This is a genomic window from Oscillospiraceae bacterium NTUH-002-81 (genome assembly GCA_032620915.1).
GTDB lineage: Bacteria > Bacillota > Clostridia > Lachnospirales > Lachnospiraceae > JAGTTR01.
Genome location: CP136052.1, coordinates 1,438,529 through 1,496,199 on the forward strand (window position 1 = coordinate 1,438,529; position 57,671 = coordinate 1,496,199).

Annotated in this window: 49 protein-coding genes and 2 pseudogenes (2 of these 51 running past the window's edge); 46 read left to right on the forward strand and 5 right to left on the reverse strand. The window is 52.6% G+C overall.

Translation table 11 applies throughout. The features are described from left to right. The 3 genes from RJD28_06835 to RJD28_06845 all read left to right on the forward strand — a co-directional run. Positions 1-754 carry the 3' portion of a 5-methyltetrahydropteroyltriglutamate--homocysteine S-methyltransferase gene (locus tag RJD28_06835; protein ID WNV59189.1) on the forward strand. The gene continues 377 nt to the left of window position 1, outside the view, so 754 of the gene's 1,131 nt are visible here — the last part of the coding sequence; its start codon lies off the left edge, out of view; its stop codon occupies positions 752-754. A gap of 134 nt (positions 755-888) precedes the next feature. Next, positions 889-1,314 (forward strand): DUF3842 family protein, encoded by a 426-nt coding sequence (locus tag RJD28_06840; protein WNV59190.1) that lies wholly within the window; start codon positions 889-891, stop codon positions 1,312-1,314. A 363-nt stretch (positions 1,315-1,677) separates the two neighbouring features. Continuing rightward, entirely contained in the window at positions 1,678-6,255 is a 4,578-nt protein-coding gene (locus tag RJD28_06845; protein WNV59191.1) for a DUF3783 domain-containing protein, read from the forward strand. A gap of 101 nt (positions 6,256-6,356) precedes the next feature. Here the strand turns inward: RJD28_06845 and truA are convergent, their stop codons facing one another. Further along, a complete protein-coding gene (truA, locus tag RJD28_06850; GenBank protein WNV59192.1) occupies positions 6,357-7,097 on the reverse strand; it encodes a tRNA pseudouridine(38-40) synthase TruA in 741 nt (246 codons plus the stop codon). 60 nt (positions 7,098-7,157) lie between these two features. Further along, positions 7,158-8,018 carry a PHP domain-containing protein gene (locus tag RJD28_06855; GenBank protein ID WNV59193.1) on the reverse strand — a complete coding sequence of 287 codons (861 nt, stop codon included), beginning with the start codon at positions 8,016-8,018 and terminating at the stop codon, positions 7,158-7,160. Positions 8,019-8,553: 535 nt separating this feature from the next. Between RJD28_06855 and RJD28_06860 the strand changes: the two genes are divergently transcribed. Together RJD28_06860 and RJD28_06865 are read left to right on the forward strand one after the other, a co-directional pair. Beyond that, positions 8,554-9,375, forward strand: a complete 822-nt coding sequence (locus RJD28_06860) for a MoxR family ATPase (protein WNV59194.1) — start codon at positions 8,554-8,556, stop codon at positions 9,373-9,375. Next, positions 9,375-10,586 carry a VWA domain-containing protein gene (locus RJD28_06865; protein WNV59195.1) on the forward strand — a complete coding sequence of 404 codons (1,212 nt, stop codon included), beginning with the start codon at positions 9,375-9,377 and terminating at the stop codon, positions 10,584-10,586. The genes RJD28_06860 and RJD28_06865 overlap by 1 nt, the downstream gene beginning before the upstream one ends. A 37-nt stretch (positions 10,587-10,623) precedes the next feature. Here the strand turns inward: RJD28_06865 and RJD28_06870 are convergent, their stop codons facing one another. Next, positions 10,624-11,031 (reverse strand): PaaI family thioesterase, encoded by a 408-nt coding sequence (locus RJD28_06870; protein WNV59196.1) that lies wholly within the window; start codon positions 11,029-11,031, stop codon positions 10,624-10,626. 144 nt (positions 11,032-11,175) lie between these two features. Here RJD28_06870 and RJD28_06875 point away from each other — a divergent pair, with 144 nt between their 5' ends. The 39 genes and pseudogenes from RJD28_06875 to RJD28_07065 all read left to right on the forward strand — a co-directional run bounded on the left by RJD28_06875 (position 11,176) and on the right by RJD28_07065 (position 51,537). Beyond that, positions 11,176-12,216, forward strand: a complete 1,041-nt coding sequence (locus tag RJD28_06875) for a stage III sporulation protein AA (protein ID WNV59197.1) — start codon at positions 11,176-11,178, stop codon at positions 12,214-12,216. 83 nt (positions 12,217-12,299) lie between these two features. Beyond that, complete coding sequence (locus RJD28_06880) at positions 12,300-12,872, forward strand: stage III sporulation protein AB (protein ID WNV59198.1); 573 nt, start codon at positions 12,300-12,302, stop codon at positions 12,870-12,872. Between the two features lie 15 nt (positions 12,873-12,887). Continuing rightward, positions 12,888-13,082, forward strand: a complete 195-nt coding sequence (gene spoIIIAC, locus RJD28_06885) for a stage III sporulation protein AC (GenBank protein WNV59199.1) — start codon at positions 12,888-12,890, stop codon at positions 13,080-13,082. 17 nt (positions 13,083-13,099) lie between these two features. Further along, on the forward strand, positions 13,100-13,489 hold the full coding sequence (locus RJD28_06890) for a SpoIIIAC/SpoIIIAD family protein (protein WNV59200.1): 390 nt from the start codon (positions 13,100-13,102) through the stop codon (positions 13,487-13,489). Positions 13,490-13,507: 18 nt separating this feature from the next. Next, positions 13,508-14,746, forward strand: a complete 1,239-nt coding sequence (locus RJD28_06895) for a stage III sporulation protein AE (protein WNV59201.1) — start codon at positions 13,508-13,510, stop codon at positions 14,744-14,746. A 158-nt stretch (positions 14,747-14,904) separates the two neighbouring features. Continuing rightward, a complete protein-coding gene (locus RJD28_06900; GenBank protein ID WNV59202.1) occupies positions 14,905-15,444 on the forward strand; it encodes a stage III sporulation protein AF in 540 nt (179 codons plus the stop codon). Beyond that, positions 15,434-16,060 carry a stage III sporulation protein AG gene (locus RJD28_06905; GenBank protein WNV59203.1) on the forward strand — a complete coding sequence of 209 codons (627 nt, stop codon included), beginning with the start codon at positions 15,434-15,436 and terminating at the stop codon, positions 16,058-16,060. Before RJD28_06900 ends, RJD28_06905 begins: the two co-directional genes overlap by 11 nt. Then, positions 16,057-16,740, forward strand: coding sequence for a SpoIIIAH-like family protein (locus RJD28_06910; GenBank protein WNV59204.1), 684 nt, complete (start codon positions 16,057-16,059; stop codon positions 16,738-16,740). The genes RJD28_06905 and RJD28_06910 overlap by 4 nt, the downstream gene beginning before the upstream one ends. A 169-nt stretch (positions 16,741-16,909) precedes the next feature. Further along, positions 16,910-18,058: a phosphopentomutase gene (locus RJD28_06915; protein WNV59205.1), complete on the forward strand. Its 1,149-nt coding sequence runs from the start codon at positions 16,910-16,912 to the stop codon at positions 18,056-18,058. A gap of 72 nt (positions 18,059-18,130) precedes the next feature. After that, positions 18,131-19,720 carry a peptide chain release factor 3 gene (locus RJD28_06920; GenBank protein ID WNV59206.1) on the forward strand — a complete coding sequence of 530 codons (1,590 nt, stop codon included), beginning with the start codon at positions 18,131-18,133 and terminating at the stop codon, positions 19,718-19,720. Positions 19,721-19,769: 49 nt separating this feature from the next. Further along, positions 19,770-20,975, forward strand: a complete 1,206-nt coding sequence (locus tag RJD28_06925; protein WNV59207.1) for a transglutaminase domain-containing protein — start codon at positions 19,770-19,772, stop codon at positions 20,973-20,975. A gap of 249 nt (positions 20,976-21,224) precedes the next feature. Next, positions 21,225-21,599, forward strand: a complete 375-nt coding sequence (locus RJD28_06930; GenBank protein WNV59208.1) for an Asp23/Gls24 family envelope stress response protein — start codon at positions 21,225-21,227, stop codon at positions 21,597-21,599. Between the two features lie 544 nt (positions 21,600-22,143). Continuing rightward, positions 22,144-22,533 (forward strand): annotated as a pseudogene (gene nusB, locus RJD28_06935) (transcription antitermination factor NusB). A 185-nt stretch (positions 22,534-22,718) separates the two neighbouring features. Then, positions 22,719-23,948, forward strand: a complete 1,230-nt coding sequence (xseA, locus tag RJD28_06940) for an exodeoxyribonuclease VII large subunit (protein WNV59209.1) — start codon at positions 22,719-22,721, stop codon at positions 23,946-23,948. A gap of 24 nt (positions 23,949-23,972) precedes the next feature. Then, positions 23,973-24,194 carry an exodeoxyribonuclease VII small subunit gene (gene xseB / locus RJD28_06945; GenBank protein WNV59210.1) on the forward strand — a complete coding sequence of 74 codons (222 nt, stop codon included), beginning with the start codon at positions 23,973-23,975 and terminating at the stop codon, positions 24,192-24,194. Next, a complete protein-coding gene (locus RJD28_06950; GenBank protein ID WNV59211.1) occupies positions 24,184-25,071 on the forward strand; it encodes a polyprenyl synthetase family protein in 888 nt (295 codons plus the stop codon). Before xseB ends, RJD28_06950 begins: the two co-directional genes overlap by 11 nt. Positions 25,072-25,083: 12 nt before the next feature. After that, positions 25,084-26,964, forward strand: coding sequence for a 1-deoxy-D-xylulose-5-phosphate synthase (gene dxs, locus RJD28_06955; GenBank protein WNV59212.1), 1,881 nt, complete (start codon positions 25,084-25,086; stop codon positions 26,962-26,964). Between the two features lie 5 nt (positions 26,965-26,969). Then, positions 26,970-27,780: pseudogene (locus tag RJD28_06960) on the forward strand (TlyA family RNA methyltransferase). A 26-nt stretch (positions 27,781-27,806) separates the two neighbouring features. Next, positions 27,807-28,664 (forward strand): NAD(+)/NADH kinase, encoded by an 858-nt coding sequence (locus RJD28_06965; protein ID WNV59213.1) that lies wholly within the window; start codon positions 27,807-27,809, stop codon positions 28,662-28,664. Positions 28,665-28,727: 63 nt separating this feature from the next. After that, positions 28,728-29,177: an arginine repressor gene (gene argR / locus RJD28_06970; GenBank protein WNV59214.1), complete on the forward strand. Its 450-nt coding sequence runs from the start codon at positions 28,728-28,730 to the stop codon at positions 29,175-29,177. A 229-nt stretch (positions 29,178-29,406) separates the two neighbouring features. Next, positions 29,407-31,116 carry a DNA repair protein RecN gene (recN, locus tag RJD28_06975; GenBank protein WNV59215.1) on the forward strand — a complete coding sequence of 570 codons (1,710 nt, stop codon included), beginning with the start codon at positions 29,407-29,409 and terminating at the stop codon, positions 31,114-31,116. 197 nt (positions 31,117-31,313) lie between these two features. Beyond that, a complete protein-coding gene (gene spoIVB, locus RJD28_06980; GenBank protein WNV59216.1) occupies positions 31,314-32,591 on the forward strand; it encodes a SpoIVB peptidase in 1,278 nt (425 codons plus the stop codon). A gap of 60 nt (positions 32,592-32,651) precedes the next feature. Further along, positions 32,652-33,353, forward strand: a complete 702-nt coding sequence (locus tag RJD28_06985) for a PAS domain-containing protein (protein ID WNV59217.1) — start codon at positions 32,652-32,654, stop codon at positions 33,351-33,353. Positions 33,354-33,390: 37 nt separating this feature from the next. Then, positions 33,391-34,716: an ATP-binding protein gene (locus RJD28_06990; protein ID WNV59218.1), complete on the forward strand. Its 1,326-nt coding sequence runs from the start codon at positions 33,391-33,393 to the stop codon at positions 34,714-34,716. A 608-nt stretch (positions 34,717-35,324) separates the two neighbouring features. Then, positions 35,325-36,128, forward strand: a complete 804-nt coding sequence (gene spo0A, locus RJD28_06995; GenBank protein WNV59219.1) for a sporulation transcription factor Spo0A — start codon at positions 35,325-35,327, stop codon at positions 36,126-36,128. A 124-nt stretch (positions 36,129-36,252) separates the two neighbouring features. Beyond that, positions 36,253-37,695 carry a glycogen synthase GlgA gene (gene glgA, locus RJD28_07000; GenBank protein ID WNV59220.1) on the forward strand — a complete coding sequence of 481 codons (1,443 nt, stop codon included), beginning with the start codon at positions 36,253-36,255 and terminating at the stop codon, positions 37,693-37,695. Between the two features lie 53 nt (positions 37,696-37,748). Further along, complete coding sequence (locus tag RJD28_07005; GenBank protein ID WNV59221.1) at positions 37,749-38,027, forward strand: hypothetical protein; 279 nt, start codon at positions 37,749-37,751, stop codon at positions 38,025-38,027. 126 nt (positions 38,028-38,153) lie between these two features. Then, the gene (gene recA / locus RJD28_07010; protein WNV59222.1) at positions 38,154-39,224 is read left to right on the forward strand and encodes a recombinase RecA; all 1,071 of its coding nucleotides are present in this window, start codon (positions 38,154-38,156) and stop codon (positions 39,222-39,224) included. An 11-nt stretch (positions 39,225-39,235) separates the two neighbouring features. Further along, complete coding sequence (locus RJD28_07015; protein ID WNV59223.1) at positions 39,236-39,835, forward strand: regulatory protein RecX; 600 nt, start codon at positions 39,236-39,238, stop codon at positions 39,833-39,835. Between the two features lie 115 nt (positions 39,836-39,950). Further along, positions 39,951-41,501 (forward strand): ribonuclease Y, encoded by a 1,551-nt coding sequence (rny, locus tag RJD28_07020; GenBank protein ID WNV59224.1) that lies wholly within the window; start codon positions 39,951-39,953, stop codon positions 41,499-41,501. Positions 41,502-41,671: 170 nt separating this feature from the next. Next, positions 41,672-44,134, forward strand: coding sequence for a cation-translocating P-type ATPase (locus RJD28_07025; protein ID WNV59225.1), 2,463 nt, complete (start codon positions 41,672-41,674; stop codon positions 44,132-44,134). 141 nt (positions 44,135-44,275) lie between these two features. Beyond that, positions 44,276-44,812, forward strand: a complete 537-nt coding sequence (locus RJD28_07030) for a sigma-70 family RNA polymerase sigma factor (protein ID WNV59226.1) — start codon at positions 44,276-44,278, stop codon at positions 44,810-44,812. Beyond that, a complete protein-coding gene (locus tag RJD28_07035) occupies positions 44,812-46,893 on the forward strand; it encodes a hypothetical protein (protein ID WNV59227.1) in 2,082 nt (693 codons plus the stop codon). Before RJD28_07030 ends, RJD28_07035 begins: the two co-directional genes overlap by 1 nt. A gap of 170 nt (positions 46,894-47,063) precedes the next feature. Next, positions 47,064-47,459, forward strand: coding sequence for a hypothetical protein (locus RJD28_07040; protein WNV59228.1), 396 nt, complete (start codon positions 47,064-47,066; stop codon positions 47,457-47,459). 55 nt (positions 47,460-47,514) lie between these two features. After that, positions 47,515-48,360, forward strand: a complete 846-nt coding sequence (locus tag RJD28_07045) for a DUF5685 family protein (GenBank protein ID WNV59229.1) — start codon at positions 47,515-47,517, stop codon at positions 48,358-48,360. After that, positions 48,357-49,064, forward strand: coding sequence for a J domain-containing protein (locus tag RJD28_07050; protein WNV59230.1), 708 nt, complete (start codon positions 48,357-48,359; stop codon positions 49,062-49,064). Before RJD28_07045 ends, RJD28_07050 begins: the two co-directional genes overlap by 4 nt. Before the next feature lie 14 nt (positions 49,065-49,078). Continuing rightward, positions 49,079-49,858, forward strand: coding sequence for a glycosyltransferase family 39 protein (locus tag RJD28_07055; GenBank protein ID WNV59231.1), 780 nt, complete (start codon positions 49,079-49,081; stop codon positions 49,856-49,858). Positions 49,859-50,765: 907 nt separating this feature from the next. Then, on the forward strand, positions 50,766-51,164 hold the full coding sequence (locus RJD28_07060) for a GntR family transcriptional regulator (protein WNV59232.1): 399 nt from the start codon (positions 50,766-50,768) through the stop codon (positions 51,162-51,164). Further along, positions 51,154-51,537, forward strand: a complete 384-nt coding sequence (locus RJD28_07065; protein ID WNV59233.1) for a DUF3592 domain-containing protein — start codon at positions 51,154-51,156, stop codon at positions 51,535-51,537. The genes RJD28_07060 and RJD28_07065 overlap by 11 nt, the downstream gene beginning before the upstream one ends. A 130-nt stretch (positions 51,538-51,667) precedes the next feature. Here RJD28_07065 and RJD28_07070 read toward each other — a convergent pair whose 3' ends face one another. Together RJD28_07070 and RJD28_07075 are read right to left on the reverse strand one after the other, a co-directional pair. Further along, entirely contained in the window at positions 51,668-52,072 is a 405-nt protein-coding gene (locus tag RJD28_07070) for a hypothetical protein (protein ID WNV59234.1), read from the reverse strand. 20 nt (positions 52,073-52,092) lie between these two features. Further along, entirely contained in the window at positions 52,093-53,574 is a 1,482-nt protein-coding gene (locus RJD28_07075; protein WNV59235.1) for a hypothetical protein, read from the reverse strand. A gap of 1,172 nt (positions 53,575-54,746) precedes the next feature. Here RJD28_07075 and RJD28_07080 point away from each other — a divergent pair. Continuing rightward, positions 54,747-56,603 carry an AAA family ATPase gene (locus RJD28_07080; GenBank protein WNV59236.1) on the forward strand — a complete coding sequence of 619 codons (1,857 nt, stop codon included), beginning with the start codon at positions 54,747-54,749 and terminating at the stop codon, positions 56,601-56,603. A 744-nt stretch (positions 56,604-57,347) separates the two neighbouring features. Beyond that, positions 57,348-57,671, forward strand: the beginning of a protein-coding gene (locus RJD28_07085; GenBank protein WNV59237.1) for an ABC transporter substrate-binding protein. The gene runs 762 nt beyond the window's last position; only the first 324 of its 1,086 coding nucleotides appear in the window; it begins with the start codon at positions 57,348-57,350; the stop codon falls past the right edge of the window.

The window sequence follows — 57,671 nt, forward strand, 5'->3', positions numbered from 1 at the left end:
GGCGCTGGAGGATGAAAATACCGTGGCAAAACAGACCATTCCTTCCCCGGGGCAGTTTTACGCGTATTTCACCGGTGCCCAGCTTCTTGGCACCACGCTGGATATTTATGGAACGGAGGAAGCCTTTGCCGATGATGTGGTAAAAGCTTACGGACAGTTTGTGCAGGAAATCTACGCCGCTGGCTGCCGGAACCTGCAGTTTGATGACTGCGTGTGGGGCGGCATGGTGAATCCGAAGCTGGCGGTGGCGCTGACCGGACGGAAAGGTGAGCGGCTGGAAGCGTACAAGAAGCTGGTGCTTGCACTGAATAACCGGGTGGTGGAGCAGGCACCGGCGGATCTGGTTATCAACACCCATGTGTGCAGAGGCAATTATCATTCCACATTTTTCAGCTCCGGGGCCTATGACGGTGTGGCAGATCTTCTTTTTGGCGAAGAGCATGTCAATGCCTACTATCTGGAATACGATGACGAGCGTTCCGGCGGTTTTGCACCGCTGGCCAAAATCACCGGTGACAAGAAGGTAGTGCTGGGCCTGATCACCACCAAGCGTCCGGAATTGGAGGAGAAAGAGACGGTTATCGCCCGCATTCATGAGGCGGCAAAGTATGTGCCCCTGGAGCGGCTGTACTTAAGCCCCCAGTGCGGATTTGCTTCCTGTGAGATCGGCAACAAGCTGACAGAGGAAGAACAGTGGGCGAAGCTTGCGCTGGTAAAAGAAATCGCAGAAGAAGTGTGGAAAGATATCCGATAGAAAGCAAAGGCCGACGGAGGCGGCAGGGAAGTCCGATCGGAAAAGTGCGGGGGATCGGTGACAGGAAGATGCTTGGCGGATGGGCAGACCTATAGTATAATGGTTTCCAGAGAGAACGAGAGGAGTATCTGGAAATGATGAAAATACTTGTGATCGATGGACAGGGCGGCGGTGTCGGCAAGACGCTCATTACCTTCATCCGCCAGAGCGGCATTGCGGCGGAACTGATGGCGGCGGGCACCAATGCCATTGCCACTTCCAATATGATGAAAGCAGGCGCGGATGCCGGGGCCAGCGGGGAAAGCGCCGTACTGTACAATATCAGCTGCTGTGAGAAAACGGATGTGATCGTGGGGCCGGTGGGGATTATCTTAGGCAATGCCCTTCATGGAGAGGTGTCTCCGGCCATTGCCTCTGCCGTGTCCCAGAGCCCGGCCATGAAGATTCTGGTGCCCAGCAATAAATGTTCCCTGTATATGGCGGGCGTGGAGCAGAAGCCGCTGACGGAGTACATTGCGGATGCCGTGCGGAAGATCGCGGAGCTGGCGGCGGGCATGTAAGTCATTTGTAGTGCGGATGTCAGTTTTGTTTATTGAGAAAAATTATATTCTTCGTGAAAAACGTTGATGGATTTGGAAAAATATGGTAGATTTTTTAGAGTTAGAATGAACTAACTTTAGAGATCTGCCATATTTTTTTCGTGGTAGGAAAGTTCGTCCTGTCATATCAAAACGCTCGGTGAGGGTGTAAAGTGCCAGTGACGTTTGTTATGCACCGACCGAAGCGGAACGTGGATGCACTTGGCACCATGCATAATCTTTGTGAATTGCGAAAGATGACGCCAGCGAGCAAGTGCACAGGTCTATGGGTTAGGGTACGCTAACAAAAGAGAATTGTCATAGACAACGAAAGGGGGAACATGTGTGTTCTTAAAACAATGGAAAAGAGCAGTAGCGCTGATGCTGGCGCTGGTGATGACACTGTCTGTCAACGGGATTTCCGCGCAGGCAGCGACGAGTTCGGAGGGGATTCGCATCACCGATGAAAAAATCACAACGGAGACAACGAGTATCCATGTAAATCTGGATCGGGTGCCTTCTTTGGGGATTTTGAAGGTGATTCAGATGGATGCAGATGAGGAGTATGATGCAAGTAAGCTGAATACGGCAGAGTACCAGATGCTCAATTTTTCTCTGGTGGCTAATTTACAGGAGGGGGATAATGTCCTGACTTTAACGACTGCACCTTCCGAGGGGATGAAGGTGCTTGCTGTACTTCGAGATGCATCTGACGATAATACAGATTACGTTTCTAATGCATTGGTTGTGGAGAAAGCAGGCAGCGGAAGCGAGCAGCCCACCACGCCGGAGGGAGATATTTCCAAGAACTGTTCCGTCAAGCTGCTTCGGACAGAAGCCTTTACAGAGGCGGATACGTCGGTAGATGTGGAGGTAAATCTGGATCCCAGCCTGACAGATGGCTGCTATATGACGATTTTCGGATATTCTTCTAATATGAGCTTTGATCCGGACATGGTGTATAACCTGAGATTATGGTCCGGGAAAGTAACCAGTGGAACATATACCTGTACGTTTAATCAGAAACTGCAGAAGTATCATAATGTCATTGCCTGCCTGAATGTACCGGTGGGAGAGGACAATTATCGTTCGGTGGTTTCTCAGGCCATCGAGGTGGTGGATGACAGTGGCTCCGGTTTCCAGGATTATACTTACCCGGATGTTAAGATTGATGAGGATACGCTGGTGGAGGGCGCAACAACCCTGCATATCACGCTGACCGGAGACGAGCGGCTGTTTGCGGCTGCCCAGGCAGGTCAGACAAGCATTACCTGTGCGGTCGGTCAGTATCCGGCAGATGAGACCTTTGATTTTGAAGGGGAGCATCAGATTTCTCTGGCCAGCAATATCAGCGGTGCAGAGCCCTTCAGCGGCAAAGAGATCACCCTCAGCGAGCCACTGAAAGCGGGTTATCGCGTGCGCGCTGTCGTATACTGGTCCCAGAATAAAGATATTTTCCTTGCAAAGGGCAATGACTATGAGGAATCTTTCCATCGCCCGGATGACTCTGTGCTGGTAAGTGCAGCACCTTCTACGGATGATCCGGAGGTGACCGTGGGAACTATCACAGAGGGAAAAGATTTTGAGGTGACATTAAAGGGAGATGCTCCCAGCGGCTCCATGCTCATCATTAAGAGCTACCCGGCAGATACGGAAGCATTTGCCATGAATCAGGGAACGCTGGTTGCAGCCGTGCAGAATGCAGAGGCCGGAACCATTACCGTATCTCCCAAAGCCGGTTCCGCCAGTGCAGGGCAGAAAGTGGTTGTATTCTGGCACCATGCAGGAGATATCATTGCTTCCAGCGAACCGGTGACGGTGCAGGAGCCGGTGCCTTTTGAGGTAACAACAGATGGCATGCTGCTGGCAGGCACCACTTCTGTGACTTTCCATGTGAAAGCGCTTGTAGCAGTGGATGATAATAATATTAATGTGACGCGTTTGTGTCGGATCGCCAGTGATGGAAAGCCGGATACAGCCAATCCGCTGGCAGTACGTTATGGACAGAAGCCGGGTGACATTACCTTTGAGGGTCTGGACGCATTACAGGCAGGAGAGCGGCTTTGCCTGTCTCTCAGATATCAGAATGGAGACAAAACATTTATCAGCGCTGCTTTCCCTGTGGTGGCAGAGGACAGCATTATGGTACAGCAGACCAGTTTCACAATGGATGCCAAGAGCGCAGATATTGTTGTAAAGGGATGCGACAATCTCAAAGGTGGCTACCTGATTGCTGCAGTCGGCAGAAGCGGAGCAGATTCTGATGACAGACAGCGGCTTGCTTCTGTTCCTTTCACAGGAGAAGGCAATTATACCTTATCGTTCTATGAAAATGTGAAATTACAGGTCGGACAGACGGTTCTCATATATCTGTATAAATATGACGCAGATGCGGACAGGGGCTACACAAAAGAAGCTGCCGAGATCCCGGTGACCGGCGACCTGCCGACCGTGGAGCCCAAGGTGGGGATCGTGACTTCCCAGGTACGGGCAGATCGGAAGGATGTCTGGGTAGAGACAGAATTTTCCGAGCAGCTGACTGCAAAACTGGCACTGTACTGCCATGAGGGAGACACCTATACCGAGGCAGACAGAATTTATTATGGGGCAATTTCCAATTCCTCCGGCAGCCGGAAGATTACCTTCGGGGATGACAAACTGACCGCAGGCAAGTACCTGACTGCAGAGCTGGAGGTGTCAGACGGAACAAAGGCGGTTTCCAAATCGGTACTCATTGAGGCGGAGCCGGAAAAGGAAAAACCGATAGCTTATATTTTGACAAAACCGGAGAAGCTGACCGCAGGTATTACAAACATTACGGCTTCTATGACGATGGATACCAATACGAGTGATGCTTCTTACAAACTGTATCAGTACACCACGGATACGTTTGATGCGGCAGCCGCGGAAACCTTGTGCAGCGGTGTTCTGTATAGCTCTACGACAAACCAGAAGCTGTATGTTGGCGTAGGAAACTTAAAAGCAGGCGCCAAACTGTTACTTATCGTGACAGCGGACGGCGTGGAGGGACGTTCTCAGGAAATGACGGTGCTGCCGTCTCCTGACTGGGGCACGCCGTATGCGGCCTTTGATGTGTCCGCTGTGGCAGCAGATTCTACTGAGATTCCGCTGACGGTGCAGTATTCCGATGAATATCTGAGCCTGGGGGATGAATTTTACTGTGATGTGAGCGTATACCAGTTTTCCGCAGCGTACACGGACGATGAGTTTGAGAAAAATGAGCTGTGGGAGAATTTTGATAAGGCAAAGGTTGTGGCAAAAGCCAACAGCACCCAGGGAGATGTGACCAATGGCAGTCTGAAAATCCCGGTGCGCAGCACAGCCCAGTTAAATCCGGGTGACCGGCTGATCATCAAGCTTCGCCTGCCCCACACCGAGTGGGAGGGAGAAGAGGTGGATTACATCTTTACCTCCATTCCAGTGCTGCCGGCGGGAGAAGAGGCACCTGCTTACAAAGTGGTGCTCTACAATCTGGGGGATGATTCTTCCAAAGGCGACAGAGTGCGCAAGATCCTTGACAAGATCGGCGTGCCAACAGAAACGATGGAATATGCACACTTAAACGAGACGGTTGGTTATCTGGCCGGACTGGATGGCTACGAAGCTGCCAAATCTGAATGGACAGGAGCAACCTTTGATACCGAGTTCATGCTGCTTTGCAACCTGCCCGAGTCTCTGCTGGACCGGTTCCTGGATGAGATGCAGGCAAACGGCCTGCGCATCGACCACAAGGCTATCGTGACAGAGTACAACCGGGAATACGAATTCCATGAACTGATCGAGGACATCAAGGAAGAGCACAACACCTTCCAGGTGCTGATCGCGCTGAACAGCCTCGTAAAAGATGCGGAAAAACTGGACGAAAAGGTTTACGGCACAAGTAAGGATTGGCAGGCATTGCAGCAGGCCATCGCGGATGCCAATGCGGTGATCGGCAGCTACGAGCCTTCGGAGGAAGAGCTGACGACGGCTTATCATACATTAAAAGAACTGTACCTGAGCGTCACAGAGAAAAAAGAAATCCAGGGAACTGCCATTATCACGGTGGAGAAAAATGAGAATGGTACCTATCGTCTGACTGCCAGTGTCAAGGATGGCGTGGAAAGAGCAGAGTATGAATACCGCTGGAGAACCGGAGAAACCGGCCCTGTGCTGGATCAGGTATCTGCAGAAGTGCTCATCGGTTCCACAGTAGAGGTGAGCAGAGAGGATCTGTACGGCACGCTGAAAGCGCAGCTGCAGGTGCCGGAAGCTCCTGCGGCAACCGTCATTGCCGGAACCGATTACATGAAAGTGACATGGAATGCGCCAGCGCAGGCAGACAATCAGCCGTTGCCGGAAAGCTACGTGGTATCCGTGTATAAGGAGGGTGTTCTTGTAAAAGAGATCACCTGTGCCGGAGATGCCACAGAGGCATTGGTGGATGGTCTGGAAGTGCAGACCGGCTACATCGTAAAAGTGGCAGCAGTCAGCCCGGTGGGCCGCAGTGACCGTGCGGTGCTGGCAGCTCAGACCCAGGAAAAGCCTTCGGTCAATCCGGGGGACAATGGCAACCAGGATAACGGAAACGGCAACAACAACGGTGGGCAGAATGGTGGCAATTCCAACAACGGAAACAATGGAAATGGTTCCAATGCCAATAACGGCAGCAACGGCTCCAATGGAAACAACTCCAACGGCTCCGGTAACGGTTCCAGCGGAAATAATTCCAATGGCTCCGGGAACAGCTCCGGCGGAAGTGGTCCGAATGGTTCCGGCAGCAGTTCCAACACAGACAATGGAGGTTCTTCCGGCGGTGCAGTGAAGACCGGGGACAACACCCCCTGGGAGCTGTATCTGGCAGGACTTCTGGCCAGCGCAGCCATCGCGGCAGCCGTGTCCAGAAAGAGAAGAGCGAAATAACAAAAGTGTTGCTCATGAAGATATAAAACCGTAGGGCAACGTGTTAAGAGCTCCGGCAGGGAATGGATTCTCTGTTCGGAGCTCTTGCTTATTTCATATTTTTAATAATCCACCCGTTCCAGGAACAGTCCCTGGGGATCGGCAGGTACGCTGGCCTCTGCCGGTGCTTTGGGATCGAAGATGGCGGGAATGTCGGATACGGGCCGTTTGCCCAGGCCGATGTCCAGCAGGGTAGAAGCGATCATCCGTGCCATGTTGTGAAGAAAATCGTTGGCGGTGATGGTGATCTGCAGTTCCTTGTCGTCGGCGTATACTTCCAGATCGGTGATGGTGCGCACGGTGGATTTGCTCTTTTTGGCCGTGGAGAAAGCGGCAAAATCGTGGGTGCCTTTTAACAGCGCTGCTGCCTCCTTCATGGTGGAAACGTCTGGGCGGCCGAAGCAGTAGTAGGTGTATTTGCGCTCGAAGACGCTGGGCACGTCGCCGATGGCTACCCGGTAAACGTAGGTGCGGGAGTGGGCGTTTAAGGCCGCGTGGAACCGCTCCGGCATTTCTTCCGCTTCCAGTACAGCAATGTCCATGGGCAGATACCGGTTCAGGTACTGGCGCACCTTTGCCGCAGACAGATCGGTGTCCAGTTTGCAGCTGATGACCTGGCCATAGGCGTGTACGCCGGCCTCTGTCCGGGAGCCGCAGAAAAGCTCCACATCCTGGCCGGACATTTTTTTCAGTACTTCTTTGATCTTATTTTCGATGGTATTGGTGGATTCGCCCTTCCCCAGGCGCTGCCAGCCGCTGTAACGGCTGCCGTCGTATTCTATCGTCAGTTTGAAGTTTTTCATAAAGACAGTGTCTCTCTTTCTATATATTAATGCTTTCCGGTTATCAATAGCGTGCTTTTCCTATTTTCCGTGGTTACTCTTTTGCCAGACGGCACGAAGGTCGTCAAGGATCGTCTCCGGCACCCGTAAATTTCCAAAGCCGGTGCCCATGTCCTGGCCGGGTTTGTTATCCCCGTGGAAATCGGAGCCGCCGCTTAAGAGCAGGGAATGTCGGCTGGCCAGGCGGCGCACCATGGCCTCGTCGGCATGGTTGTAGGTGGCGTACAGGCCTTCAATGGCAGTGAGCCCCGCGTCCTTTAATGGAAAGAGTAGCTTATGCAGGGCGTGCTCGTTCATATGGTAGAGCACGGGATGGGCCAGCACAGCCAGACCTCCGGCCTCCCGGATGAGACGGACACCGTCCCAGGGGGTGACTTTTTCCCGGGGAACAAAGCAGGGGCCGTTGTCGCCGATGTATTTTTCGAAGGCTTCTTTGATCTGTTGGATGTAGCCTTTCTGCATCATGAGCCGGGCAAAATGGGCCCGGGTGATGACGGCATCGGGGAAGGCTTCGGTGAGCTCCTCCATGGTGATGGGACATCCGGCTTCTGTCAGCCGTGCCGCCATTTTTTCATTGCGGCGGTCACGGGAGGCGCAGAATTCGGCCAGATGCTCCAGAAAAACGGGGTTTTCGTAGTCAATGAACAGGCCGACGATGTGGATGTCACGGCCGTTGTATTCGGTGGAAAGCTCGATGCCGGGGATGACCTCCACATCGGTATTTCTGGCATAGGCGATGGCCGGGGCCAGACCGTCAATGGTATCGTGGTCGGTCAGGGCAAAGGCTGCCAGCTGTTTTTGTAAGGCATAATCCACCAGCGCTTCCGGGGAAAAGGTGCCGTCCGAGGCAGTGGAGTGGACATGCAGGTCTACATATCTCATAGTATTGGAGTCCTTTTCTTTTTTAGATGCCTTACGGATTGTTTCGTACTTCGTACTCTCACAATCCTGCCCAATATTCGGATATCGTGTGGCATTCGCCCCACTTTTATCCTCATATTAGGGCGGGGCATTCAGCCATAAAATCACTTTTGCGCGAGCGCATCGTTCTTTTTGGCTGTTGCCCCTGGCATCATGATATTATTTCTCAATTTTCGGGAACGCCTTTATTATACCTGTTTTCGGACAAATGAGCAAGGACAGATGCTGCCGGAAAGAGGAAAAGCGTTGCGCCGGGGACACGCTGTCAGGTATAATGAAATCACAGTGACGAAGATCCGATTCCGCCTGTGCTTGCACAAAGGCGGGAGGCGAATCTTACGACACGCCCGGACATGAGCATGAAAGTGGAGCGTAAGCTACACGATATGCGAATGGACGTAGAATTGCGGGAGTGCACCGCACGGAGCAATTCGTGTGATTTAACAGTGGGAATGATCAATACGAAATCTATTGAGTGAAAGTTAGGAGAAATTTTATGACAGCAGAACAGAACACATTCAAAGGATCAACGGAGTATGTGGCATCGCAGGAGCTGATGGCGGCGGTGAACATTGCCATGCAGCTGCAGAAGCCGCTGCTGATCAAGGGGGAACCGGGAACGGGTAAAACGATGCTGGCGGAGGCCATCGCGAAAGCGCTGGACAAGCCGCTGCTGATCTGGAATATCAAATCCACCACCAAGGCCCAGGAGGGACTTTATGTGTATGACACGATCCAGCGTCTTTATGACAGTCAGTTCGGCGAGGCGGGGGTGGATGACATCGCCCATTACATTCGCTTGGGAAAACTGGGCGAGGCTTTTTCCTCCGAAGAGCAGGCGGTGCTGCTCATTGACGAGATCGACAAGGCGGATCTGGAATTTCCCAACGACCTGCTGTGGGAGCTGGATCGGATGGAATTTTATATCCACGAGACGAAGGAAACAGTGCGGGCAAAGCATCGTCCCATCGTGATCATCACTTCCAACGCGGAGAAGGAGCTGCCGGACGCGTTCCTGCGCCGGTGTATTTTCCACTATATTGAGTTTCCGGGGCCGGAGCAGATGGAGGAGATCGTCCGGGCGCATTTTGACCATCTGGAGGATCATCTGTTACAGCAGGCTTTTGAGACCTTTTACTGGATCCGGGGCTTGAAGGACATTCGGAAAAAACCGAGCACCTCGGAGCTTATCGACTGGCTGCAGGCGCTGCTGCTCTCGGGCATTGATCCGGAAAAAATCCGGGAGGAGCTTCCATTTATCGGCGTGCTGCTGAAAAAGGATGAGGATCTGAACACCTTGCAAAAAAGGAGATATTGATGTTTACTCCATTTTTCTATCTTTTAAAAGCGAAAGGGCTGGAGGTATCGCTGACAGAGTGGCTGACCTTTATGGAGGCGCTGGATCAGGGACTTTCCGGGGCCAGTCTGACGCAGTTTTACTATCTGGGCCGGATGATCCTTGTGAAAAGTGAGACCGATTATGATAAATATGACCGGGCGTTTCAGGAGTTTTTCCAGGGGATCAAAACGATGGACGAGATTCCGCCCCAGTTCATGGAATGGCTGGAGAATGTCGAGGCGGACGAGGAAACCATGTGGGATCAGGAAAATAACATCCTGTACCGGAAAAATCAGGAGCCGCCGGATGAGGAGGAGATCCGCAGGCGGTTTCAGGAGCGTCTGGAGGAACAGAAAACCCGGCATGACGGCGGCACCTACTGGATCGGCAGGCGGGGTGGCTCTACTTTTGGCAATGGCGGGCGCACCCCCGGCGGCATCCGCATCAACGGGCAGAGTGGTCTGCGCTCGGCCTTTCAGGTCATCGGTGAGGAGCGGTACCGGGATTTCCGGCTGGACAAGGCGCTGAATACGAGACAGTTTGAGGTGGCTTTTAGGCGGCTGCGGCAGTTTTCCTCCCGGCTGGACGTGCCCCGGACGGAGCTTGACATTGACCGGACGGTGGATGCCACCTGCAATAATGGGGGATATCTACAGCTGGAATTTGACAAACCGCGGAAAAATACGGTGAAGCTGCTGCTTTTGTTTGATTCCGGCGGAACGATGATGCCTTTCAGCTCCCTGTGTAGCAATCTGTTTCACGCGGTGGACAAGGCCAACCATTTCAAAGATGTGAAGATCTATTATTTTCATAACTGTATTTACAGCAACCTCTACAAAACGCCGGAGTGCGATTACGGTGACTGGGTGGATACGGAGTGGGTGTTCCGCAACCTGGATTCCGAATATCGGGTCATCATTGTGGGAGATGCCCAAATGGGCCGGGAAGAGCTGATGAGCGTGGTGGGCAATTACCGGGGCGGCAACGGCGGCCTGCCGGGCATTGACTGGCTGCGGCTGTTCAGGCAGCATTACAAGCGGATCGTCTGGCTCAATCCCCGCAAGCACGACAATGTGGAAATGCTGCCGTGGCTGGAGAGCGAATACCGGATCGGCCAGCTGTTTCCCATGTATAAATTATCTGTGCAGGGGTTAAAAGAGGCGTTGGACTGTTTGATGGTCAGTCGATAATGTGAAAAAGAATCTCGAAAAGAAAAGAACCGGGGGATCAGACGATCTCCCGGTTCATTGCGTGATACTCATTGGTCATTTTGCTGATCAGCGTGCCCTTTGTGTCCCGGATCTCCACATCCACCACGTAGGTGCGTTTTCCCAGGTGCAGCGGTCGTCCCTCCCCGATGAGATCGGTGGCATTGATGGCGGCATTCAGAAAGGAAATGTGACAGGACTGGGTGGTGACCATCTTGCCCATTTTCCAGGTGGCCAGAGCGCCCACCACATCGCCCAGTGCAAAGATAATACCTCCGTGCACGGCGTTGATGGGATTCTGCTCCCAGTCTTTGATTGGAATGCGTACTTTGGAATAATCGTCTTCCAGTTCCAGTACCTCAATGCCCATAGCGGCGTTGAATCCCATATCAATATTTTTTTCTTTAAATTCTTCCAGATAACTCATGAAGATCCCCCTTTTGCCTATCGTTAGATATGATATTTATCTTACCAGACAGGGCAGAGCTGGTCAAATAAAATCCGTGTCCGCACACATATCCTGGTTCTATTTTGGCTGATTTCACATATAGTAGGGATAAGAGGTGGACATATGGACAGGGAAAAGGAAATCATCCGGCTGTTTCCGGCCAAACTGAAAGGGGCGCTGCAAAGTGCCTGCCTGGATTATGACAATATCCGGGAGATCCGGCTGCGGGCCAACCGGCCGGTGCAGATCATCGGGGGCAGCCACATGTATTATCTTTCCGGCAGCGGAAATCTGACAAGCCGGGAGGAGCTGGGATATGTGGTGACAAAAGAGGAACTGCGGGAGACCATGGAGCTGGCGGGCAATTATTCCCTCTATGCCTATGAGGAGGAGCTGCGGGAGGGATTTCTCACCGTGGAGGGCGGTCACCGCATCGGCGTGGCCGGAAAAGTGATCTATGACGGCAGGCGGATCCTGGGCATGAAGTATATCACGTCGGTCAATGTGCGGGTGGCCCATGAAGTGAAGGGGTGTGCCCGGCTGCTGCTGCCGCTTCTCATGGAAAACGGGCAGCTGTGCCATACGCTCATGATCTCACCGCCGGGCTGTGGAAAAACCACGCTGCTGCGGGATCTGATCCGTCTGCTGGCCGGGGGCGCGGAGGAGGGACAGGCGTATACCCGGGACGGAAATGCCGCGGCGTATAAAGATGGGACAAAATCTGTGGAAAAATGTGAAAAATGGGGGATGACGCAGCCGCTGACCGTGGGGGTTGTGGATGAGCGGGGCGAGATCGCCGGTTCCTATCGGGGCATTCCCACCTGTGATCTGGGGGTGTCTTGTGATGTGCTGGACGGCTGCCCCAAGGCGGAGGGCATGCGCATGCTGCTTCGCTCCATGGCACCGGATGTGCTGGCAGTGGATGAGATCGGCAGGCCGGAGGACGTGGAGAGCATTGCCTATGCCAGCTGCTGCGGCTGCCGGGTGCTGGCCACCATGCACGGCAGCAGTATGGAAGAGCTGGAAAAGAAGCCCTTCTGTAAAAAATTCCTGGAGGATCATATTTTTGACCGGTATGTATTTCTGGAAATGGGGGAGACGCCCGGACGCATCCGACAGATCCTGGACGGGAACGGGAAGCCTGTGCGTCTGCCAGATAGCTGAAAACGAAAAAGGAGAATGTTGGCAGGCGTACAGCAGACAGAAAGCGCAGCGTTGCATGGAATCCCGTGAAAAGAGAATGGAAAATGAGTGGGAATCAAGGAAAGGAGTGGCGCAAGATGGGACTGGCAGGGCTTGTGAGACTGGCGGGCAGCCTGACCGTGCTGGCAGCGGCCACGGGGCTGGGAGCGGCTGTGAGCCTGGACTACCGTCGGCGGATCCAGCTGCTGACCCAGCTGCGGCGCATGTTCCTCCTGCTGGCGGGAGAGATCCGAAGCAGCCGGACACCGGCTGCGGAGGCCTTCGGGCGGATGGCCGGGCGCATGGAGCCGCCCTTTGGCAAATGGCTGAAGACACTGGCAGACCGGCTGGAAGCGGGTGAGGGAGAAAGCTTTGCTTTTATATGGAAGGAATGGGTGGAGCAGTTTGCACGGGCAGATGCGCAGGCCCTGCAGACCCAGGACGTGGAACTGCTGCTGTCCTTCGGAGAGGGGTTCGGCTATCTGGATCAGCAGATGCAGCTTTCGTCCATTCAGTTTGTGCAGGAGCAGCTGCTGGACCGAGTAGGGGAACTGCGGGGCGGCTGCGCCGCACGGATGCGCATGGCCCGGCTGCTGGGGGTGAGCGCAGGCATTTTTCTGGTGATTCTGCTGTTGTAAATGGGGAGAGCGTACATGAGTGTAAATCTGATTTTTAAAATTGCAGCGGTGGGCATCCTGGTATCTGTGCTCAGCCAGGTGTTAAAACACAGCGGCAGGGAGGAACACGCTTTCCTCACGAGCCTGGCGGGACTGCTGGTGGTGCTGTTCTGGATTTTACCATACATCTATGAACTGTTTGACACGATCAAAAAACTGTTTTCCCTGTAAAAAAGGAGGAGATAGGCATGGATATGATCCGTATCGGCGCTGCCGGGATCACGGGGGTGTTGCTGGCGGTACAGCTGAAACAGATGAAATCCGAGTATGCCGTCTATGTGAGTCTGGCGGCTTGCATTTTTATTTTTTACTTTGCGGTGGGACGGCTTTCCATCATCACCCGGACCATGGAGACGATCCAGAGCTATCTTTCCATCCAGAATGTGTACTTGCAGACACTGTTGAAGATCGCAGGTATTACCTATGTGTCGGAATTTTCCGCGGCCATCTGCAAGGATACCGGGTATCAGGCCATTGCCAGCCAGATCGAGGTGTTTGGAAAACTGACCATTCTGGCGGTGAGCATGCCGATCCTGCTGTCGCTGCTGGAGACCATGAAGGGATTTCTGGGCATGTGAATGGAGATAGAGGCAGAGATGTGTGAGAAAAATGCGATGCACTTTCGGAAGACAAGGCACAAAAGATTGCCGGGACTGCTGCTGGGCATGCTTTTATTTTTCCTTCCGGTGCTCCCTGCCCGGGCAGCGTCCTGCCAGTGGCCACTGACACCAGCGCTCCCGGCATCTGCTGCAGTTTCTGACCTCTGGCGGGAGGAGACGCCGGACTACACGGACACCCTTCTGGAACAGCTGGATTTTGGGGAGATCGATACTTTTCTGCAGCAGATGGATGAGAAAACGGACATCCGTTTCTCCGATGTGATCCGGGCTTTCGTGCAGGGCAGTGTCCGGGACGGGCTGCTGCTTTTTCGGGAGCTGCTGGCGGACAATCTGTTTGCGGAATGGAAAACCAATAAAACCACGCTGATCCATGTGGTGATGATCGCCCTGATCGCGGCCACCCTCACCGGGTTTTCTGATATTTTTCAAAACCGGCAGATCTCCGAGGTGAGCTACTACATGGTGTATGTGCTGCTGTTGACCATTCTCATGAAGGCCTTCGGCACCGCGTCAGGGCTGGTGGAGCAGATGCTGGCCCGGGTGCTGGGATTTATGAAGGTGCTTATGCCATCCTTCGTGCTGGCCCTGGGGCTGTCCGGGGGAACGGTGACTGGCGCGGTGTTCCTGGAATGGGTGTTGCTGCTGATCTCAGTGGTGGAGGCGGTGATGGAGAAGCTGCTGCTTCCGACGGTGCATCTGTACGTGCTGCTCATGCTGGTGAACCAGATGACAAAGGAGGACATCCTGTCGAAAATGGCCGGGCTGTTCCGGCAGGGAACGGAAATGGCGCTGAAAGGCATGACGGCGGCGGTGCTGGGCTTCAATCTGGTGCAGGGGCTCATTGCCCCGGCGGTGGATGGTTTTAAGAAGGACGTGGTGACCAAAACGGCAGGCATGCTTCCCGGGGTCGGGCAGGTGTTTGACTCTGTCTCGGATCTGGTGCTAGGGGCCGGAGTGCTCATCCGCAACAGCATCGGTGCGGCGGGGCTGGTATTTCTGGCGGTGCTCTGTCTGATCCCCCTGGCGAAGGTGGCGCTGTTTGCCGTGAGCTACCAGCTGGCGGCCGCCGTGGTGCAGCCGGTGTCCGACAGCCGGATCGTGGCGTGTATCAGCAGCGTGGGGGACGGCATGGTGCTGCTCATGAAGGTGATGTTCACGGCGACGCTGCTGTTCTGGCTGACGCTGGCAGTGGTCTGCGTGGCGATGCGTGCGTAGGAACTGTCGGCACATGGAAAACCAGAATGTTACATTTTTACATTTGTATTGGACTGACGTTGGCAGGCTTGTGCAGGGGCTGGGCGAAAATTGTTTTGAAAGATAAGGAAAAACATGGAGCGGAAGGGAAAAGCCCGTGAAGTGGTGAGGGGAGTAAAATGGAGGTTCTCTATGAATGGGTGTGGAACGTGGCGGTGTACCTGCTGCTGGTGACGGCAGTGACCAACGTGCTGCCCGGGGACACCTACCGGAAATATCTGAAATTTTTTACAGGGGTGTGCCTCGTCATTGTGATGACCCAGCCGCTGTTTTCTCTGTTTGGCATGGAAGAACAGCTGGAAAATGCCTTCCGTTTTTACCGGTTTTCCGGGGAGCAGGAGGAGCTGCGGGAGGAGATGGCGGGCATGGGGGAGATCAGCCGCAGAGCCGTGTTGGATCAGTATGAAACCATGCTCAAAGCCCAGCTGCTGGATCTGGCGGCCCAGGAAGAGGTGGTGCTGACGGATATCGAGCTTCTGCTGGAAACCGACGAAAAAAGCGGCAGCTACGGCAGTGTGCTGTACGTTTTGGCCCGGGTATCGGAAGGGGAGGAAGGGCAGACGACAGCGCTCATCCGGCGGCTTGCCGTCCAGTGGAATATGCCGGAGGAAAACATCAATTTACACAGCGGCCAGGGAGGCGGAAATTATGGATACTAAAAAACAATCCTCGTTCATAGAAATAGTAAAAAGCAGATTTGCGGGAAAAGGGCCGAGGAAGGATTACCTGGTCATTGCGCTGCTTTTCGGGGTGCTTCTGCTGGTCATTGCCATGCCGGTACAGGACAAAACCACAGGCAAGACAGACAGTTATCCGTCTGACGGGACGGGGAACGCCAGGGAAAGCCAGGCGGCAGCAGTGGAAGAACCGGCCTATGAAAGACAGCTGGAGATCCGGCTGGAAAATTTTCTCCGTCAGGTGGACGGGGTAGGGCAGGTGCAGGTACTCATCCGGCTGAAGGATGCGGGGGAGCAGGTGGTGGAAAAGGATGTGCCAACCCGGAGCACAAGCCAGACAAATGCCCAGGAGGGAACACAGGAAACGGAAAGCACAACAGAGGAGGCAACGGTATTTGAGGAGACAAAGGACGGCAGGCAGATCCCCTATGTGGTGAGAGAATATGCACCCGGGATCAGCGGCGTGGTGGTGGCCGCCACCGGGGCAGATGATCCGCGTGTGGAACAGGACATTCTCGAGGCAGTGCAGGCGCTGCTGCAGATAGAGGTACATAAAATCAAGGTGCTGAAATTAAAGGAAGGGGAGGGTTTGTATTGAAACGGATATTGAAAAAAAATCAGATCATCATTACAACGCTGGCCATTATGATCGCGGTGGCGGGGTACCTGAACTTCTCGGGAAACCGCTGGACGCTGGGGGTGGAGGATCTGGCCTCTGCCACGGGCGGGAACGCACAGGGGCAGACAGATGTGGATGCCGGAAATGAGGCGGTCAGTGACCAGGCAGCTGCGGATGACCAGGCGCTTCTTGACCTGTCAGAAGAAGATCTGGCCGCTTCCGGGGAGATTTTCACGGATGAGGTGGCGCCGGATGCGGATACGTCGGATGTGCCCGGGGAAGCAGTGCTGACCAGTGCGGGCAGTACGTCCGGGATCACCGCCCAGGCAAAGGTGAACCGGGAGCAGGTGCGTTCAAAAAATAAGGAAATGCTGCTGGAGATCATCAACAACAGCAATATCGAGGACGCCCAGAAGCAGGATGCCATCGACGCCATGGTCGCCCTGACGGACAAAGCCGAGCGGGAGGCTGCGGCAGAAATGCTGCTGGAGGCAAAAGGCTTTGCGGATGTGGTGGTAAACATTGAGGATGATACGGCTGACGTGGTGGTGGGCAGTGCCGACCTGGGGGATGCCGAGCGGGCACAGATCGAGGATATCATGAAGCGCAAAACCGGTGTTTCTGCGGAAAACATTGTCATTACACCTTTGAGTGAGTAGGTTGTAACGCAACAAATGGCGCGTGTGAATGGTAATAGATATGCTGCCCGGAACGACGGTTGGGGCGTTCTGTAGGTTGTCAGTCTGCTATTTTGATGTTATACTTCATTTAGAATACAGATCAGCAATGCTGACGGTAGAAGATACCAGAGGAAGGAGCGTAAAATATATGAAACGGGTTTTTTTGATCGTACTTGACAGTGTGGGAATCGGGGAAGAACCGGATGCCGCAGAATACGGCGATGTGGGCAGCAATACCATCAAAGCCTGCTCCCGCAGTCCTTATTTTTCCATGCCAAACATGAGAAAGCTTGGTTTTTTCAATATTGACGGTATGGACATCGGAGAGAAGGAACCGCATCCGACGGCAGCGTTCGCCCGGATGCAGGAGCAGTCCAAGGGAAAGGACACCACCATCGGTCACTGGGAGATCGCAGGGCATATTTCTCCCAAGCCCATGCCTACCTATCCCAATGGCTTCCCCCAGGATGTAATCGACGCTTTTTCCAAAGCGGTGGGCCGCGGCGTACTGTGCAATAAGCCGTACTCCGGCACGGAGGTCATCAAGGATTACGGTGAAGAGCACATGAAGACCGGCAAGCTCATCGTGTACACCTCTGCGGACAGCGTGTTCCAGATCGCAGCCCATGAGGACATTGTGCCGGTGGAAGAGTTATACCGGTACTGCAAGATCGCCAGAGAGATTTTACAGGGAGAACACGGGGTGGGCCGTGTCATTGCCCGGCCGTTCATCGGTACCCCGGGCAACTTCACGAGAACGCCGAGAAGACATGACTTCTCCCTGGTGCCGCCGTTGACCATGTTAAATCAGCTGCAGGAGGCTGGCAAGGAAGTGCTCTCTGTGGGCAAGATCAAGGATATTTTTGCAGGAAGCGGCATCACGGACTTCGTGTACACCTCCGGTAACGAGGAGGGCATCGAGCGGACGCTGGAAAATATGGATCGGGAGTTCGAGGGGCTGTCCTTCACGAACCTGGTGGATTATGACATGCTCTACGGCCACCGCAACGACGTGGACGGCTACGCCAAAGCGCTCACCTATTTTGATCAGCGGCTGCCGGAGCTTCTCGGCAAGCTGCGGGACGACGATCTTCTCATGATCACAGCAGATCACGGCTGCGATCCCAGCACCCCGTCCACCGATCATTCCAGAGAATATACGCCGTTTATCATGTACGGCAAGAACGCACCGACGGGCAAAAACTTCGGAACGAGAAAAACATTTGCAGATATAGGGGCAACTGTGTTAGAATATTTCGGTATTCCGCGCAGAATTTCGGGGGAACCGATGCTGTAGGAGTGCAGCAGATGAGATTTCACAGGGTGAAATTTCATGAATATTTTGTAAGAACGCAGGAGGAAGCTTTCAGTGTCAGACTATAGAAAAGAAATCGAAAGGCGCAGAACCTTTGCCATCATATCCCATCCCGATGCCGGTAAAACCACGCTGACGGAGAAATTTCTTCTTTACGGAGGCGCCATCAACCTGGCGGGCTCCGTCAAAGGAAAAGCAACGGCAAGGCATGCCGTATCAGACTGGATGGAGATCGAGAAGGAGAGAGGTATTTCCGTGACCTCTTCCGTGATGCAGTTCAACTACGACGGGTACTGCATCAACATTCTGGATACACCGGGACATCAGGATTTCTCTGAGGATACGTACCGGACGCTGATGGCAGCGGATTCCGCGGTCATGGTCATTGACGCTTCCAAGGGTGTCGAGGCGCAGACGAGAAAGCTGTTCAAGGTATGCGTCATGCGCCACATTCCGATTTTTACTTTTATCAATAAGCTGGACCGGGATGCCAACGACACCTTTGACCTGCTGGATGATATTGAAAAAGAGCTGGGCATTGCCACCTGCCCCATCAACTGGCCCATCGGCTCAGGAAAGGGCTTCAAGGGGGTATATGACCGGAACACCCGCTGTGTCACCACTTTCGCGGATACCGAGAAGGGAACCAAGGAAGGCGCATCCAAGGAGATCCCCATCGACAGCCAGGAGCTGGATGCGGAGATCGGCAGTGCAGCCAAGGAAAAGCTGCTGGAGGAGATCGAACTGCTGGACGGCGCCAGCGCAGAATTTGATATGGAACTGGTGAGCAAGGGAGAGCTTTCTCCGGTATTTTTCGGCTCCGCACTGACCAACTTCGGTGTGGAGACGTTCCTGCGCCACTTCCTGGATATGACCTATTCTCCGCTGCCGCGCATGTCGGATCAGGGAGAGATCGATCCCATGTCCGAGGACTTCTCTGCTTTTGTGTTCAAGATCCAGGCCAACATGAACCGGGCCCACAGAGACCGGATCGCGTTTATGCGCATCTGCTCGGGCAAATTTGATGCCACCAAGGAAGTATATCATGTGCAGGGCGGCAAGAAGCTTCGTCTGTCCCAGCCCCAGCAGCTCATGGCCCAGGAGCGAAAGGTCATTGACGAGGCCTATGCCGGTGATATCATCGGTGTTTTCGATCCAGGCATGTTTTCTATCGGCGATACCGTGTGTGCGCCGGGCAAAAAGTTTGCCTACGAGGGCATTCCCACCTTCGCACCGGAGCATTTCGCCCGGGTACGACAGCTGGATACGATGAAGCGAAAACAGTTCGTCAAGGGCATCAACGAGATTGCCCAGGAGGGCGCGATCCAGATCTTCCAGGAGTTCAACACCGGTATGGAGGAGATCATCGTAGGCGTTGTGGGTGTGCTGCAGTTTGATGTGCTGAAATATCGTCTGGAAAATGAGTACAATGTGGAGATCCGTCTGGAAAACCTGCCCTATGAGCATATCCGCTGGATCACCAACGAAAATGTGGATCTGAACAAGCTGGTGGGCACTTCGGACATGAAGAAGATCAAGGATCTGAAGGGCAACCCGCTGCTGCTCTTTGTCAACAGCTGGAGCATCGGCATGGTGCTTGACCGGAACGAGGGCCTGCAGCTGGAGGAATTCGGAAGAAATTAATCCAGCGGGTGAACGGAAAACGGTTTTGAAAGGAATAGAAGTAGCTGGCATGAAAAAGGGATTTGTGACACGGATTGCCGTACTGGCGCTGTCGGGCATGTTGCTGTCGGGCTGCGGGCTGGTGGATACCGTCTATGACAGTGTGCATCAGGTGCTGGTTGACAAGCAGGCGGAGATTTACGGAAGACAGTTTACCACACTGACAGAAGAATCCATGTCTGCGGCGGGGGAAGCTGTGACAGAGATGGACTATGCCTATGCCCATCTGGATGGGGAGGATCAGACCGTTTATCTGGAGCTTCTGACGATCCTGACCTCCTATGAGGAGGATGTGCGGATCACGTCCATGAACCCGGATCAGGTGGATCTGGCCTATCAGGCCATTCTCATGGATCATCCGGAGCTGTTTTATATCAATGGCTACACGATCACCGAGCATACCATCGACGGGCAGACCGAATTCTACACCTTCTCCGGGCGGTACACGTATACCCGGGAAGAGCGGGACGAGAAGCAGCAGCAGGTGGACGCAGCGGCTGTACAGATCCTCTCCGACATTCCGGAGGGCGCTTCTGCCTACGAAAAAGAAAAATATATTTATGACTATATCGTACTGCACACTGATTACAATGAGGATGCGCCGGATAACCAGAACATTTTGAGTGTGCTGTTAAACGGAGAGTCCGTGTGCCAGGGCTATGCCTTTGCCACTCAGTATCTGCTGGAACAGGTGGGCATCCCGTGCACCACCGTCACCGGCGATGCCAGAAATCCGGAGGGCGTTCTTGTGTCCCACGCCTGGAATTTTGTCCAGCTGGACGGGGAATACTATTATGTGGACACCACCTGGGGAGACCCGGTGACCGGCATGGATTCCGAGGCGCTGCACCGGATGGGCGATGTTTACGTCAACTATGATTACCTGAATCTGACAACCGCGCAGATTTCCGTGGATCATACGGCAGATGCTCCGGTGGAGCTGCCGGACTGTACCGCCGTTACCTGGAATTACTACCGGGCAGAGGGGCTGTATTATGAGACGTATGACCGAAGCCTGCTGGCAGAACGGCTGACAGCTGCTGCAGCCGATGGAAAAACGTACCTGATGATGAAGTTCCCGGACAGCCAGGTGTACGAACAGTACATCAGTCGTCTGTTTGACGGGCAGGAAATCTTTGGCCTGCTGCCGTCCCTGAAGAGCATTTCCTATACGGCGGATCCCGAGAGCTACCTGTTGATCGTATATTTAGCATAACAGTTCAGCCATGATTTCAGGCAGTCAGATTTCGGGCTTGCACGAAAATCTGGCTGTTCGAAAGCATGAGGGGAGCGCCTGTCTATGAGCAAAAATGAGCTGCGCAAGCAGCGGAGAGCGCTGTAGGCGCGGTTTTGCGAATGGCGCGGCTGGACTGTTATACAATAGTTATAAATATAAAAAGTGTTTGCTTTCCCGGTGGAATCTGTCTATAATAGGAATAGCATAAGTGTTACAGGAGGGATAAAGATGTCCGAAGAAAAGAAGAATTCTTATTCTATACATGAAGAACTGAACATGGGTGAGGTGCAGATTGCAGATGAGGTCGTTGCCATCATCGCAGGTCTGGCCGCTACCGAGGTAGAGGGCGTGGCATCCATGGCAGGCAATATCACCAATGAGCTGGTGGGCAAGCTGGGAATGAAGAACCTGTCCCGGGGTGTGAAGGTGGCTGTACAGGAGAACGAGGTAACCGTAGAACTGTCCCTGAACATGAGCTATGGCTACAGCATCCCCAAGACCTCTGCCAAGGTACAGGAGAAGGTCAAATCTGCCATCGAGAGCATGACAGGCTTAAGCGTTGTGGAGGTCAATATCCACATCGCAGGCGTGGACATGAAGTAAGGGGAATCGAAGATAACAGAATTCAGTGAAAACAGGGAAGAGGCGGCTTGAAGGCTGTCTCTTTTTGTCTCATAGGAACCTCGTCCGATAAAACAAAATGATGCGATAAAATATTGCTGAAAGCGTTTGTATGTGGTTTGTGCAAAAGTGACATTGTGTTTTCTTAGGATTGAAAATACAATAGAAGCAGGGCAGTTGGAGGACGTGCTTTTCATCCGTTCCGAGTCTTGAGGAAGGGATGATGCTTATGAGTACATATGAAGAATTTATGGTGATTCTGGCAGTTGCCGGACTGATCGTATCTATTCTGAATCTGAAAAATAAGAAATAGCCGTCCTGCCCCGACAAGCTTGACGACTATTTCTTAGTATAAAAGTTTCGCCGGGACGGGTGAAGTGCACTCACCTTCCGACTGTCTTGATATATATAGTATAGCCATTTCTTTCAAATCTGTCAACGTGTGAAAAAATCCCTTTTTAAAACGTTCAGAGTATAGTATAATAAGAAACAAAAGAGAATTTTACATTCCGGGAGGAGTATATTTATGAAAAGAAGAGAGCTGCGGGAACACATTTTCCGTCTGCTGTTTCGTGTGGAATTCAACGACGCGGCGGATATGCCGGAGCAGGTAGCACTGTATATGGAGGATCTCCCCATGGCGGGCGAGCAGGATCGCCGCTATATCGAAAAGAAATATGAGCTGGTGATGGAGCATCTGGAGAAGATCGATGAGATGCTCAATGAGGCAGCGACCGGATGGAAGGTATCCCGTATGGGAAAGGTAGAGCTGACCATCCTGCGTCTGGCTGCTTATGAGATTTATTTTGATGAGGATGTGCCCACGTCGGTTGCCATCAACGAGGCCGTGGAGATGGCCAAGGAGTTCGGCGGAGACGAGTCCCCGGCGTTTATCAACGGCGTACTGGGCAAGCTGGTAAAAGCAGAGACGACAGAGGCAGACAGTTCCAGATCCGCAAAAACAGAGACTGACGGTGAAAAGCCTGTCAAAGAAGCAGAGCAGAAAGAAGCAGCCGTGTCTGAGCCGAAAGAAGTCTAAAACGCACACCGGCTGTGGAAATACAGGAAACAGGGAATCATCGGAAGGCGGGGATGTGTCAGATGCCGCAGACAGGAATCCGCCCGACGCGGCGGGCATATACGGTCGGACAGGTGAACACGTACATCAAGAACATGTTCGTCCAGGATTTTATGCTGAATCATATTTATGTGAAGGGAGAAGTCTCGAACTGTAAATATCATACATCGGGACACATTTATTTTTCCCTGAAGGATGAGACCGGAACGCTCTCCTGCGTGATGTTTGCGGGAAACCGGAAAGGTCTCTCTTTTCGTATGCAGGAAGGACAGGATGTGCTGGTGCTGGGAAGCGTCAGTGTCTACGAGCGGGACGGCAAGTACCAGCTGTACGCCAGAGAGATCATGCTGGACGGAGAAGGGCTTCTCTACCAGAAGTTTCTGGCGCTGAAAAGAGAACTGGAAGAGATGGGCATGTTTGATGCGTGCTACAAGCAGCCCATTCCCAAATACATCCGGCGACTAGGGGTGGTGACAGCGCCCACCGGGGCGGCCATCCAGGATATCCGCAACATTTCCCACCGGCGCAATCCCTTTGTCCAGATCATCCTCTACCCGGCGCTGGTGCAGGGAGAGGGGGCGGCAGGCAGCGTAGCAAAAGGCATCCGCCTGTTGGACGAGCTTGGTGTGGATACGATCATTGTGGGCCGCGGCGGCGGTTCCATGGAGGATCTGTGGGCATTTAACGAAGAGATCGTTGCCCGGGCCATTTTTGAGTGTCGGACGCCCATCATTTCCGCGGTGGGCCATGAGACGGATACGACCATTGCGGATTACGCGGCGGATTTGCGGGCGCCCACGCCCTCGGCGGCGGCAGAACTGGCGGTGGCGGATGTCCGGCAGCTGCTGGATCAGCTGACGGAATGTCACAGACAGCTAAACCGGCTACTCATGGATCGGATCGTGCTGGCGGAAAAACGGTGCGAGCAGTATGAACTGCGGCTGACCCACGCCAGTCCCCAGAACCAGATCCGGGAGAAGCGGCAGCAGGCCGCCCAGCTGACGGACCAGCTGGAGCAGCTCATGGAACAGAAGCTGGAACAGAAGCGGCATGCGCTGGATCTTTATGTGCGAAAATTAGAGGGACTTTCTCCGCTGGAACGGCTGAAACAGGGCTTTTCCTACACGGCGGACAGCGCGGGAAGGGCCGTGACGGACATCGGCCAGGTGGAGCCGGGCGATCCGGTGAAGATCTATGTGGCCAACGGACGGATCGATGCCGTGGTGAAAGAGAAGACCGCGATCCGCAGGTAAGAGCAGCAGAAAGGCAGGGGCATTATGGATATGGAGAAAGATAACCGGGAAGAGACGCTGGAAGAACTTTTCGGCAGACTGGACCGGATCATTGCGAAGCTGGAAGACCGGGATACGACGCTGGAGGATTCCTTTGCTGCCTACGAGCAGGGCGTCCGTTATCTGAAAGCGTGCAACGACAAGATCGATAAAATAGAGAAAAAGATGCTGGTCATCAATGAAAGCGGTGGTTTGGATGAGTTTTAAAGAGACACTGAACAAAAAAGTAACAGAGGCAGAGAAAGTCATTACCGCCTACCTTCCGGAGGAGGCCGGTTTTCAGCGGACGGTTATTGATGCCATGAATTACAGCGTGCAGGCCGGAGGCAAACGACTGCGCCCCATTTTTATGAAGGAATGCTACACGCTGTTTGGCGGTAAGGGAAAGGTCATTGAGCCGTTCATGGCAGCCATGGAGATGATCCACACCTATTCCCTGGTGCACGATGATCTGCCGGCTATGGATAACGATGAGTACCGCCGGGGCAGAAAGACGACCCATATCATGTACGGGGAAGCCATGGGCATTCTGGCCGGGGACGGTCTTCTGAACTATGCCTTTGAGACGGCCATCAAGGCTTTTACCGTGGATCCGGACAACCGGCATATCCCGGCGGCCTTGAAGATCCTGGCAGAAAAGGCAGGCATTTACGGCATGATCGGCGGTCAGACCGTGGATGTGGAATCCGAGGGCCTGCCCCTGGACCGGGAGAAGCTGGATTTTATTTACCGGCTGAAGACCAGTGCCCTTATCGAGGCATCCATGATGATCGGGGCGGTGCTGGCAGGGGCATCGGAAGAACAGGTGGCCCGGGTGGAGGCGGCTGCGGCGGATATCGGCCTGGCGTTCCAGATCCAGGACGACATTCTGGATGTGACCAGCACCACAGAGGTGCTGGGCAAACCGATCCACAGTGATGAGAAAAACCATAAGACAACATACGTGACGCTGGAAGGTCTTGACAAAGCGTCCAAGGATGTGGAGGAGATTTCCGGGCGTGCCCTGGATGTGCTGAAAACGTTCCCGGGCAGAAATACATTCCTGGAGGAACTGGTGGCATATCTCATCCACAGAGAGAAATAGAGGGATTTTGGCGTGCAGTTAGAGAAAATCAATCAGGTGAATGATATCAAACAGCTGAATAAAAAGGAACTGGAAGAGCTGGCGGAGGAGATCCGCAGGTTTCTGATCGAGAAGATCAGTGTGACCGGCGGACATCTGGCGTCCAATCTGGGCGTGGTGGAGCTGACCATGGCGCTGCATCTGTCCTTTGATCTGCCAAAAGACAAGATCGTCTGGGATGTGGGACACCAGTCCTATACCCATAAGATCCTCACCGGACGGAAGGACGGCTTTGATACGCTGCGGAAATTCGGCGGCATGAGCGGCTTCCCCAAGACAAAGGAGAGCGACTGCGACTGCTTTAACACCGGTCACAGCTCCACGTCCATTTCCGCAGGTCTGGGCCTTGCCATGGGAAGAGATGCCCTGGGGGAGGACAACTATGTGATCTCCGTCATCGGCGACGGCGCCCTCACCGGCGGCATGGCCTACGAGGCGCTGAACAATGCCTCCCGGATGGAGACGAATTTTATCATTGTGCTCAACGACAACAACATGTCCATTTCGGAAAATGTGGGTGGCATGTCCCGGTATTTAAGCGGTCTGCGGACAGCCACGGCCTACACGGAGCTGAAGGAGGGCATTTACAATTCCCTGAACAGCATTCCTGTCTACGGGGAAAAGATGGTAAACGGCATCCGCCGGACGAAAAACAGCCTGAAGCAGTTCGTCATCCCGGGTATGCTGTTTGAAAATATGGGCATCACTTATCTGGGCCCGGTGGACGGCCATGATATCCGCCAGCTGCTGCGGGTATTCCAGGAGGCCAAACGGGTGAAAGGGCCGGTGCTTGTCCATGTACTGACAAAAAAGGGCAAGGGCTATGCCCCCGCAGAGCGGCATCCGTCCCGGTTTCACGGCGCGGAGCCCTTCGAGGTGGAGACGGGACTGCCTTCCAGCCGGAAGGCCAAGGCCGGCTATACCGATATCTTTTCCACGGTCATGCGGAAAATGGGTGACCGGGACGAGAAGGTGGTGGCGATTACCGCAGCCATGCCGGACGGTACCGGCCTGAAGCGGTTCCGCAATATGTTCCCCCAGCGTTTCTTCGACGTGGGCATTGCGGAGGAGCATGCGGTGACCTTTGCCGCAGGGCTGGCGGCAGCAGGCTTAAAACCGGTGGTGGCGATCTATTCGTCATTTTTGCAGCGGGCTTATGACCAGATCATCCATGATGTCTGTATCCAGAAGCTGCCGGTGGTGTTTGCGGTAGACCGGGCAGGACTGGTGGGCAGCGATGGGGAGACCCATCAGGGCATTTTTGATATTTCTTATCTGACCAGCATTCCCAATATGACGCTGATGGCGCCAAAGAACAAATGGGAGCTGTCGGATATGCTGAAATTTGCCATCAACTTTGACGGCCCCATTGCCATCCGCTATCCCAGAGGGGAAGCTTACGACGGGCTGTCCCAGTTTCGGGCACCGGTGGCTTACGGCAAGAGCGAGGTGCTCTACGACGAGTCGGAGATCGCCCTTCTTGCCTTTGGCAGCATGGTGAAGACGGCAGAGGAAGTGCGGCGGCAGTTAAAAGCCTGCGGCTATCAGTGTTCCCTCATCAACGCGCGGTTTGCCAAACCGCTGGACGGGGAGATGCTGAAAACAGTGGCATCCGAGCATAAACTGCTGGTGACACTGGAAGAAAATGTGGAAAACGGCGGTTTTGGAGAGCATGTGCTCCGGTATCTGACAGAGAATCATCTGCAGACGGAATTCCTGGCATGTGCCATTCCGGATGAATATGTGGAGCACGGCAACGTGGGGCTTCTGAAACAGGAAGTGGGAATTGATGCCCGGACGATCACCGAAAAAGTGATCACCACATATGTGTCCTCCTGCCTGACAGAGGAGTAGGGATCATGAAAGAACGTTTGGATGTATTGCTGGTCAAAAAAGGACTGGCAGAATCAAGAGAGAAGGCTAAGGCCATCATCATGTCCGGCAACGTGTTTGTGAAAGGCATGCGGGAGGACAAGGCGGGCTCCATGTTTGACGAGGCGGCGGATATTGAGGTGCGCGGCCATGTGCTCAAATATGTAAGCCGGGGCGGCCTGAAGCTGGAAAAGGCCATGGACAATTTTGACGTGGTGCTGGGAAGGCAAGGTGTGCATGGATGTGGGTTCCTCCACCGGCGGTTTTACCGACTGCATGCTGCAGAACGGCGCGGTGAAGGTATATTCTGTGGATGTGGGACACGGCCAGCTGGCCTGGAAGCTCCGGCAGGATCCACGGGTGGTGTGCATGGAGAAGACGAACATCCGCTACGTGGTGCCGGAGGACATCCAGGAACCACCGGCCTTTGTATCCATTGATGTGTCCTTTATCTCGCTGACCAAGGTGCTGCCGCCGGTGAAGCAGCTCATGACGCCTGACGGCCAGATCGTCTGCCTGATCAAGCCCCAGTTTGAGGCCGGTCGGGAAAAGGTCGGCAAAAAGGGCGTGGTGCGGGATCGCGCCGTCCATGAAGAGGTCATTGAAAAAATCGCGGATTTCGCAGGCAGCATCGGTTTTGAACTGCTGAACCTGGAATTTTCTCCGGTAAAAGGGCCGGAGGGAAATATCGAATACCTGCTTCATCTGCAAAATCACGGGGACGATACGCCAAGACCCGAGCGGCCCTTTGTGGTGTCAGATGTGGTGACCCGCGCCCATGATGCGCTGGATCAATAACGGCTTCTTCGGAAAAGGAAAAATTTATGGAACATTTTTATATCATAGCGAACAGTGAAAAGCCGGAGAGTGTGACGCTGCGGGATAAAATTGTCGGATATTTGAATCGCCGCGGCAAAACGTGTTCATATCAGGAAAATGCGCAGCCTTCGGAAAATCATGCATACTCGTTTACAGACCCGGCCAGGGTGCCCGAGGACATCGATGCGGTGCTTGTGCTGGGCGGTGACGGGACGGTGATCCAGGCGGCCCGGGATCTGGCCAGGCGGGACGTGCCGTTTCTTGGCATCAATGTGGGAACGCTGGGGTACCTCACAGAGGTGGAGGCATCCGAGTACGGACAGGCGCTGGACACCCTCATCCGGGGAGAATATTATCTGGAAAAACGGATGATGCTGTGCGGCGAGGTTTTCACAGAGGAAGGGAAAACCTACGCAGGAAAGGCGCTGAACGACATTGTCATCAGCAGACAGGGCGTTCTGCGTGTGGTGAATTTTCAGATTTTTGTCAATGGGCGGTACTTGAATTCCTACAATGCAGATGGTATGATTATTTCAACACCGACGGGATCGACAGGGTATAATCTGTCCGCCGGAGGCCCGATCGTGGAGCCGGGGGCGGAGATGCTGCTCATCACGCCCATCTGTCCCCATACCCTCAACGCCAGAAGCATCGTGCTTTCCGGCCATGACCAGGTGGAGATCGTCATCGGCCCCGGACGGAAGATGGAGAAGGACAGAGCCGTGGCTACCTTTGACGGAGATACGGAGATTGGTCTTGTCAGCGGGGAACGGGTGAAGATCCGCCGTTCCATCCACGCCACAAAGCTGATCAAGCTCAATGACCAGAGCTTCCTGGAGGTGCTCAGCAGAAAGCTGATGTAAGGAAGCATATATAGAGAGAAAATGGTTAAAAGGAATAAAACAGACAATGGGAGGATACCACAGTTGAAGACAGCCAGACATGCCAAGATTATTGAAATCATCAATAAATACAACATAGAGACGCAGGAAGAACTGGCAGACAAGCTGAATGAGGCCGGTTTTCAGGTAACGCAGGCCACCGTTTCCAGAGATATCCGGGAGCTGAAGCTGATGAAGATATCAGAGAATGGAGAGCGCCAGCGTTATGTGGTGTTCCAGAACAAAGAGGGATGGAAGAGCGAGAAATACATCCGCGTGCTGCGGGATGGCTTCGTGTCCATGGACATGGCCCAGAACATCCTCGTCATCAAGACCGCGTCCGGCATGGCGATGGCCGTGGCGCTGGCGCTGGATGAGTTGCACTGGAATGAGATCGTGGGCTGCGTGGCCGGGGATGACACCGTCATGTGTGCCATCCGTACCGTGGACGACACCCTCATCACCATGGATAAGATCAATAAGGTTCTGCAATAGTTCTGTCATACATGAGAGAGGCCGCATTCATGCTTGCATGAAAAGCGGACTGTCGAAATGGATGAAGAGAGCGCCCGATGATGAGCAAAAATAAGCTGCGAAGCAGCGGAAAGCGCGGCAGCGCGGTTTTGCGAATGGCGCGACAGAACGATTGTGACAAGATCACAAAATAGTGAAAAGCGCGATCGCGCGGCGGAACTGTTGGAATAATTAAAATTAGGAGAGATACGTGTTAGTAAGCTTAATGGTAAAGAACCTGGCACTGATCGAGTCGGCAGAGGTCACCTTCGGCAAAGGCCTGAACATTTTATCCGGTGAGACCGGTGCGGGTAAATCAATTCTGATGGGATCTGTGAATATGGCACTGGGCGGCAAGGTGTCCAGAGATGTGATTCGCACAGGGGCGGACTATGCCTATGCAGAGCTGACCTTCACGGCGGAGCCGGGTGTGCAAAAATGCCTGGCGGATCTGGACATTTATCCGGAGGACGGTGTCTATGTGTTTTCCAGAAAACTCATGGGCACGAGGAGTATCTGCCGCATCAACGGGGAGTCCTGTTCGGCGGCTGTGATGAAGCAGGCCGGGGAATATCTGCTGGACATTCACGGGCAGAATGAGAACCAGACGCTGATGAAAGCCCAGAGGCAGCTGGAACTGGTGGATGCTTACGCGGGAGATGCGGCGGCCGCAGCCCTTGCCAAAGTACAGAAGTGCTACGCCGAGTACCAGTCTCTCCGCAAAGAATGGGAAGAAGAGACCATGGACGCAGCACAGCTGGCCAGAGAGGTCTCTTTTGCACAGTTTGAGGTACAGGAGATCCAGGATGCGGCCCTTCGTCCCGGGGAAGATGAGGAGCTGGAGGAGCAGTACCGGAAGCTGACCCATGCGAAAAGCATCGCGGAGGCACTGGAGACAGCTTATGCCCAGACCGGTTACGATTCCGGCAGCGGTGCCGGGGAAGCCGTCGGCAGGGCAGTCCGGGCACTTTCCGGCGTGATCGCTTATGACAAAGGGCTGGAAGGCCTGCATGAGCAGCTCATGACCATTGATTCCCTACTCAACGATTTTAACCGGGAATTACAGGATTATGCGGATGCTGTCACCTTCGGCCAGGAGGACTTCTACACGGTGGAGGAACGGCTGAACCTGATCAACCATTTAAAGGATAAATATGGAAGCACCATAGAGAAGATCCAGTCCTATTGCCAGGAGAAGGAATCTTATCTGGAAAAACTGGCATCCTATGAGACATACCGGCAGGAGCTGAAGGCAAAAACCGATGCTGCGGAGAAAAAGCTGGCAGAAGCTTCGAAGAAGCTAAGCGGGATCAGGCAGAAAGCGGCGGCTCAGTTTGCTACAGAGGTGCGCCATGCACTGGAGGATCTGAATTTTCCGGCAGTCTGCTTTGAAATCCGCTTTGAGACGCTGGATCATTATACCGTAGGCGGCACCGATGGGGTGACCTTCTATATCTCCACCAACCCGGGGCAGCCGGCGCGGCCCTTGAAGGAAGTGGCTTCCGGCGGTGAGCTTTCCAGGATCATGCTGGCGGTGAAAGCAGTGCTGGCAGACAGGGATGCCATCGGGACACAGATCTTTGACGAGATCGATGCGGGCATCAGCGGCCGGACGGCCCAGAAGGTGTCCGAGAAATTAAGCGTCATTGCCGGTCGGCGGCAGGTCATCTGCATTACCCATCTGCCCCAGATCGCAGCCATGGCAGATGCCCATTTCCTCATTGAAAAACAGGTGGAAGCAGGCAGTACCCATACCGTGATCCGTGCATTGGATCACGAGGAAGAGACGGTGGAGCTGGCCCGGATGCTGGGCGGCGTGCGCATCACCGATGCCGTGCTGCAAAATGCGCGTGAAATGAAAGAATTGGCAGATCGTACAAAAAATAACGGGTGTGAAAATCAGACGGAACTCTCATACTAATCAGGAGAAGTCCGGGAGCTGCTGCGGAGCAGGAAAAGCTTCGCTGTGGTTCCCGGACTTTTTTTGCGCGAGCAACGAGCCAAAGTCCGGGCTTGCACGAGACCTTGGCGACTGCCGCGACAACCATGAGAAACTCGCAAAGCGTGTTTCTTATGGTTATGTGGTTATGGTTAAATTTTATGGGAGGTGCAGGTCTGGTGGAGAAACGGAAAAAAGTGTATCGAAGATTGCTGTGGGGACTGCTGGCGGGAGGCATCATCGGCCTCTGCCTGTATGTTTTCTTCTTTTTTTATCGACGGATCCCGGACGAAATCCGCCTGAACGTGCAGGAGACGCAGCAGTTTGACTGGGGGCTGCCGGTGAGCGCCAGCTTCGGCGGCACCTCCGTGTATGAAAACAGTGAGGCACAGGGAAAAGAAATCCATGTCAATATGGCAAAGCCCTTCTCCCTCTGGGGAAAAGCGGAGGGCAATTTCGTCATGCGCTGCCGCCTGTTTGGCGTGATTCCGCTGAAAACGGTGGCGGTTTCCGTGCAGCCCCGGCAGTATGTGACACCCGGGGGCATACCCATCGGCATTTATCTGCACACCAACGGTGTACTGGCCATCGGGACCAGCCCGGTGACGGCCTTTGACGGGGCGGATTTGGAGCCTGCCCGGAATATCATCCGGTCGGGGGATTACATCGAGGCGGTGAACGGACAGACCATCGGGGAAAAGGACGCCCTGGTGGAGGCCGTGGCAGCCTGCGGCGGGGAAAGCCTAGTGCTGGGCGTGCGAAGAGACGGGGAAGAGATGGAACTGAAGGTAACACCGGTGCTCTGTGCGGACGGTTCTTATCGGCTGGGCATCTGGGTGCGGGACAACACCCAGGGCATCGGCACCCTGACCTACGTGGATGCCAGCCATCATTTCGGTGCGCTGGGGCATGGCATCAACGATATCGACACCAGTACCCTCATGGAAATCGACGGCGGCAGTGTGTATGAGGCAGAGATTCTGTCCATCGTAAAGGGAGAAAAAGGAACGCCGGGGGAGCTCATGGGCATGATCTCCTATGAGCGTTCCCGGAAACGGGGCATCATCGAGTGCAACACCACTGCCGGTATTTACGGCACAGCGGAAAAGACCCTGCTGGCCGCCTGTGAGAGCGAACCTGTGGAAGTGGGGCTCAAACAGGATATCGAGATCGGCCCTGCTTCCATCCGCTGCTGCCTGGACGGTACCTACCGGGAATACGGCATCCAGATCACCGAGATCCGTCTGTCCGGAGACAGCGTCAACAAAGGCATCATCTTTCAGGTCACCGATGAAGCACTGCTGGACGCCACCGGCGGCGTGATTCAGGGCATGTCCGGGGCACCGGTGTTCCAGAATGGGCGGATTGTGGGAGCTGTCACCCATGTGTTCGTCAACGATCCGACGAAGGGATATGGAATCTTTATCGAAAATATGCTGGTACAGAAATTTTCGTAGACATCCCCTGTCGAAAAATATATAATTGAAAAAGACGAAGGGGAATGAGAGGGGTGAACCATGCCGGATAAAAAGAAAAGTGCATTGACAGATATGGAAATGGAGATGACTGCGCTTCAGAACATTCATGAAGCGCTTGGTTCCGGTGCGTGGAAGCTGGAATATAATGCCGAAGGCGAGATGGTTTCCTGCCGGTGGTCGGATACGATGCGGCACATGCTGGGATTTACTTCGACAGAGGATTTCCCAGATGAATTTTCCTCCTGGTCTGACCGGCTTCATCCGGAGGACAGGGAATATACGATGGAGGAATACCGCAGCACCGTAGAGGACTACACCAGCCGGAAAACCTACGATGTGGAATACCGGGTGGCTGCCAAGGACGGTACATACCACTGGTTCCGGGCCGCAGGGCGGCTGTCACGAAGAGCGGACGGTTCTCCCATCGCCTTTGACGGCGTGTTTATCAATACCGATGAAAAGCATGAGACCGATGAAAAGCTGCACCGGGCGCTGCAGGAGGTGGAGAAGGCCAGAAATGAACTGCTGCTGGAGCATGAGGTAGTCTCTGCGGTCAGCCGGGTATACTTTTCCATTTACAGTATTGATCTTGTCAATGATTTTTACGAGGAAATATCCGGCAGAGAGCATGCGGTGCACCGTCTGACAGGCAGCGGAGCGGGAGCACAGGCAAAGCTGGATGAGCTCTGCAGAACGCTTGTGGCGACGGAGTACCAGAACGCGGTCAGCGGATTTTTTTGACCTGTCTACGGTTTCGGCGCGGATGGGTGCATCCGATGTGATAGAGATTGAGTATCTGGCGGCGGACGGCAACTGGCATCAGGCCCGTTTTATCGAGAAAAAGCGGAATGTGGGCGGTCAGGTGACCCACATTCTTTATGTGACAAGAATCGTCAGCTGGCAGAAGCAGCAGGAGATGGAGCAGGAGCGCCTGCGGGTTGCTTACCAGGTGGCAGAGAGTGCCAACGCGGCGAAGACGACCTTCCTCCTGAATATGTCCCACGATATCCTTACGCCCATGAATGCCATTCTGGGCTATTCGAAGCTGATGCGTGACCGGCTGACAGATCCGCAGCTGCTGCATTATCAGGAGATGATCGAGCAGTCCGGCAATCTGCTTCTCTCTATCATCAATAACGTGCTGGATATGGCGCGGATCGAGAGCGGCAAGATGGAGCTGGATGAGGATTACAATAAGACCGGCAATATCGTCAGCGGCGTTTGCAGTGTGTTTGAGATGGAAGCCCGGAAAAAGAATCTGACCATCACCCATGATGTGCAGGTAGAACATCCGAATATCATCTGCGACCGCACGAAAATGCAGGAAATTCTGACCAACATCATCAGCAATGCGGTGAAATATACACCGCCGAACGGCAGGATCACGATCATAACGAGAGAACTGCCCTGCGAGCGGGAGGGGTATATCCGGGTCGCCACATCTGTGGAGGATACAGGGATCGGTATGAGCAGGGACTTTCTGCCTCATCTGTTTGATTCATTTTCCAGAGAGCGGGACACCACCACGGCCAAAGTATCGGGCTCCGGTCTGGGAATGGCCATTGTGAAGAGCCTGGTGGATCTGATGGGCGGCACTCTGGAGGTGGAAAGCGAACTGGGGAAGGGAACCAGATTCACCGTGACGGTGCCCCATAAGATCGCAGATGCAGCATATTATGAGAAAAAACGGCTGTCTGCGATTTCCGCAGAGGCTGATTTTACGGGAAAACGTATTTTGCTGGCGGAGGACAATGAACTGAATGCGGAGATTGCCACGCTCATTCTGGAAGAAATGGGATTTACGGTAGACTGCGTGGAGGATGGTATTTTCTGCGTGGACAGGCTGGAAAAGGCGCCTGCTGGAACCTATGACCTGATCCTGATGGATATCCAGATGCCGAACATGGACGGCTATAAGGCGACGCAGGTGATCCGACGGCTGCCGGACAGGGAAAAATCCGGGATTCCCATCATTGCCATGACTGCCAATGCCTTTGAGGAAGACCGGAAGAAGGCGCTGGAGATGGGCATGAACGATCATATTGCGAAGCCTATTGATGCGGCCCGGATCCGGGAAGTATTATCTTCCATATTAAAAGCATGATCCGACAAGAAGAGTCTCAAACAGACTCTTCTTTTTTTACGGCCAAACAGCATCTTTGAAAAAAATTTTTGGCATATAAAGGAAGGTGGATCAGGGATCTGTGACAGAGGATGCTGCAGGGAACGCCTGAATGGCGAAAAAATCACGGATTTTTCTGTATATTTTTGAGTGGATATTGGAAAAATATAAGTATTTTTTGGAAGAAGTACCTCTTTCTGGATGAGATTTTTTGAAAAAATGGGAGTGAAGTGGGAGGGCTTTGTACAGGATGGAAAAAATATTTTTGCTTCAGAAGCTATTTTTTCTCTTTTTTTTTACACAGAAAATATTTCCGTGAGGGAGAATTTTGAGACTAAAGTAAGGTATATTTGCAAATGCACTGCCTTGTTTGTTCGAAAAATTAAGAAAAGTTTCGATATTTTTTAAAAGAATGATGCAAGACAACACAATGGACGACACAATTTTTCGGAAAATCCTTAATAATTTGCCGAGACCTGTCGAAATAAGTTGATAACTTCTGATTGCCGGGCTAATAAGGGATTATTATAATAAAAAATAACCTTATTCAACGATAAAAAGAAAATGTAAACTTGAGGAGTGTGACAGGTATGGATAAGATTCGTGTTGCAATAGCAGATGATAACAAGCTTATGGCTAATGTACTGGAAGAGATCATTCAACAGGATCAGGATATGGAGATTGTCGGAAAAGCATCGGATGGAGAAGAGGCCTATCAGCTGATTCGTTCCAAGCATCCGGATGTCATGCTGCTGGATATTATCATGCCCAAACTGGATGGATTAAGTGTCATGGATAAGGTACACAATGACAGTGAACTGACGAAACGGCCGGCATTTATCGTTGTCACTGCGATCGGTCAGGAGAAGGTAACGGAGAATGCATTTGCCATGGGTGCGGATTATTATATTATGAAGCCTTTTGACGGGGAGATGATCCGCAGAAGGATCAAACAGATGCGGCCGGGAATGACGGCGGCAGCCAGAGGAGCAGCGGAGCGTTCGCCGTCGAAAGAGGCAAGAGAGGGTTACATAAACCGCAATCTGGAGACAGATGTTACCAATATGATCCATGAGATCGGCGTTCCGGCGCATATCAAAGGGTATCAGTATCTGCGGGATGCGATCATCATGTCGGTGAAGGATATGGATATGCTGAACTCCATTACGAAGGTGCTGTATCCGACGATTGCCAAGGTGCATCAGACCACGCCCAGCCGGGTGGAACGGGCGATCCGGCATGCCATCGAGGTGGCATGGAGCAGGGGAAAGATGGATACCATCGATGAACTGTTCGGCTACACGGTCAGCAATGGGAAAGGAAAGCCCACCAATTCAGAGTTTATCGCACTGATCGCAGACCGGATCCGCCTGGAGTATAAGACGCGGGCATAGGGAACCTTTTTGGCATTTGCAGAAATCATAAGCTGACTCTTTAAAAAGTAGCTTCTTTTTGGTATAATGATTCTATAAGTACAGACAATTACGGGACATCATCATGAGCAGGGAGGAGTCAAGCATGAAAAAGGTGTTATTTGTCGCATCAGAGGCAGTTCCATTTATCAAGACCGGAGGTCTGGCGGACGTTGTCGGTTCATTGCCGAAGTGTTTTGATAAGAAGGAATATGATGTACGGGTGATCATTCCCAAGTACATGTGCATGAAGGACGAATGGAAGAGCCAGCTGAAATATCTCGGCCATTTTTATATGGATCTTGCGTGGAGAAGCCAGTATGTGGGTATTCTCGAGATGAAATACAATGATATCCAGTATTATTTTATCGACAATGAATATTATTTTGCCGGACCAAGGCCTTACGGCAATATTTATGAGGATGTGGAGAAGTTTGCATTCTTTTCAAAAGCAGTGTTATCGGCGCTCCCTGTCATTGGATTCCAGCCGGATGTCATTCACTGCAATGACTGGCAGACCGGACTGATCCCGGTATTTCTGAAGGATGGTTTCCACGAGAACAGCTTTTTTGAACATATGAAGTCTGTCATCACCATTCACAACCTGAAATTCCAGGGGGTATGGGATATGAAGACGATCAAGGACATTACAGGCCTGCCTTCTTATTATTTTACACCGGATAAGCTGGAAGCATACGGGGATGCCAACTATCTGAAGGGCGGTATCGTGTATGCGGATGCGATTACCACGGTGAGCCGGACCTATGCAGAGGAGATCAAGACACCGTTCTATGGTGAGGGGCTGGACGGTCTTCTGCGGGCACGGTCGAATTCCCTTCGGGGCATCGTGAACGGCATTGATTACGAAGAGTACAATCCGGCCACCGATCAGTTCCTGGATAAGCACTATACGATATCCAACTGGCGCAGGGAGAAGAACAAGAACAAGCTGGCGCTGCAGAAGGAGCTGGGCCTGAAGGAAGATAAGAAGGTCATGATGATCGGTATTGTTTCCCGCCTGACGGATCAGAAGGGCCTGGATCTGATCGATTATGTGATGGATGAACTGTGCCAGGATGCGATCCAGCTCGTTGTCCTCGGTACAGGAGAAGAAAAATACGAAAATATGTTCCGTCATTTTGACTGGAAATATAATGATAAAGTATCGGCCAACATTTTCTATTCAGAAGATCTTTCACACAAGATTTATGCGGCGTGCGATGCCTTCCTGATGCCGTCGCTCTTTGAACCCTGCGGCCTGAGCCAGCTTATGAGCCTGCGGTATGGCACCCTGCCGATCGTCCGCGAGACAGGCGGTCTGAAGGACACGGTGGAGCCCTACAATGAGTATGAGGGCACCGGAACCGGTTTCAGCTTCTGCAATTATAATGCCCATGAGATGCTGGCGACGATCCGCTATGCAGAGCATATCTATTATGACAAGAAGCGGGATTGGAACAAGATCGTAGACCGTGCCATGGAACAGGATTTCTCCTGGAATACGTCTGCGGCACAGTATAAGGAAATGTATGACTGGCTGATTGGCTAGAGATGTGGGGCGCCCGGGAAACCGGGCGCTCTGTTTATGTAGAAAAAACACGGATGTGGTATGGAGTGACGTTCAGCCGCGCCATTCGCAGAATCGCATCTTCGATGCTTCCCGCTGCTTCGCAGCTGATTTCTGCTCATGATCTGGCGCTCAGTTCGTGCGTATTTGCGAGGCCATCTTTCCATGCGAGCATGGAATCTGCCCGCACAAAACGCACGGCTGAACTGTTTGTGCATATTCACGATTGCGCGGGCAGCTATTTCATGCTATGCTTACAGCAGATCGTTTCTGCTGACCCGTTCTGTTCGGTATTTTTTATCGTTCATATCTGACGACATTTCTGTCGCCTGCATTTCTGCAGGCAAAATCAGTTGACATTTTGGAAAAAATATACTAGTATTATCTTAAGAAACGAACATAAGTTCGAACAAGAGTTTTCATTGTAAAAGGAGAAGAGTATGGCAAAGGAAGACAGAAAAGAAGAGAAATTAAAGGCGCTGGATGCAGCGCTTGGACAGATAGAGAAGCAGTATGGCAAGGGTGCAGTGATGAAGCTGGGAGATACCAGTGCGCACATGCAGGTGGAGACCGTTCCGACAGGTTCTCTGAGCCTGGATATTGCCCTGGGACTGGGCGGCCTTCCGAAGGGCCGTGTGATCGAGATCTACGGGCCGGAGTCCTCCGGTAAGACGACCGTGGCGCTGCATGTGGTGGCAGAGGTGCAGAAGCGGGGCGGCATTGCAGGCTTCATCGATGCGGAGCATGCCCTGGATCCGGTATATGCGAGAAATATCGGTGTGGATATTGACAATCTGTATATCTCTCAGCCGGATAACGGCGAGCAGGCGCTGGAGATCACAGAGACGATGGTGCGTTCCGGTGCCATGGACGTGATCATCGTAGACTCTGTAGCGGCGCTGGTGCCCAAGGCAGAGATCGACGGCGATATGGGAGATTCCCATGTGGGTCTGCAGGCAAGACTGATGTCCCAGGCACTGAGAAAGCTGACAGCTGTCATCAGTAAGTCCAACTGTATCGTTATTTTCATCAACCAGCTGCGTGAGAAGGTCGGTGTCATGTTCGGCAATCCGGAGGTAACCACCGGCGGACGTGCCCTGAAGTTCTATTCTTCTGTCCGTATGGATGTGAGAAGGATTGAGGCGTTGAAGCAGGGCGGGGAGATGGTCGGTAACCGTACCCGGATCAAGGTTGTGAAGAATAAGGTGGCTCCGCCGTTTAAGGAGGCAGAGTTTGATATTATGTTCGGCAAAGGAATCTCCAGAGAGGGGGATATCCTGGATCTGGCGGCTGAGTGCGGCGTCATCAACAAGAGCGGTGCCTGGTATGCATATAATGGTGAGAAGATCGGGCAGGGCCGGGAGAATGCGAAGCAGTATCTCCGGGACAATCCGGCGGTGATGACAGACGTGGAGCAGAAGGTACGGGAGCACTATGGTCTGCCCGCGGACGGCGCAGGGGAGACGAAGACTGCACAGACGGATGCACCTGCGGATGATCAGGAACTGTAAGACGGATGCTTGTGACAAAGATAGAGCCGGTGACCCGCAGCAAAAGCCGGATCTATGTGGATGAACGGCGCTGGTGTACGCTGTACAATAAGGAGCTGTACCGGTACAGCCTGCGGGAAGGACAGCCGGTCAGTGACGGGGTATACGGGGAGATCATGGGGGAGGTTCTGACAAAGCGGGCGAAGCGCAGAGTGCTTTACCTGCTGCGTTCCATGGATCGGACAGAGCAGCAGCTGCGGCAGAAGCTGAAGGAAGGAGATTACCCGGAAGAGATCATCGATATCGCCATTGCCTATGTGCAGAAGCTGCATTATCAGGATGACCGCCGGTATGCGTCCAATTACGTGGATTACCGGAAGAAGAATAAGAGCAGGCTCCAGCTGAAGCAGGAGCTGTACTGCAAAGGGATCCCGTCGGATATGACAAAGGAGATTCTGGAAGAATATTCATCGGATGAGGAGCGGGAGGCTATCCGGGGATGGCTTCGCCGCAAGGGCTATGATCCGGCAGAAGCGACGCCGGAGAGCCAGCGGAAAATGTACGGATTTCTCATGCGCAAGGGCTTTCGGATGGAGGATGTTCTGGCAGCCATGCGGATGGAACAGTTCTGAAAAAGGATTCGTAACCTGCAAAAGGTTTGCTTGACATCATACGAAAAAAAGTATAAAATTTAACTGTTGTATTTGTATGTGTACAATGAAAATTTAATAAGGAGGAGGTGCTCCTGTGACGGCAGCAACGATCATTGCTGTAGTGGTTACGCTGATCGTGGCGATCCCTCTTACTTATGCAGTTACCGTATCTTACCGCAAGAAGGTTGCGGAGGTTAAGATCGGCAATGCAGAAGATAAGGCGAGAGAGATCATCGATGAAGCTGTGAAAACTGCTGAGACGAAGAAGCGGGAAGCGCTGCTTGAGGTCAAGGAAGAGTCCATTAAGACCAGAAATGAACTCGAAAAAGAAATCAAGGAACGCAGAGCGGAAGTACAGCGGACAGAGCGCAGAGTTTTATCCAAAGAGGAATCTCTGGATAAGAAGCTGGAAGTCATCGAGAAGCGGGAAGCAAGCTACACAGCCAAAGAAGAAGAACTCAAGAAAAAGAAATCAGAAATTGAGAAACTTCATGAGCAGAGCGTGCAGGAACTGGAGCGAATCTCAGGTCTTACCTCCGACCAGGCAAAAGAATATCTTTTAAAGACTGTTGAAGACGAAGTAAAGAGTGACACTGCTAAGATGGTGAAAGAGCTTGAAAGCAGGGCGAAAGAAGAAGCAGGCAAGAAAGCGAAAGAGTATGTAGTAACAGCCATCCAGAGATGCGCTGCCGACCATGTGGCCGAGACAACGATCTCTGTGGTACAACTTCCAAACGATGAAATGAAAGGCAGAATCATAGGACGTGAGGGACGGAATATCCGTACACTCGAGACTATGACCGGTGTGGATCTCATCATTGACGATACACCGGAAGCAGTTATTTTATCAGGCTTTGACCCGATCCGCAGAGAGGTGGCAAGAATTGCCCTCGAGAAGCTGATTGTGGACGGACGAATCCATCCGGCCAGAATCGAGGAGATGGTCGAGAAAGCACAAAAAGAAGTTGAAACTATGATTCGTGAAGAAGGGGAAGCCGCCGTCCTGGAAGTTGGCGTGCATGGCATTCACCCCGAACTTGTCAGATTACTCGGAAGAATGAAGTTCAGAACAAGCTATGGTCAGAATGCGTTGAAGCATTCTATCGAAGTGGCTCATCTGTCAGGCTTACTTGCCGGTGAGATCGGACTGGATGTCCGTGTGGCAAAGAGAGCCGGACTGCTGCATGATATCGGTAAGTCCATCGACCACGATGTCGAGGGCTCCCATATCCAGATCGGAGCTGACTTGTGCAGAAAGTACAAGGAGTCCCGGATCGTTATCAATGCGGTAGAAGCTCACCATGGTGATGTGGAACCGGAATCTCTGATTGCATGTGTGGTACAGGCAGCAGATACCATTTCTGCGGCACGTCCGGGCGCAAGAAGAGAGACATTAGAAACATATACAAACAGACTGAAACAATTGGAAGATATTACAAATACGTTCAAGGGCGTAGACAAATCTTTTGCAATTCAGGCGGGTAGAGAGATTCGTGTTATGGTAGTTCCAGAGCAGGTTAGTGATGCAGACATGGTATTGTTAGCACGAGATATTTCCAAGCAGATTGAAGCTGAGTTGGAATATCCTGGACAGATAAAGGTAAACGTGATACGCGAAAGCCGCGTAACCGATTACGCCAAATAGGAAAAGAGAAGTGTCGAGAGACTGTAGGTGATTACAGCTCCCGGCACTTTTTTTCTAATCTTAAGTTTCGATTAAGAAATATTAAAAATCCTAAACCTCGCTTGACATTGCCCGGGTTTATGGTGTAAAAGTGTGTACATGAACAAATTTTCGAAAGAAGTGGGGCCAGTATGGGGAGCAGAGAGTATACAGAAGAACAATCTCTTGTAGGGCTTACAGAGGCAGAAGTACAGGAGCGGATTGCCGCAGGACAGACGAATCGTGCGGATATTACCACGGAAAAGACGACAAAGCAGATCATTTTGTCGAATACACTGACTTATTTCAACCTGATTTTTCTTGTTCTGGCTATTCTTCTTATCATTGCCGGTTCTTTCCGGAATCTGACATTTCTGCCGGTGGTGATTGCCAATACGGTCATCGGCATTGTGCAGGAGCTGCGGGCGAAGAAAACACTGGATAAAATGAACATGCTGCATGCACCGCATACAATCGTACTCCGGGAAGGCAGACAGATCCAGATTGCTTCGGTGGATCTGGTGAAGGATGATGTGATCCTGCTTCGCGCAGGCAACCAGATTTGTGCGGATGCCTGTGTGCTTCAGGGCAGTGTGGCGGTGAATGAATCGCTTCTGACCGGAGAATCGGATGAGATCCGCAAGGAGCCAGGTAACCGTCTCATGTCGGGCAGCTTTGTGGTATCCGGACAATGTTATGCAAGACTGGAACAGGTGGGCAATGATTCTTATATTTCCCGGTTGACAGCGGAAGCGAAGCAGATGGGTGACGGAGAACCTTCTGAGATGATCCGGTCGGTGAACCAGCTGATCAAATGGGTGGGAGTAATCATCATCCCGGTGGGGGCGGTGCTGTTTGCCCAGGCTTATTTCATGAATAATGAGACATTTCAGAAAAGCATCATTTCCATGGTGGCGGCGGTTACCGGCATGATCCCGGAGGGACTGTATCTGCTGACGACCATGGCGCTGGTCATGGGAACGGTGCGCCTGGCAGGCAGGAATGTGCTGCTTCATGATATGAAGAGCATTGAGGCACTTGCCCGGGTAGATGTGCTCTGCGTGGATAAAACAGGCACCATCACAGAACCTGGCATGCAGGTGGCACAGATCGTTGCAGCGAAAGCTTACCAGGAGGCGGTCGGACAGGGAGAAGCCGGTCAGGCTGCATGCAAGCAGGAAATGTCTGGTCAGACAGCGGCTGAGATAGTGGAAAATCTGTTGACAGATTATGCGGCAGCAGTGCCGGATGATAACGAAACGATGCAGGCGCTGCGGGAATACCTGCAGAAACGAAAAGCAGAGAAGGCAAAGCAGACATCCTCCGGCCGCCAGACGGGGAACCGCTTCCGGGCACAGGCAGTTCTTCCCTTTTCGTCCTCAAGAAAATACAGCGCGGTGACCTTTGCGGAAGGAAGCTTTGCGTTTGGCGCCCCGGAGTTTATTATGGGCAGCCGCTATGAATGGATCCGGCAGGAGATCGCACCGTATCAGCAGAAAGGATATCGGGTGCTTTTGCTGGCGGCCTGTTCCTCTGTAAATAGCGACGGAACGCTGGCGGGGGAGGTTTCTCCGGTGGGATTCGTGATTCTCTCCAATCCGCTGCGGAAGAATGCGAAGAAAACCTTTGCCTATTTCAAATCCCAGAAGGTGACCGTGAAGGTCATTTCCGGAGATAATCCCCAGACGGTTTCCGAGATCGCCAAGCTGGCGGGCATTGACCACGCGGACGAATATGTGGATGCCGGAAGCCTGCGGACAGAAGAAGAGCTGCAGGAGGCGGCACTTCGCTATACGGTATTTGGCAGGGTGACACCCAGGCAGAAGCGTCTGCTGGTGCAGGCATTGCAGAACGCCGGACACACGGTAGCCATGACCGGCGACGGTGTCAACGACATTCTGGCCATGAAGGATGCAGACTGCAGCATTGCCATGGCATCGGGAAGTGAGGCGGCTGCCCAGGCCGCCCAGGCTGTACTGCTGGACTCCGATTTCGGCCACATGCCCGATGTGGTGGCCCAGGGACGACAGGTCGTAAATAATATCCAGCGTTCCGCCAGCCTGTTTCTGGTGAAGAATATATTTTCCCTGCTGATGGCGCTGTTTTCTGCTGTGTTTGCCATCACCTATCCGCTGGAACCGTCTCAGATCTCTCTGATCAGCATGTTTACCATTGGTGTGCCGGGATTTTTGCTGGCGCTGGAACCAAACCGGGAACGGATCCGGGGGCATTTCATGACCAACGTCATGCTGCGGGCACTTCCGGCGGGAATCACCGATGCGCTGGCCGTGGGCGCACTGGTCACCTGCGGGGAAGTTTTCCGGATTCCAGGGACGGACATTGCCACGGCATCTACCATGCTGCTGTCGGCGGTGGGCTTCATGATCCTCATCAAGATCAGCCAGCCGTTTAACAAAGCCAAGTACGCTATCGTCATTGGAAATATCTGCGGCCTGATCTTCTGCGGCATTTTCCTGGGACAGCTGTTTGCCATCAGTGCCATGTCCCGGATCTGCGTGCTGCTGATGATCGTGTTCACCTTTGCGGCAGAATCTCTGTTCCGCTATCTGACCATTCTGGCCGGAAAAGTAAACAAAAGGCATAATGAAAAATAGTATCTGAATGGAAAATGCGTTGTTTGAAAAAAATCTGGCAGAAAAATAAAATTCTCTGTCAGATTTTTTGCGTAAAAAAGAATTATGTAATGAGCGAAAAGAAAAAAGGGAGCGACGCTGTAAGAAAAAGGGGGGATATCTGTGGCAGATGAGATCGGCAGACTTTTGAAGGAAGATCCGGCGCGGGGCGTGGATGCGGCCATGCACGCCTATATGGGGCTGTGTTTTATGATTGTCCGCACCCGGCTGGCCGGGATCGGCACAAAAGAAGATATGGAAGACTGTGTCAGTGAGGCGTTTATGGATTTATATGAAGCGAGGGACAGGTTTGATCTGGAGAAGGGAACGGTGAAGAGCTTCCTGGCGGTGCTGGCTGCCAGGCGGGCATCGGACTGCTGCAGGCAGCTGTTGAAGCAGCAGACGGCATCCCCGGAGGAACTGGAGCTGGTGGGCAGCCGTTGTCCGGAGCTGGAGCAGCTGCCGGGGCGGATGGAGCTGCTGGAGGCATTGGAAGGCTTAGGAGAACCGGATCGGGAGATCTTTCTCCGGAAATATTATCTGGGCCAGCGGACGAAGGAGATTGCCCGGGCACTGAATCTGCGGGAGAATACGGTGGATCAGAAGGTGGGAAGAGGTTTGAAGAAGCTGCGGGTATGGCTGGAAGGGAGGCGCCAGTGATGAAGAAAGAGCAGAAAAAGAGGACGGAGATCGGATGCGGAGCCGATGACTTACGTGTGGGTACGGGCAGAGACGCAGATGGGACGGAAAACGGGGATATCAACAAGGATAGAGAGCTGGACATGAGGATCGGGATGTATGCGGCTTTGGATGTGCTTGAACCGGAGGACGTGGAGGCATTTCTTTCCAGAATCCCGGAAGAGACTTGGAGTGAGGATCGGCTGGAGAACATGGTGTCCGATTTGGAAAATAATCATGCGTGTGATGGGGAAGAAGACCGGATTTCCGTACAGAAGATTCGTGATCGTGTGCAGCAACAAGTTTCAGAAAATTTGAAAGAGAATGCGGAAAATCAAGCCGGGGAAGGTATTACCCGACAAAATTTCGAAACAGTGAATCGAAAAAAAGTCAAGAGTAATCACTTTTCCTGGCGAAGACTGGCGGGTGCCGCCGCGGTGGCGGCACTGGCGCTGCTAGTATGGCAGAAGGATACGGTGTATGCAGGGCTGAGGCGGATGCTTCGTCTCGTGCCGGGGGTGGCGGTGTACGAGGAAAACGAGGCGGCCTGGTATACGGTTGTACCGGTGAATGTGCGTTTTTCCTGGCAGGGGTGGATCTATGAGCTGCAGGAGGGCTATGTAGAGCGGATGCCGGATCAGGCCGGTCTGACGAACCGGGGACGGCTGGTGATCCGTCTGACGGCACAGAAGGATTCTGTGTCAGCGGCAGAGAGCGAACAGCAGGCTTCAACCGGTGACCCTGCAAACATGCGGGAAAATACGCAGGAAAACACGCAGCAGGAAGTTGGATTGGCGGATGCCTCCTATTTTGGGGATAACCGCCTTTACAGAAGAAAAAAGGATTCCCAGGATACATGGGAACTGCTGACCGACGGCGGAAGCGGGTTCGGTACGGAGCAGACAGAGGATGATGAGGCAGGGCCGAAGAAGATCGTGATCGGAAAAGAGAACCTGCGCATGGATGATTTTTCCACAGAGGATGAATATTGTTTTGGAACAGCGGGTGGAGACGGGCTGATCTTTACTTTGCGGGAGCCATCCTACGAGGCAATTCTGCAGGCCAGAACGGAAGGGAATGCCAGCGAAGCCGGGACGGCAAATGAAATCACCGCGAATGCAGAGAAATCAAATCTGGAGAAGGAAATTCCGGGAGAGACGGATAAAAAGGAAGATGAAAGAATCAGTGGGGCAGACGGAATAGAACTTCGTCTCGCGGTGACCGCGGAACAGACGGATGACAGCCTGCTGATCAGCTATTACCCCTATACCGGACGAACGGATATGACGATGCAGATTCCTTATTTTCCCACATATGAGATACTTCCGGCCTGTATGGATAACGGCACGGATGTGCGGCCGTGGATGTCGTATGGGGAGGAAAAGGTGTATGCGCAGGCGTGGAGAGAAGAGAATGATCGGTATTCGGATCTTGTGACTACCACATTTCCCGTGATGCAGGAGAAAGAGGGCACACTCCATGTTCCTTATGTCCAGATGAAAGAACAGACTGATCCCATCACGGCGACACTGGAAGACGGGCAGGAGACGAAGGAGCTGGGGCAGACGCTGAGCTTTGCCCGTGCGCAGGTGCGGCTGGAGCGTCTGAGAAGGATCACGGATGCAGAGTGCGAGACATTATTGGGAGAGCAACTGGACGGTGATACCAGTGCCTGGCTGCTGGAACTGACGGTGCTGCAGGAGAGTGACGGCTGGCTGCTGCAGAAGCTTTCCGTGCAGGCTGACCGTTATCCCTACAGTACGGTACTGCCGGTATTTACTGATGGGAAGCTGACAGGGATGCTGTTATTCTTTAACGACGGAAATACGTATCAGGAAGAAAGTTTGTCCAAAAGTTCCAACAAAGGATCGGTGACAGACTACAAGATAACCGCAAATGCAGAGCCCGACATGGAGACAGATATAGAATCCGAGGAAGCGCCAGTGACAGAATTCAGGAGAAATGCAGAGACCAGGAGAACGCCAGCCGCAATCCAGTTAAAAATCGGTAGCCCCTCTTACCTGTATCACAGCGATTTTGTCATCGGGCCAATTCGAAAATAATTTCGAATTTTCTTAAAAAACAATAACTGAATTGACTTTCTTTTCCCAAATGCGTATTATTTTCAATAAGCCTGTAAGATCATGGCTGTGAAAAGCGTGATCAAATATAGGAATATGCGGGCATGTTGGAGGATGCTGCCTGCAACAGGAGAAGAAAAGGCGGGATGAATATGAGAGAACGATTCAGCAGATTTATGGCAGGGCGCCACGGAAGTGACGAATTTTCACAGTTTCTGAGCTATGTGGCGCTGGCCTGTATGCTGCTTGCGCTGGTCTTTCGAAAAGGCTACTGGAATATCATCATACTGGCATTGCTGATTGTTTGTTATTACCGGATTTTTTCGAAAAATCATCAGAAACGGTACGAGGAGAATCAGAAGTTCCTGGCGGCTAGGGCACGGTTTCTGTCCTGGTTTCAGAAGGAGAAATATCTGCTGGGCCAGCGGAAGGATTACCGGATCTACACCTGCCCGGGCTGTAAACAGAAGATCCGTATTCCCAAAGGAAAAGGAAAAATTGTTGTAAAATGCCCGAAATGTCACACGGAATTCACAAAGAAGAGTTAAAATAAAGATCGTGAAAGACAGAAAAGGGAACGTCTTGTAAGCGGGAGAATTTGAAATGTTTGGATACGTGACAGTGAACAAGCCGGAGCTGAAGATCCGGGAATTTGAGGAATATCAGTCCTGGTACTGCGGCCTGTGCCGGGAGCTGAGCCAGAGATACGGCAAGCCCGGGCAGATCACACTGAGCTACGACATGACATTTCTGATCATGGTGCTCCACGGGCTGTACGAGCCGCAGAAGAGCGAAGAAAAGCACCGCTGCATCACGCATCCGGGCAGCAGGCACCGCATGAGCAGCAGCCGTTTTACCCAATATGGGGCGGATATGAACATCCTTCTGGCGTATCATAATTTCATGGATGACTGGCTGGACGAGCGTAAGCTCGTGTCGCTGACGGAGGCCCGGCTCTTGCAGAAGCACTGCCGGGAGCTGGCGGAAAAGTATCCCAGGCAGAACCGGGCCATTATCCGTTCCCTGAAGAAGCTGGCGGCTTTTGAAAAAGAAAAGGAAATGAATATTGACAAAGTGTCCGGTTCTATGGGAGAATTGCTTGGAGAGCTTTTCGTGTACGAGAAGGATATCTTTGCGGAACACCTGTATCGGATGGGATTTTTCCTGGGCAAGTTCATTTATCTGATGGATGCCTACGAGGATGTGGAGAAAGACCGGAAGAAAGGGCAGTACAATCCATTTACAGGCTGCTTTACACAGGAGAATTTTGAAGAAATGTGCGGGAGCATTCTCAATATGATGATGACAGAATGTGCCAGAGAATTTGAGAAGCTTCCGATTCTGGAGAATGTGGAGATTCTCCGCAATATTCTGTATTCCGGTGTGTGGGTCAAATATGAAATGATCCACCGGAAGCGGACAGAGACGGGAGAGACGAAAGGAAAATGACAGATCCTTATAGCGTGCTGGGAGTGGATCGCAACGCTTCCGACGATGAAATCAAGAAAGCATACCGGCAGCTGAGCCGGAAATATCATCCGGATGCAAATATCAACAATCCGAACAAAGACCAGGCAGAAGCCAAGTTTAAGGAAGTGCAGCAGGCATATGATCAGATTGTGAAGGAGCGGGAACGCGGCACCTCTGATTACGGGTATGGCGGCTATGGACAGAGCCAGGGACAGGGTTATGGTGGATTTGGTACCGGCTACGGCGGGTTCGGAGGATTTGGCGGTTTCGGTGGTTTTGGCGGATATCAGCAGAGCCGACAGGATGCCAATGATGAGGATTCTCTCCGTCTGAATGCGGCGGCCAATTACATCAACAGCCGCCATTTTACAGAAGCGATGAATGTACTGAACGGCATCACCAGTCACAGTGCCCGCTGGCATTATCTGAACGCAGCGGCCAATGCCGGACTGGGAAATAATATAGAAGCGAAAGCGCATGCAAGAGAAGCGGTCAACATGGAGCCGAACAATGTCCAGTACCGGAATTTCCTGAACCAGATGGAGATGGGCGGCGGCTGGTATCAGTCTATGGGACAGTCTTATGGAAGACCCATGGGCGGTTCGGACGATTTCTGCATGAAGCTGTGTATTGCCAATATGCTTTGTAACTGCTGCTGCGGCGGCAGGTTTATCATGTGCTAGGACAAGGAGTATGTATGGAAAGCACAAATCAACAGACAAACCGGTCTTTCATTGATCGGATCACAGACTGGGCGGAGCAATATTACCGGTTCCTGTTCGTGTTGGGAATGGGACTGGTAATATTTTTGTGTTTTTACCGCCTGAGTGTTCACTATGTCGTTTCCTGGGATGAAGCCCGGTTTGGCATCAACGCCTACGAGATGCTCAAAAGCGGCAATTTTATCATGAATACGTTCCGATACGAGCCGGATTACTGGAATCTGAAGCCGCCGCTTTCCATGTGGGGAACGGCACTTTCGTTTCTGATCTTCGGCTATAACAAGCTGGGGCTTCGGGCATTTTCCGCAGCCTGCTATGTGGTGCTGACAGCAGTGGCGGCCCGTTTTGTGGAAAAAAGATTCGGGAAATTACAGGCACTGTTGACGATCCTCTTTTTGTGTGCCAATACCGCCTGTTTTTCCTTCCATATGATCCGCTCCGGCGATTCGGATTCCCTGTATCTGCTGTTTTACACATTGAGTATGCTTTGTATGCTCATGATCAGAGAACGGCCCCGGATGCTTTACGGCGCCGGATTTTTCTTCGCCTGCGCATTTCTGACGAAAAGCTGGCATGCGGGCACCATTGTGTTTGTGGGATTTTTTCTTCCTGCTGCTCACCGGGGAGATCAAGACATTAAAGGGAAAACGTCTGCTGGCATTTCTGGCATCGTTCCTCATACCCATGGGCCTCTGGGCGATCCTGCGTTTTACCCAGGACGGGACGGAATTTTTCAAAGAAATGATCTTTTATGAGCTGCTGACCAGCAGTCAGGAGGCCATTGAAAATCATCAGCAGGAATTTCTTTTCTATGTGAAAAATTATTTTGTCACCACGTGGCGGCAGTATATTTATCTGGCGGCTCTGCTCATTGGCGGCGCAGGCCTCATCGGCTATCGGAAAAGGCTGAAAGAGGAGGGGCGCTCCTACCTGGCAGTGGGATTTTTCCTCTGGGCACTTATGCCGATCCTCTGGTTTTCCATTGCGGCCACGAAGCTCATCTGGTATTCCTATGCGACGCTGATCCCGATCCTCATCGGCGCGGGTATCGTGGCAGGAACGGCGGTGCGGGATCGGAACATTTCCGCCGGTCTGCGGACAGCGGCCTTTGTGGGGGTGCTGGTGCTGACAGGATATTTTATCGCAGGCAATGTGCAAAATATTCGCGCTGAGTACGGCAACGATTTTCATGATTTCTTTGCGGAAGCCAATGAAGCGGCATCGGATTATGCGGGCACACAGATGTACCTGGGGGCGGACGGCGATTTCGGCTATGGAAACTGGTCCCAGAACACGTCCTTCCTGGCGGAGATCGACGGGGATCATGTGTGCATGGACGGCGGCGTGGAGGCCTTCGTGGAGACGAAGGAGCCTGCGGTGCTGGTGACCAACCGGGATTATTATGCCCAGTATGCGGACGTGCTCATGGATAAGACCGTCGTGTACGAGAATGAAAAATATCTGTATATTTCTAATGATCTTTAAAAACATCGCGTAAAATGCAGCGTATAAAGCTCTGAGGCTTTGGCCGGGGGAATGATAAGAATCCTCCGCCATGGTTTCAGAGCTTTTTGTATGATAAGAAAGTACGTCCTTGACAGATAAGTGCTTAAAGTTTATAATGTATATATGAGAACAGCACACTAAAAGGGGAGAACATTTTTGAAGATTATTATTTCAAATAACGCGGACCGCCCTTTGTATCAGCAGATCGAAGACCAGATCAAGGATGCCATTTTAAAAGAAGAACTGGTGGAAGGGGACGCCCTTCCGTCCATCCGGGCGTTTGCCAACGATCTGAAGGTCAGTGTCCTGACCATCCGGCGGGTGTATGAGGAGCTGGAGCGGGAGGGCTTTGTCACCAGCCAGGTGGGGATTGGAACCTTCGTATCCGCAGGAAATCTGGAGCTTTTGCGGGATTCCAAGCGGCGGCTGGTGGAACAGAAGATGTTCGATGTGATACGGACGGCAAAATCATTGAAGATTACAAAAGAAGAATTGCAGGCAATGATGGAAATTCTTTACGAGGAGGATACGGGAGGTGAAAAATATGAGCAGTGAAGCTGTTTTTCTCTGTGTTGTGGGAGTGATCGCCGGATGCTTTGGACTGGTAAACGCTGTGCGGTTTCTTTTGTTGCAAAAGAAAACCGCCCGGGCTGTTGGAACGGTCGTGTCCATCAAAATGCCAAATCCCGAGACGGCCAGAACCCGCAATTCCAAATGGGCGGTCGTTTCCTATGAGGTGGATGGCAGGCTGGTGCAGTCCGGGAACCGCATACAGGTGCCCATGACCTCGCAGGTGGGCTCTTTTGTACATGTGCGGTACGATAAACAGGAACCGGAAAAGCTGTACGCCTTTTCGCTGGGACGGATGGCGGTGGCGTTTCTCGTTGCTGTGGTATGCTTCTTTATCGTAGGATTGCGATTGGCATAAGACTGTGGGGTGTGTTTTTTATACTCTGGCAGCGCATGAGATGCTCGGTTGTTTGAAAAAGAAAAAGCTCTGAGGCAATGGCGGGGATTCTGAAATCCTCTCGACCAAAGTCTCAGAGCTTTTTGTTGTATTACAGATCATGCATAGATCCATTTTTGATGCTGTAAATTATGCCTCCTGCGGCAGGGGCTCCAGTCCCAGCAGATCCAGCGCCTTCTTTTCCTCTGATTTTTTTCACAAAGATGGTGAAAAGGCGTTCCTCACCGGGCTCATTTAACAGGTTGTCAGAACATCCCCGACCCAGCTTGCGGTAGCCAAGCTCGGCGTCTTCCTCCTCTGCGCTCATGGCAGCAGATTTCATGGCAGGACAGGAACCGCAGTTGCCGGTACATTTCAGTGTTCGCTGGTTCACTTCGAAGGCCTGAATACGGATGCCGGCCTTTTTCAGTGTGGCGCAGTACTCCTTGTAGGCTTCCTCGTCCGACCCTTCAAAAATTCTGTGTTTTTCTTCAAATATATCGCGTAAGATTCCCATGGAATCACTCCTTTCTTTGCCTACTTATTGTAGCAGGTTTGCCTGCGGCTGTCCAGCAGCAGAATCGCTGAAATCCCGCACAGATACAGGAGGATCAGTGCACATTCTGCTCGGTAGCGATTGACGGTCGTGTAGGGGCCGCTGTAGTTGTCGGCCACCAGAAAAATGAGATCCCGGTGCAGGCTTTCGCCGTTCACGGACAGGTCTGCGTGGGCAATGTAATCGTAAGTGTCAAAATCAAAATAGACGAATTTCAGGCGGTCAGCTCTCCTTTCGGGATACCGGGCACTGATCTCGATGGTGTAGGTGGAATTCCCGTTTGGTGTTACCAGATCGAAGCCAAATCGTTTGTAGTATTTGCGGCTGTCCTCTGCACCAAAGTTTTCGCTGGCCAGCACATTGCCGTCGGCGTCCAGCAGCCGGAACTGGTAAATGTGTTCATCCGGAAAAGCGTCCGACCATTCTTCCGTATCGTCATAGGCACAGTAAATGCCGATCTCGTTGAAGGAATGGGCGGTGGTAAACGTCTGGGTCAGCGTTTTGTGTTCCGCGGCAATGCCGGTCACCGCATTCTCATGGTATTCCCGCCCCACAGTGATGATGCTGTAATCCGTCTTCGGGACGAAGGTCTGGGTGTAGGTCGGATACTGCCGCACCATGGCATAGATGCAGGGCAGGAGAATGCCCACCAGCAGAAATGCCGCGCAGAAGCGCTTCACGGTGCCCAGGGAAAGACCATTGTCCGTGCTGCCTGATGCAGAGGAAACGAGGCATAACAAGGTATTTATGCCGTGGAAGCCCAGCACGGTCAGAATCAGTGTCAGGCAGATGGTGTACCGGCAGTTGGCCTCCCATAAAATGTAAAACGCGAAGAAGCCCAGCATGGTGAGACCGTACAGCCAGGTGGTGCTACATTTTCTGCGCAGCAGTTCGCCCAGCAGTGCGATGAGTGCCAGAATATACAGCAGCACCTTGTAAAACTGATAGTAGTACAGCATCAGGTCATTTTTTGCACCGAAGAAATATTTCTGCAGCGGACTGTAACCCTGCATGCGGCCGGTTTCCAGATAAAGGCCGTCGTGCTCGGAGGCCCAGGTGACGGTGATCTTATCCGTCACAAATTTTAAAATGCCGGAAGCGCCGGAATCTGCCAGAGCCCCCAGACGGAGACGGATCTCTTCCCGGTTGGCGGCGGATTTCTCTTCTTTGGTGGGGAAGCTGTAGGTGTAGTCCTCATCCACAGCGGAGTAGCCGCCGTCCCCCTGCAGGCCCATCATAAGCCAGTGGGTCACCGGGAAATTGGAAGAACGTAAGTCTTCCGGTACGTGGGTGTTGATCAGCGTTTTGCAGCCGCCGAACAACAGCACGAACACAATGGCAAAGGTCAGCAAGGGCGCCAGGATGGCGTGCTTCGAATCTCTGGAAAAGGTCAGACTGACCAGTGCCCACAGCATCAGCGCGATCACCGGGATCAGCGTCGTTACCCGGATCTGGAATCCCACGGCCAGCAGCACGGCTTCCCAAACCGCATAAGCGATGCGTTTTTTTCTTATTATTTGTTTTGCATGCCAGCAGCGGCAGGCAGAAGATACCCATGGTAAACGGAATGCTGATGGTGTTGGTGTACACGAAGGGCAAAAACACGTACAGCAGCGGATTGAGCAGGCATAGGATGGCGAGAATGAGCCGTTTCTGATTGCCGAAGGTGGCTTTGGCTGTCGCCAGACAGAACCAGACGCCCAGATCCATGGCAAACATGTTGAGAAACAGTCCCTCCATCCAGTAGGCGGTGAGGCCAAACAGGCGGAAAAACTTAAAATAATAGCACAGTACAATGGTGAAAAAATAGTTGTTGCCGTACATTTCAAAATAGCGCCCGGCGGAGCTGATGGTCGGATGGGCCTGGGTCGACATGGAAATGGCCTCATTCATGACGCTTAGGCTGTCCGCCCAGGGCAGATAGTACCGGAACAGTGTCAGGATCAGAACAAACTGCACCGCCATCATCAGAAGAAAGACGGCAAATGTCAGCCGGTCTGCTGTTTTTTCAGACAGGCGCAGCGCCCGGCCCGTCAGTAGTAAAACCGTGCAGCCCAGCACGAAAGCGGCCCCCAGCAGGATATAGGTCAGATGATGGGTGTTGCCGGAAATGTAATTGTAGTACATGTCCGTGGAAGATTTTACCAGGACAAACGCCATCAACAGGATGGTCAGCGCCGTGGTCAGACGCCGGAAAAGCTGTTTGCATATTCCCATAGAAGGTATCCTCGTTTTTGTTTTTTTTGTGACAATTCAGACAAGCCATTCGCAGAATCATGTTTTTTGCACGTTATACGGATGTTTTCTGTGCATTTTCTGGCACTCTGGTCATGCCGGTTATTTGTCCGGTTTATCGCACGAACGCTGTTTTTGATAGTTATGGCTGAACTGTTGATAACAGTATACCAGCCGCAAAAAAACTAGTCAAATACTATGCTTTCGTGTATAATGTGATGCGTGAAGGGAAAAACAAGCGGCTGCGTCAGCAGACATTTGTTTTTCCCAAGCCATCAACGAAGGTTCCGCCTGCGATAGCAGGCAGCAAAGCGCAACAGCGCGGGGAACCTGACTTTAATGTAACGAACGCAAAAGAAATCAGAGTTTGAAAAGGAACAACCAAGGGGGAACTTTACGGATGAATATTACGGAGCTGTCGATTCGCAATTTCAAATCGATCCGGTGTCTGACGATGCACAATATGGAGCAGGCGCTGATCCTTGTGGGAAAGAACAGCACGGGAAAGACGGTGGTGCTGGATGCGATTCTGGCAGTGACCGGCAATTATGAGATCCAGGACAGCGATTTCGCGCCGGAGGGGCAGAACATCGAGATTTCCATGACGCTGGACATTCCGGAGGAGGAGCTGCCTACCCTGTGGCAGCGGGGCATTGTGAGCAAATACAAGCGCTATGAGGTGTGGCACCGGGATTTCTGTGCCAAGCTGCCGTCCTACCAGGAGGGACGCCTTTCCTTTACCTTTGTGGCCGGACGGGATGGCCGGGTGCGTTATGAGGATGGCGTGAAGAAGAACAACGCCTGTATCCCGGCGCTGCTGCCCAAGGTGTATTACATCGACCATTCCCGGAAGATCGAGGAGATCCAGCGGGATATTTTCAATATCCAGGGCGGGCAGGAGCTGAAAGCGCTGCGGGAAAACCGGTGCATGTTCGACCGCGCCAAGGCCTGCGACAACTGCTTTGACTGTATGGGGGTCATTGAAAAGAAGACACCGGCCCAGCTGTCCATCCAGGAGGCAGAGAAGTTGCTGGACTACAAGCTTTTTCACCTGAACATGGATTCTTTCATGGAAAAATTAAACCAGTATTTCCGGGAAAACAGTTCCCGCCCGGGCGAACTGCTGCTGCATAAGGATATGCGGGTGAGCGAAGCTTTTTCCATGAATACGGTGCTCTATAACCCGGAGCAGAAACGGGTATTTTCCATGGATCAGCTCAGTGAGGGCATGCGCAGCATGTACCTTTTGTCGCTGCTGGAAGCCTACGCCCAGGAGCCCACCAGTCTGCCGTCCATTATCCTCATGGAGGATCCGGAGATTTTCCTTCATCCGAAAATGCAGAAGACGGCGGGGGAGGTGCTGTATCGGTTATCTCGGAAAAATCAGATCATTTTCTGTACCCATTCGCCCACGATGATTTTTAACTTTAATTCCCGGCAGATCAAGCAGATCCGGCTGGATGAGGACGGCTACACGGTGGCGGACGAGAATCCCGATATCGACGAGGTGCTGGATAATCTGGGCTATTCGGCCAACGACCTGATGAACGTCAGCTTTGTTTTTATCGTGGAGGGCAAGCAGGACAGCAGCCGTCTGCCCCTGCTTCTGGAAAAATATTACGCTGAGATTTACACTGGGGACGACAAGCTGCGGCGCATCGCCATCATCCCCACCAACAGCTGCACGAACATTCGCACCTACGCGAACCTGAAATACATCAACAAGCTGTACCTGAAAGACCAGTTTCTCATGATCCGGGACTCCGACGGGAAAGACCGGGAGGGGCTGGTGCGGCAGCTCTGCGGCTATTACAAAGACAGGGAGCGGCAGGATCGGGGCAACCTTCCCCGGGTGCAGCCCCGCAACGTGCTGGTGCTGAAATACTATTCCTTTGAAAATTATTTTCTCGATCCGAAGGTCATGGCGAAGATCGGCGTGGTGAAATCGGAGGAGGATTTTTACCGGATTCTCTATGGAAAATTCCGGGAATATCTGAATAAGCTCACCAGCGTCAAGCATATGGAAAAAGTCACCGGCGTGCGCATCCGCTCCGAGGCCGATGTGAAAGCCCACATGGAGGAAATCCGCACTTACGTCCGGGGGCACAATCTGTATGATATTTTTTACGGGCGGTATAAAGGGGTGAAAGAAGAGGAAATCCTGCGGCGGTATATCGATGAGGCACCCCGGGAGACCTTTGCGGACATCCTGGAAGCCATTGACAGGTTTGTTTATTTCGAAAATCGAAAACAGTAAAAAGAAGTCGTACAGTTCACGAGCGCCATTCGCAAAACCGCATCTGCGATGCTTTCCGCTGCGCTGCAGCTTATTTTTGCTCATTACATGGCGCTCCCTTCGCAGATTCATGAAGACAAATTTTTATGCGAGCATAAAATTTGCCCACAAGCATCTGCGAGTGAACTGTGACTAAAAATTGTTCTTGACATTTGACGGGAAAAGAAGTATTGTAGATTCAACAGAATGAAGCAGAAACCGAAGAGAGAGAGTAGTAGGTCAGTGCATGAAGGTGCAGAGAGCCGCCGGTGGTGTGAGTGCGGTACGGATTCCTGATTGAATGGACTCTTGAGGACAGCCCGAAATCATTCTTCCTGTTTGATTATCAGGAGAAGAGAAGGAAGAAGACAGTAGGCGCTGGCGGGAACCGAACCCGTTATCAATCAGGCATGTATGGTTGTACATGAAGCGAGTGGACGAACGTCAATTTGAGTGGTACCGCGATAATAAGAACTTATTACCGCCTCAGAATATTATTTCTGAGGCGGTTTTTTGTTGCACCAGTGTTCCAAGGTCTGCATTCGCCTGTGCTTGCACAGTGGCGGATGTCAGCCTTTGGAACACGCCCCCACATGAGCATAAAAGTGGAGCGTCAGCTTCACGATATGTGAATTCATCCACTTCGCAATCAACATCGGAATCTTGATCTTTCATCTGTGACAGTAAACGGGCAATGACCCCACAGCAGAAAAGGAGAAGAAGATTATGAAAAAGAAAGTAGTAGCAGTCGTACTGGCAGCAGCAATGACAACAGCCCTTAGCGCATGCGGAAGCAGCGACAACACCCAGCAGAGCGCTTCCACAGACAGCGCAGCAGAGGAGACAACAGATGCGGCAGCGGCAGAGGATACCGCAGCTGACAGCACAGACGGCGATTCTTATACCATCGGCATTTCCCAGTTTGCCATGCACGGTTCCCTGGACAACTGCCGGGAAGGCTTCCTGGAAGGCCTGAAGGAAGAGGGCATCGAGGAAGGCAAGAACCTGACTGTAGATTATAAGAACGCAGAGGCAGCCATGGATGTGGCA

What these genes read in the sequence shown, in the direction of transcription:
- RJD28_06840 (WNV59190.1), top strand. Translation starts at nt 889, where the DNA reads ATGATGAAAATACTTGTGATCGATGGACAGGGCGGCGGTGTCGGCAAG.
- truA (WNV59192.1), bottom strand. Translation starts at nt 7,097, where the DNA reads ATGAAAAACTTCAAACTGACGATAGAATACGACGGCAGCCGTTACAGC.
- RJD28_06855 (WNV59193.1), bottom strand. Translation starts at nt 8,018, where the DNA reads ATGAGATATGTAGACCTGCATGTCCACTCCACTGCCTCGGACGGCACC.
- RJD28_06860 (WNV59194.1), top strand. Translation starts at nt 8,554, where the DNA reads ATGACAGCAGAACAGAACACATTCAAAGGATCAACGGAGTATGTGGCA.
- RJD28_06865 (WNV59195.1), top strand. Translation starts at nt 9,375, where the DNA reads ATGTTTACTCCATTTTTCTATCTTTTAAAAGCGAAAGGGCTGGAGGTA.
- RJD28_06870 (WNV59196.1), bottom strand. Translation starts at nt 11,031, where the DNA reads ATGAGTTATCTGGAAGAATTTAAAGAAAAAAATATTGATATGGGATTC.
- RJD28_06875 (WNV59197.1), top strand. Translation starts at nt 11,176, where the DNA reads ATGGACAGGGAAAAGGAAATCATCCGGCTGTTTCCGGCCAAACTGAAA.
- RJD28_06880 (WNV59198.1), top strand. Translation starts at nt 12,300, where the DNA reads ATGAGTGGGAATCAAGGAAAGGAGTGGCGCAAGATGGGACTGGCAGGG.
- spoIIIAC (WNV59199.1), top strand. Translation starts at nt 12,888, where the DNA reads ATGAGTGTAAATCTGATTTTTAAAATTGCAGCGGTGGGCATCCTGGTA.
- RJD28_06890 (WNV59200.1), top strand. Translation starts at nt 13,100, where the DNA reads ATGGATATGATCCGTATCGGCGCTGCCGGGATCACGGGGGTGTTGCTG.
- RJD28_06895 (WNV59201.1), top strand. Translation starts at nt 13,508, where the DNA reads ATGTGTGAGAAAAATGCGATGCACTTTCGGAAGACAAGGCACAAAAGA.
- RJD28_06900 (WNV59202.1), top strand. Translation starts at nt 14,905, where the DNA reads ATGGAGGTTCTCTATGAATGGGTGTGGAACGTGGCGGTGTACCTGCTG.
- RJD28_06905 (WNV59203.1), top strand. Translation starts at nt 15,434, where the DNA reads ATGGATACTAAAAAACAATCCTCGTTCATAGAAATAGTAAAAAGCAGA.
- RJD28_06915 (WNV59205.1), top strand. Translation starts at nt 16,910, where the DNA reads ATGAAACGGGTTTTTTTGATCGTACTTGACAGTGTGGGAATCGGGGAA.
- RJD28_06925 (WNV59207.1), top strand. Translation starts at nt 19,770, where the DNA reads ATGAAAAAGGGATTTGTGACACGGATTGCCGTACTGGCGCTGTCGGGC.
- RJD28_06930 (WNV59208.1), top strand. Translation starts at nt 21,225, where the DNA reads ATGTCCGAAGAAAAGAAGAATTCTTATTCTATACATGAAGAACTGAAC.
- xseA (WNV59209.1), top strand. Translation starts at nt 22,719, where the DNA reads ATGCCGCAGACAGGAATCCGCCCGACGCGGCGGGCATATACGGTCGGA.
- xseB (WNV59210.1), top strand. Translation starts at nt 23,973, where the DNA reads ATGGATATGGAGAAAGATAACCGGGAAGAGACGCTGGAAGAACTTTTC.
- RJD28_06950 (WNV59211.1), top strand. Translation starts at nt 24,184, where the DNA reads ATGAGTTTTAAAGAGACACTGAACAAAAAAGTAACAGAGGCAGAGAAA.
- RJD28_06965 (WNV59213.1), top strand. Translation starts at nt 27,807, where the DNA reads ATGGAACATTTTTATATCATAGCGAACAGTGAAAAGCCGGAGAGTGTG.
- RJD28_06985 (WNV59217.1), top strand. Translation starts at nt 32,652, where the DNA reads ATGCCGGATAAAAAGAAAAGTGCATTGACAGATATGGAAATGGAGATG.
- spo0A (WNV59219.1), top strand. Translation starts at nt 35,325, where the DNA reads ATGGATAAGATTCGTGTTGCAATAGCAGATGATAACAAGCTTATGGCT.
- glgA (WNV59220.1), top strand. Translation starts at nt 36,253, where the DNA reads ATGAAAAAGGTGTTATTTGTCGCATCAGAGGCAGTTCCATTTATCAAG.
- RJD28_07005 (WNV59221.1), top strand. Translation starts at nt 37,749, where the DNA reads ATGTGGTATGGAGTGACGTTCAGCCGCGCCATTCGCAGAATCGCATCT.
- recA (WNV59222.1), top strand. Translation starts at nt 38,154, where the DNA reads ATGGCAAAGGAAGACAGAAAAGAAGAGAAATTAAAGGCGCTGGATGCA.
- RJD28_07025 (WNV59225.1), top strand. Translation starts at nt 41,672, where the DNA reads ATGGGGAGCAGAGAGTATACAGAAGAACAATCTCTTGTAGGGCTTACA.
- RJD28_07035 (WNV59227.1), top strand. Translation starts at nt 44,812, where the DNA reads ATGAAGAAAGAGCAGAAAAAGAGGACGGAGATCGGATGCGGAGCCGAT.
- RJD28_07040 (WNV59228.1), top strand. Translation starts at nt 47,064, where the DNA reads ATGAGAGAACGATTCAGCAGATTTATGGCAGGGCGCCACGGAAGTGAC.
- RJD28_07045 (WNV59229.1), top strand. Translation starts at nt 47,515, where the DNA reads ATGTTTGGATACGTGACAGTGAACAAGCCGGAGCTGAAGATCCGGGAA.
- RJD28_07050 (WNV59230.1), top strand. Translation starts at nt 48,357, where the DNA reads ATGACAGATCCTTATAGCGTGCTGGGAGTGGATCGCAACGCTTCCGAC.
- RJD28_07055 (WNV59231.1), top strand. Translation starts at nt 49,079, where the DNA reads ATGGAAAGCACAAATCAACAGACAAACCGGTCTTTCATTGATCGGATC.
- RJD28_07065 (WNV59233.1), top strand. Translation starts at nt 51,154, where the DNA reads ATGAGCAGTGAAGCTGTTTTTCTCTGTGTTGTGGGAGTGATCGCCGGA.
- RJD28_07070 (WNV59234.1), bottom strand. Translation starts at nt 52,072, where the DNA reads ATGGGAATCTTACGCGATATATTTGAAGAAAAACACAGAATTTTTGAA.
- RJD28_07080 (WNV59236.1), top strand. Translation starts at nt 54,747, where the DNA reads ATGAATATTACGGAGCTGTCGATTCGCAATTTCAAATCGATCCGGTGT.